Source organism: Shewanella hafniensis (assembly GCF_019655335.1).
GTDB classification, from domain to species: Bacteria; Pseudomonadota; Gammaproteobacteria; order Enterobacterales; family Shewanellaceae; genus Shewanella; species Shewanella hafniensis.
Genome location: NZ_BPFD01000035.1, coordinates 1 through 46,910, shown reverse-complemented (window position 1 = coordinate 46,910; position 46,910 = coordinate 1). Strand labels below are relative to the sequence as shown.

Annotated in this window: 39 protein-coding genes and 1 pseudogene; 11 read left to right on the top strand and 29 right to left on the bottom strand. The window is 46.4% G+C overall.

Going from position 1 to position 46,910, the window contains the following annotated elements; all coding sequences use genetic code 11:
• The 10 genes from K5Q99_RS11595 to K5Q99_RS11550 form a co-directional block, all read right to left on the bottom strand.
• Window positions 1-358, bottom strand: a 358-nt coding sequence (locus K5Q99_RS11595; protein ID WP_220776957.1) for a restriction endonuclease subunit S, incomplete at its 3' end; no start/stop codon positions are given.
• A complete protein-coding gene (locus K5Q99_RS11590; protein WP_220776956.1) occupies window positions 355-1,962 on the bottom strand; it encodes a type I restriction-modification system subunit M in 1,608 nt (535 codons plus the stop codon). The genes K5Q99_RS11590 and K5Q99_RS11595, both read right to left, overlap by 4 nt.
• 291 nt (window positions 1,963-2,253) lie before the next feature.
• Window positions 2,254-4,497: an AAA family ATPase gene (locus K5Q99_RS11585; protein ID WP_220776955.1), complete on the bottom strand. Its 2,244-nt coding sequence runs from the start codon at window positions 4,495-4,497 to the stop codon at window positions 2,254-2,256.
• Window positions 4,494-4,922 carry a VPA1267 family protein gene (locus K5Q99_RS11580; protein WP_220776954.1) on the bottom strand — a complete coding sequence of 143 codons (429 nt, stop codon included), beginning with the start codon at window positions 4,920-4,922 and terminating at the stop codon, window positions 4,494-4,496. Before K5Q99_RS11580 ends, K5Q99_RS11585 begins: the two co-directional genes overlap by 4 nt.
• Window positions 4,919-5,335, bottom strand: a complete 417-nt coding sequence (locus K5Q99_RS11575; RefSeq protein ID WP_220776953.1) for a hypothetical protein — start codon at window positions 5,333-5,335, stop codon at window positions 4,919-4,921. Before K5Q99_RS11575 ends, K5Q99_RS11580 begins: the two co-directional genes overlap by 4 nt.
• The gene (locus K5Q99_RS11570; RefSeq protein WP_220776952.1) at window positions 5,328-7,418 is read right to left on the bottom strand and encodes a hypothetical protein; all 2,091 of its coding nucleotides are present in this window, start codon (window positions 7,416-7,418) and stop codon (window positions 5,328-5,330) included. The genes K5Q99_RS11575 and K5Q99_RS11570 overlap by 8 nt, the downstream gene beginning before the upstream one ends.
• Window positions 7,419-8,948: a site-specific integrase gene (locus tag K5Q99_RS11565; RefSeq protein ID WP_220776951.1), complete on the bottom strand. Its 1,530-nt coding sequence runs from the start codon at window positions 8,946-8,948 to the stop codon at window positions 7,419-7,421.
• Between the two features lies 1 nt (window position 8,949).
• Window positions 8,950-10,245 (bottom strand): tyrosine-type recombinase/integrase, encoded by a 1,296-nt coding sequence (locus tag K5Q99_RS11560; RefSeq protein ID WP_220776950.1) that lies wholly within the window; start codon window positions 10,243-10,245, stop codon window positions 8,950-8,952.
• 141 nt (window positions 10,246-10,386) lie between these two features.
• Window positions 10,387-11,091 carry a single-stranded DNA-binding protein gene (gene ssb / locus K5Q99_RS11555; protein ID WP_006083192.1) on the bottom strand — a complete coding sequence of 235 codons (705 nt, stop codon included), beginning with the start codon at window positions 11,089-11,091 and terminating at the stop codon, window positions 10,387-10,389.
• 109 nt (window positions 11,092-11,200) lie between these two features.
• Window positions 11,201-12,568, bottom strand: coding sequence for an MFS transporter (locus K5Q99_RS11550; RefSeq protein WP_106649354.1), 1,368 nt, complete (start codon window positions 12,566-12,568; stop codon window positions 11,201-11,203).
• 415 nt (window positions 12,569-12,983) lie between these two features.
• Here K5Q99_RS11550 and uvrA point away from each other — a divergent pair, with 415 nt between their 5' ends.
• The 3 genes from uvrA to K5Q99_RS11535 all read left to right on the top strand — a co-directional run bounded on the left by uvrA (window position 12,984) and on the right by K5Q99_RS11535 (window position 19,321).
• A complete protein-coding gene (uvrA, locus tag K5Q99_RS11545; protein ID WP_220776949.1) occupies window positions 12,984-15,866 on the top strand; it encodes an excinuclease ABC subunit UvrA in 2,883 nt (960 codons plus the stop codon).
• A gap of 182 nt (window positions 15,867-16,048) precedes the next feature.
• Window positions 16,049-17,218, top strand: coding sequence for a M28 family peptidase (locus K5Q99_RS11540; protein WP_220776948.1), 1,170 nt, complete (start codon window positions 16,049-16,051; stop codon window positions 17,216-17,218).
• Between the two features lie 195 nt (window positions 17,219-17,413).
• On the top strand, window positions 17,414-19,321 hold the full coding sequence (locus K5Q99_RS11535; RefSeq protein WP_220776947.1) for a DEAD/DEAH box helicase: 1,908 nt from the start codon (window positions 17,414-17,416) through the stop codon (window positions 19,319-19,321).
• A 145-nt stretch (window positions 19,322-19,466) separates the two neighbouring features.
• Here the strand turns inward: K5Q99_RS11535 and K5Q99_RS11530 are convergent, their stop codons facing one another.
• Window positions 19,467-19,991, bottom strand: a complete 525-nt coding sequence (locus K5Q99_RS11530) for a type II secretion system protein (RefSeq protein ID WP_106649350.1) — start codon at window positions 19,989-19,991, stop codon at window positions 19,467-19,469.
• 216 nt (window positions 19,992-20,207) lie between these two features.
• Between K5Q99_RS11530 and K5Q99_RS11525 the strand changes: the two genes are divergently transcribed.
• Window positions 20,208-20,579 carry a DUF6677 family protein gene (locus K5Q99_RS11525; RefSeq protein WP_220776946.1) on the top strand — a complete coding sequence of 124 codons (372 nt, stop codon included), beginning with the start codon at window positions 20,208-20,210 and terminating at the stop codon, window positions 20,577-20,579.
• Here K5Q99_RS11525 and K5Q99_RS11520 read toward each other — a convergent pair.
• Both K5Q99_RS11520 and K5Q99_RS11515 read right to left on the bottom strand, forming a co-directional pair.
• On the bottom strand, window positions 20,576-21,190 hold the full coding sequence (locus tag K5Q99_RS11520; protein ID WP_220776945.1) for an HAD family hydrolase: 615 nt from the start codon (window positions 21,188-21,190) through the stop codon (window positions 20,576-20,578). The two genes, K5Q99_RS11525 and K5Q99_RS11520, sit on opposite strands and share 4 nt — an antisense overlap.
• Before the next feature lie 31 nt (window positions 21,191-21,221).
• Window positions 21,222-22,196 (bottom strand): DMT family transporter, encoded by a 975-nt coding sequence (locus K5Q99_RS11515; protein WP_220591923.1) that lies wholly within the window; start codon window positions 22,194-22,196, stop codon window positions 21,222-21,224.
• Between the two features lie 316 nt (window positions 22,197-22,512).
• Between K5Q99_RS11515 and K5Q99_RS11510 the strand changes: the two genes are divergently transcribed.
• Window positions 22,513-23,331, top strand: coding sequence for a hydratase (locus K5Q99_RS11510; protein ID WP_220776944.1), 819 nt, complete (start codon window positions 22,513-22,515; stop codon window positions 23,329-23,331).
• A 239-nt stretch (window positions 23,332-23,570) separates the two neighbouring features.
• Window positions 23,571-24,683, top strand: coding sequence for an energy transducer TonB (locus tag K5Q99_RS11505; RefSeq protein WP_220776943.1), 1,113 nt, complete (start codon window positions 23,571-23,573; stop codon window positions 24,681-24,683).
• 17 nt (window positions 24,684-24,700) lie between these two features.
• On the opposite strand, the gene K5Q99_RS11500 is transcribed toward K5Q99_RS11505, so the two are convergent.
• The 7 genes from K5Q99_RS11500 to slyA all read right to left on the bottom strand — a co-directional run bounded on the left by K5Q99_RS11500 (window position 24,701) and on the right by slyA (window position 30,969).
• Window positions 24,701-25,030 (bottom strand): cysteine-rich CWC family protein, encoded by a 330-nt coding sequence (locus K5Q99_RS11500; RefSeq protein WP_220776942.1) that lies wholly within the window; start codon window positions 25,028-25,030, stop codon window positions 24,701-24,703.
• A 301-nt stretch (window positions 25,031-25,331) separates the two neighbouring features.
• Window positions 25,332-25,895, bottom strand: a complete 564-nt coding sequence (locus K5Q99_RS11495) for a hypothetical protein (protein WP_220776941.1) — start codon at window positions 25,893-25,895, stop codon at window positions 25,332-25,334.
• 486 nt (window positions 25,896-26,381) lie between these two features.
• The gene (locus K5Q99_RS11490) at window positions 26,382-27,449 is read right to left on the bottom strand and encodes a c-type cytochrome (RefSeq protein WP_220776940.1); all 1,068 of its coding nucleotides are present in this window, start codon (window positions 27,447-27,449) and stop codon (window positions 26,382-26,384) included.
• A gap of 10 nt (window positions 27,450-27,459) precedes the next feature.
• Window positions 27,460-28,086: a c-type cytochrome gene (locus K5Q99_RS11485; protein ID WP_283107693.1), complete on the bottom strand. Its 627-nt coding sequence runs from the start codon at window positions 28,084-28,086 to the stop codon at window positions 27,460-27,462.
• A 149-nt stretch (window positions 28,087-28,235) separates the two neighbouring features.
• A complete protein-coding gene (locus K5Q99_RS11480; protein ID WP_220776939.1) occupies window positions 28,236-29,264 on the bottom strand; it encodes a DUF2955 domain-containing protein in 1,029 nt (342 codons plus the stop codon).
• Between the two features lie 164 nt (window positions 29,265-29,428).
• Window positions 29,429-30,487 carry an HlyD family secretion protein gene (locus K5Q99_RS11475; RefSeq protein ID WP_106649338.1) on the bottom strand — a complete coding sequence of 353 codons (1,059 nt, stop codon included), beginning with the start codon at window positions 30,485-30,487 and terminating at the stop codon, window positions 29,429-29,431.
• Window positions 30,488-30,495: 8 nt separating this feature from the next.
• The gene (gene slyA / locus K5Q99_RS11470) at window positions 30,496-30,969 is read right to left on the bottom strand and encodes a transcriptional regulator SlyA (RefSeq protein WP_220776938.1); all 474 of its coding nucleotides are present in this window, start codon (window positions 30,967-30,969) and stop codon (window positions 30,496-30,498) included.
• Between the two features lie 221 nt (window positions 30,970-31,190).
• Between slyA and K5Q99_RS11465 the strand changes: the two genes are divergently transcribed.
• Window positions 31,191-33,092, top strand: coding sequence for a methyl-accepting chemotaxis protein (locus K5Q99_RS11465; RefSeq protein WP_220776937.1), 1,902 nt, complete (start codon window positions 31,191-31,193; stop codon window positions 33,090-33,092).
• Window positions 33,093-33,148: 56 nt separating this feature from the next.
• Here the strand turns inward: K5Q99_RS11465 and metF are convergent, their stop codons facing one another.
• The 3 genes from metF to metB all read right to left on the bottom strand — a co-directional run bounded on the left by metF (window position 33,149) and on the right by metB (window position 37,822).
• The gene (gene metF, locus K5Q99_RS11460; protein WP_173247104.1) at window positions 33,149-34,036 is read right to left on the bottom strand and encodes a methylenetetrahydrofolate reductase; all 888 of its coding nucleotides are present in this window, start codon (window positions 34,034-34,036) and stop codon (window positions 33,149-33,151) included.
• A 217-nt stretch (window positions 34,037-34,253) separates the two neighbouring features.
• Window positions 34,254-36,647 carry a bifunctional aspartate kinase/homoserine dehydrogenase II gene (locus tag K5Q99_RS11455; RefSeq protein ID WP_220776936.1) on the bottom strand — a complete coding sequence of 798 codons (2,394 nt, stop codon included), beginning with the start codon at window positions 36,645-36,647 and terminating at the stop codon, window positions 34,254-34,256.
• Between the two features lie 11 nt (window positions 36,648-36,658).
• A complete protein-coding gene (gene metB / locus K5Q99_RS11450) occupies window positions 36,659-37,822 on the bottom strand; it encodes a cystathionine gamma-synthase (RefSeq protein ID WP_220776935.1) in 1,164 nt (387 codons plus the stop codon).
• A 212-nt stretch (window positions 37,823-38,034) separates the two neighbouring features.
• Here metB and metJ point away from each other — a divergent pair, with 212 nt between their 5' ends.
• Window positions 38,035-38,349: a met regulon transcriptional regulator MetJ gene (metJ, locus tag K5Q99_RS11445; RefSeq protein ID WP_105251319.1), complete on the top strand. Its 315-nt coding sequence runs from the start codon at window positions 38,035-38,037 to the stop codon at window positions 38,347-38,349.
• Between the two features lie 134 nt (window positions 38,350-38,483).
• Window positions 38,484-39,227 (top strand): sulfite exporter TauE/SafE family protein, encoded by a 744-nt coding sequence (locus K5Q99_RS11440; RefSeq protein ID WP_113940051.1) that lies wholly within the window; start codon window positions 38,484-38,486, stop codon window positions 39,225-39,227.
• Window positions 39,228-39,333: 106 nt separating this feature from the next.
• Here the strand turns inward: K5Q99_RS11440 and nrfD are convergent, their stop codons facing one another.
• The 5 genes and pseudogenes from nrfD to K5Q99_RS11415 form a co-directional block, all read right to left on the bottom strand.
• On the bottom strand, window positions 39,334-40,281 hold the full coding sequence (nrfD, locus tag K5Q99_RS11435) for an NrfD/PsrC family molybdoenzyme membrane anchor subunit (protein WP_220776934.1): 948 nt from the start codon (window positions 40,279-40,281) through the stop codon (window positions 39,334-39,336).
• A gap of 2 nt (window positions 40,282-40,283) precedes the next feature.
• A complete protein-coding gene (locus K5Q99_RS11430; protein ID WP_220776933.1) occupies window positions 40,284-40,850 on the bottom strand; it encodes a 4Fe-4S dicluster domain-containing protein in 567 nt (188 codons plus the stop codon).
• Window positions 40,851-40,862: 12 nt separating this feature from the next.
• Window positions 40,863-43,145 carry a thiosulfate reductase PhsA gene (gene phsA, locus K5Q99_RS11425; RefSeq protein ID WP_220776932.1) on the bottom strand — a complete coding sequence of 761 codons (2,283 nt, stop codon included), beginning with the start codon at window positions 43,143-43,145 and terminating at the stop codon, window positions 40,863-40,865.
• Window positions 43,146-43,564: 419 nt separating this feature from the next.
• Window positions 43,565-44,242, bottom strand: coding sequence for a pentapeptide repeat-containing protein (locus tag K5Q99_RS11420; RefSeq protein ID WP_220776931.1), 678 nt, complete (start codon window positions 44,240-44,242; stop codon window positions 43,565-43,567).
• A 95-nt stretch (window positions 44,243-44,337) separates the two neighbouring features.
• Window positions 44,338-44,460 (bottom strand): annotated as a pseudogene (locus K5Q99_RS11415) (SRPBCC domain-containing protein); the annotation flags it as partial.
• Between the two features lie 75 nt (window positions 44,461-44,535).
• On the opposite strand from K5Q99_RS11415, the gene K5Q99_RS11410 reads away from it, so the two are divergent.
• Window positions 44,536-44,964 (top strand): hypothetical protein, encoded by a 429-nt coding sequence (locus K5Q99_RS11410; protein WP_220776930.1) that lies wholly within the window; start codon window positions 44,536-44,538, stop codon window positions 44,962-44,964.
• Window positions 44,951-46,054 carry a phosphoribosylaminoimidazolesuccinocarboxamide synthase gene (locus tag K5Q99_RS11405; RefSeq protein WP_220776929.1) on the top strand — a complete coding sequence of 368 codons (1,104 nt, stop codon included), beginning with the start codon at window positions 44,951-44,953 and terminating at the stop codon, window positions 46,052-46,054. Before K5Q99_RS11410 ends, K5Q99_RS11405 begins: the two co-directional genes overlap by 14 nt.
• Before the next feature lie 74 nt (window positions 46,055-46,128).
• Here K5Q99_RS11405 and K5Q99_RS22730 read toward each other — a convergent pair whose 3' ends face one another.
• The gene (locus K5Q99_RS22730) at window positions 46,129-46,254 is read right to left on the bottom strand and encodes a hypothetical protein (RefSeq protein ID WP_281422436.1); all 126 of its coding nucleotides are present in this window, start codon (window positions 46,252-46,254) and stop codon (window positions 46,129-46,131) included.
• Window positions 46,255-46,910: the final 656 nt, after the last annotated feature.

Here is a 46,910-nt window from a genome sequence, read left to right as displayed (position 1 = left end):
CATCTAATGTGTTTTTAAGTGTTCTACAAAAATAATAAACATATAAGGGAGATGCCAATGCTTCATTAACAACTAAGCTGTTTATTTGTTGATTGGTAACAACTGGTTTTGATGATATCCCTACCTTCCCTAAAGAACCAATACAACAGACCATTACAGAATTAGCCGGAATAAGACGCGAAACTTTGGCTCCTTTATCTGTTAAAGTTTGCTTAGCGGTATTTACATATCCCAAATCTAATTCACCAGGAGTGACAAACGGAATGTCACCATTAAAAAAACTGTCATCAGCTTTGCTCGGTGTGTTGCCGGTTACAACTTCGGCAATTGAGGCTAAAGTAACTAAAGGCCAACTCACAACAATTTCTCCAACTCTTGCACACCCTTTGCCATCTGCTCTTGTAGTGTTTTAATCCGACCTAAAATGACTTTTGGTGAGTCGTATTGCACTTCCTCATACACCACTTGCTTGTATTTATTCAGGCTTAAATCGCAATCATTGGCGGTAATCCTTGCCACTGGCACCATAAAGCTTTGTTCGGTGGTTTTGCGGCTGTGTTCTGGGCTGGTAAGGTTGGGTGTGCCATCGGGATTAGTTAAGCTTAAGTAACGGCCAATAATATCGGCGATGTTGCTTTGTTCGTGGGTCGCTTCTGTACCGTCTTTTACCAGCGGAGTACGCTTATCATCCAGCGAGTAACCATCGGCCTGCATATCATAAAACCACACCTTGTCGGTGCCGCCTGAATTGGTTTTAGTAAAGATTAAAATGGCGGTGCTGACACCGGCATAAGGCTTAAACACCCCGGATGGCAGTGAAATCACCGCGTCGAGCTTTTGCTCGTTGACGATTTTCTCGCGAATGCTTTTGTGGGATTTAGTTGAGCCGAATAATACGCCGTCAGGCACGATAACCGCTGCGCGGCCACCGACTTTTAGCATGCGTAAAATCAGCGCTAAAAACAGTAATTCAGACTTTTCGGTTGGGCCCTTGGCTTTGACTTCAACTTGGGTTTCAACGCCGTTTTCATCGATTTCAGTTTTGTACTTTACGGCGGCTTTTTTAGCGGCAGGGTTTTTACCTAAGGCGCGCAGTAAGTCAGGGGCGACGATGTCAAAGTCAACCGAGCCTTTAAACGGCGGGTTAGCTAAAATTAAGTTGTAAGCCTCGCTGATATTGGTATCGCCTTGGTCTTGTAAGCTGTCGCGATACAATACGCTTGGGTTTTCAATGCCGTGCAGTAGCATGTTCATCGCCCCAATGCGCAACATGCTTTTGTCAAAGTCGAAACCAGTAAACATGGCATTGTTCACATGTTTGCGGTTTTCTGGCTTGTTGACCTCTTGCTTGTAGTTGTTTTCAACGTATTCAAGCGCCGCCATTAAAAAGCCGCAGGTGCCAGATGATGGGTCACAAATGGTGTCGCCCAGCTTTGGCTGCATTAACTCAACCATCATTTGAATGATGTTGCGTGGGGTACGGAACTGGCCATTAACGCCCGATTGCTGCAACTTGCTGAGTAGGTATTCGTATAAGTCGCCTTTGGTGTCTTTGTCGTCCATGTTGATGGCGCTAAGCAGTTGTACCACTTGGTCGAGCAACTTAGCTGAAGGGATCATGAAAATGGCGTCTTTCATGTGCTCGGCAAAGCTGCCTTCATTGTGCAAGGTTTTGATTTTAGGAAACACCTGATTTTGGACTATGTCCATCATCACGTTAGGGTCTTTATCTTTAAAGTTGTTCCAGCGCAGCGCTTGCTCGTCAGGGCCAAAGGTTGGGTTAGCAACAGGAATGCCAGTGGCTTGTGCGCGGCGTTCAGCGGTGCGCTGTAGCTCGTCTAAACGGCGAATAAATAACAGATAAGAGATTTGTTCAATTACCGAGATAGGATTGGCGACACCGCCGGTCCAAAACATCGTCCACACTTGGTCTATTTGATTACGTATTTTGCCTGTTAACATTGATTCTCTCTTGGGCTTTGGCGTGGCGTGTTGATAAGTCCACGTAAAAATGTACTTAGGTGTTACGCCATGGGGCTTAACACTTTTATTTGCTTATAAACGCTATCATATAAGGCTTATTAAGCTTAGGTAAACGTTTAAAACCATATTGGTCAAATATTAGTAAGTTATGGTTTTAATTTATGTTTTGGCTAATGCTTTTGGTTGATAGTTTGTCTCGTCAAAATGAAGAACAAGGCGGTTAATCGCACTTATAATATCGATTCTTGTTTGAAATGTGGTTTGTTGTTTCTATTCATTCTCTAATTGTACGGCCAATGCAATTCGCTCCCGTAAAAATGTTTTTCGGTTGAGTGCTATTGAGCCGCGCCTCATGGCTTGCTCTACCACAGTCTGGCATCCCATTAAAACAAGCCTTTCACTCGGTCTGGTTGATGCTGTATATAGTAAAGTTTGATCTATCATTCGTTCCGCTTCTTGAGGAAGCATGACAAAGCACGTTGGCCATTGTGAACCTTGTGATTTATGAATAGTGATGGCATAACCTAGCTGAAGTTTTGCAAGCACATCAACGGTGAGGTTTATCGATACGTGATTTACTTCAATAACGCCGACTGCACCATTTTCATCTTGTTGCTCAAACACTTCAGTAACAATACCTAAGTCACCATTTCGCAGATCTGCGCCCTCATCGTAATTATTGGCGATAACCAGAATTGGATCACCTAACAAAATTTTGGTTCCTGTCGATGTAACCCAAGGGATCCAACCTCTTGAAGCATCTTGGAAATAGATTGCTTTTCTGGCATGGCCAACAGATGCTTGAAGCTCAATATTTAGATTATCGACGCCAAACTCACCTTTTCTAACTGGTGATAAAACAATGCTTTGTTCAATACCACCTGACTCTCGCCAAAGTGTTATCAACCTGCTTACTGAGGGATTTTTTTCAATAGAGCAATCGCTACTTTCACTCAGTGTATTTTTAGTATCCTGAGGGTTCAGCAATACTCGATTTCTAACTGAAGTAGCAAAACTGTGTATGCAGCTATCAGCACTTTGACGTTTTACTTGGGACAAATTGAAGAATGGAATTTGTGTATCTGTTAATGCCTGGAATACTAATCCATTACCCACAGGCGGTAGTTGAGACGTATCACCCACAAAAATTAGCCTTGTAGCATCGGGCAATATCCCGATTAGACGATACATCGACAACAAATCAACCATTGATGACTCATCAATAATTAGCAATATTTGTTCAGGTAGCTTGGGCTTGTTATCGCCTACATGCTCTCCAACAAACTTGGCAATGGTTGAGGCAGGCCTTTGTGTACTTTCCGCCATACGCTGAGCGGCGCGCCCTGCTAGCGCAACCTGATAGCACTGCAAGCCCTCAGACACTCGATCATATACTCCTAAAATGGCTTTAAGTATTGTCGTTTTTCCTGTGCCGGCTCCGCCAGATATACCGCAGATAGGTGATAAAACGGCCCCAACTATAGCATTTCGTTGATCAACTGTTAGTTCAAAATCCAACGTGGTTTCGTACTCTGCCAATGCAGAAAACACTAGAGCGCTTGATAAGCCAGTCTCCCAGGACGCTAATAATGAACCGTCGCCCTTTTTTCGTTGATGTGCATCAACAAAAAACTGAGCGACAGACGCCTCCATCAACGCTTTACCATAAACCTGGTAGCCACTACTCACCTGAACTAAAAATCCTTGTTCACAAGCAATGTCACCAATATTTTCAGGTGGATTAGATTTCATTAGCTTGCTGTATTCTTTAATCAGCTCTACTTGAGTAATTACAGTGGAACCTGTTTTATTTGCATAATTAATAGCTGCATGCTGAGTAATTCCAGCCACAACAACTTCATCTTCCAAGGTGAAGCCAAGCTTATTTGCTAATTTTGAGACCTGATCAAATGAAGCTCCCATTGCTACTAATAAAAACGGGTGCTCTTTGACTTTATCTATCGCGTACTCGCCAAAAATTGCGACTAACTTTTCACCGAACCCTAAAGGTAAACACTGCTCTTCAAGCCAGTTAATCGTGTTATAAAGAGCTGAGCTAGGCCAGTTGTCCAATAAATCTCTTACACGAGATTCTGTCATACCCGCAATGTTTAGCAGTGCTTGTTTATCTTGTTGAATAATTAGCTGAGTAAGCTGTTTATTTCTTACTAGTCGATTAGCGATGACACTGCCAATTCCTTTAATATTACTGCTTATCCAACGAGATAAAATCCTACCTGATGGTTTCAGGAACTTAATATTGGCAGCATCTATTGTGTATTCACTCAACGAAAAGTCATTTACTAAGAAATGATTAAGTCGCTCTTTACCTGATACCTCCCACAAGCTGCCTATTGTAGCGGTATCTTTAGCATGCTCGGGGAACTTAACGACCGTTGTTTTATCACGTTTTTTTATTGAACCATCAACGTTGATCAAATCAACTGTTGCGTATGAGTTTGATCGTTGTTTTTTGACTTGAATGATTTGGCGTAGATGGATAACTTCATTCATATCTTGAATCCTGCCGCTCCAGCTTGGACCAGGTTCTGCTGTTTTTTAAATTTGGTCAGTTCACGCTGAAGCTGCCGATTCTCAGCTTCTAATTCAACTATTCGCTGTGTAAGAGCATTATTGCTCATTGACACCATATTAGTTTGCTTTTCAGCTCTTTCTCGTGCGGCTTCATGAGACTTTTTATCTTCATCAATTTTCCGAAACCAATAGCTATCAGCTTCTTCAATAAGTGTTCTGACGGCTTTATTTTGGGTGCATACTGACTTAGCAAAGCCAAGCTCCTCAGCCAAAACTCTACGATTAACTTTGCCGCTATATTCATACTCATCCCAATCTCGAGCGGCGTTTCGTTCATTAATCCACGCTTGTACTAACTTGAGATTTTCTTGAGCAATTTGTTGCCCACTCTTGCCTTTGATCATCGTCTATCAACCTCTGGAAGAGGCTTGTCCAACCGTTGATTAAGCACTTTCATATCGACATTGGGCATCATGTAAGCGTTATGTTGCCAGCGCACAAATTGCTCTAATAAACTTTCGTTTTGCTTCTCTAGACGTTCAACTTTAGCTTCAAGAATAGAAATCTGCTCCTTTGCAAACTCAAGAGTGACATCCTTTTCGGTACTATTTAACTGCTCCTTTAAGCTATCTTTCCTATTATTAAAGGCTTCTACTAGAGCAGGATATGAGAGCAGCGTATGTCGACTGACACTCTCTTCTCCTAGGACTTTTGCAAGCTGTGCCGCAAAACTATTCCACGTTAACTTTCCTGACCATTTATCAAGTTCATGTAATGCTACAGGCAGTGTTTTTTCTGTGATTATCTTTTTAGGCATTTTCGATCCCCAGCAACATTGCTACCGTTGACTCTTCAACAAGATCTTGACTGCTAACCTTTATGTCAAAATCTTTTTGTTCTAGCGCTCGTTTTACTGGGCTTGGATCATGCTCAGGCGGGATCCATAAGATTGCACCTTCTGGTGTATCTTCTGATTCAAGTCGCTCACGTTGTGTACGAATATGTGCTAGCTTCCAGCCCAAATGTGAAACCCATCTGTCAGCACCAAATTCACCATCAGCGTCATCTTCTATAGCTTTATTGAATTGAGATTCGACTTTTTCTTCTAAACTTATAATGCGTTCAAGTGTTTTTGGCATCCCTTTGATGCAAACGTGCTCTTTACATGTCATACACTCACCACCTTTTGTGCATGGCGACATGGCATAATCATGAACACACATTCCATATTCTGTCACATCTGCTATACCGATTCGATTTACACCTAAGTCTTTATAACTGACTGGCAAATTCAACTTTATGGCCTCTAATGCTGTAGGCCTTTCATTAAACTCAACAATACTCCTCACTTGCTGTTCACGTTCATCCTTTGTACGTAAATCATAGTGACGATTATCATTGATTCGAGCTCGACCAGCCCATCTGGCAAGCTGCCATGCATCCATTCCTCCCCGTTCGGCATTAGTTGATAACCAAACTCGAATTTGGTGAGACGTTAGACGAATATCTGAACCGTCTTCATCCTTAAAACCCATACGTTGAAACAAGGTTTCTGGTGGATTTTTAAGTTTATCCCTGACGGCTAATTGAGCATTTAATTCATTTACACTTGGCAGCCGCCATGAAAATTCTCTGACTTTAAATTCTTTGTGAAATTCACGATCACGTATTAAGACTAAAGATTCCCAAATAGGACGCTTGATGGATGTAAGATTAGGCCAATCACTGTTTTGATACTCTGAAGCTACAAATCCCGCTAGATCTCTATATGTCGGCTCACCATTTGCTAGTAATGATTGCACCCACTTGCTTTCGTGCGCGCCAACAGTCTGCCAAGCTGACGCATTGCTAAAATTAATCGTTTTGCTCTCCATTCTCGATATTGTATCGTCACTAAAACTCATGGCATGTGCAAATTGATAAGCATTTAATGGTGTGTTCTCCCCGAAATCATTTGAAGTACAACAGCGATTATGTCGCATAAAAATATCTGGATTATCGTAAGAAAACTTTGCAGCTTCTCTTGCTTGCTTTCCTATTCCAATCAGCCTTTTATAGGCTTCAATCACTGTTTCCTCTAATACTTTTGGTACCCATTTAACAGTGAAACCAAAGCCTTTTTCGCCATACCATCTAACACCAAGTGCTCCATTTTCGCCTCGGTGCAAACAGTCAACTGTTAGCTCTGCCAGCTCACCCGCTCTACCAGGTGCAAACATCAATAAAGTAATAACACTAGACCAATACTTATCCTCTACGGTTTCTGTATTTGCAAAACAATCGGCAAGTGCAAGCATCTGATGCATACTTGGGCAACGAGTATCTTGCCATTTACGAGATTCCTTATCGGTTCGCTCAGCTTTTGCAGCAACCTTAGGCCACGGGTTTTTCCATGATTGAAGAGCGGGAACAAATCGCTTATCTCTGATAAAGTTGAGCAATATTTCAACTTGATAACCTACTTTATTTCTTCGGTCTTTGTTGGTAACTCGTTTCTTAATTAATGCTTCTAATTCACCAATAACTAAGCCATCAGTTTGTAGGACATTGGTAACACCATGAACCTCACTTAAGGCATCATGTAACATCCGAAGTGCCACCATTTTATTCGTTACACTTGATACGGCTTTTATACTCTGGTTGTATCGAATATAGGCTTTAGCGAAAGATAAATAAGGCTCGTTTAACGGATCAAAGTTGGCAGGGTTAGACTTTTCTCTATACTTTGAGAAAGTCATGGCAATATAACGGTTTTTTTGTTTATGTTGCCAATTATTATTTTGCCAGCCACCTTGATCTTCATAGAGAGTTAGATTATTTCTACAGTGCTCAATAAAATTTTCTAAATTTTTCTGTGCAGCTATCTCATTTTTTGGTTGAAAATGAATAATATTAGCCATTTACAAATCCCCCTCAGATGAAGCCTGCTTGCACATTATAATAACTTGTTGGACGGCCAATAAAAGTCGATCTGTAGATTGGATAACGTTTTTTGAGACACTAAGTTCTTGCTGTTTTTTTCTTTCCGCAAGGATTTCATTAAGCACTTCTTCGTGAGGTGCTTCTAACCATGGTTGAAAACTAGAACAGGTATAACAAGCTCGATATCCAGAGGCACAAAAAGCGTAAGTTCCACAGTTACCAACATTATCAGACTTACCATTTTTAACTCGACTATTAGGATCATTTGCTCTAACAGCATCACGCTCTGATGCAATGAGCTTTCCAGCAAAAGCTTGAGCGAGTGTAGCCAGCATTGGAGCCATGATTTCATCAATTTGCTTAGCCGTTTCTTCTGTATTTTCGCAGTAAATGCCAACTTGCTGTGTATCTGATTGATCGAGCGCAGCAGCTAAAGATACCCCTCTTATGCCTCTTCGTGCCAAATTTGTCGCTTTGGTATATCTAAAACGAGAGGCTGTAAAGTTAATGTAATCACCTGTTCGCTCAGAGTAGGCTGTATTTTTAACCGATACCTCACGTAATATTTCTTGAGCTGATTTAGCTGTCATATGTAAATAATCAGGAGTTTTAGTCAGTATTGACTTTAATGCCTCAATACCAGTTAACTCATCGACTCTAGGTTCCTCCAAAAATATTGGAATCTGCTCACGCAATGTCGATGGTAGTGTTGTACCTAATTGGGACTCTACATATTGAATTGATTTGTTACGCTGATTATGGAGAAGAAGATACAGATCTTCATTAATTGGTAATGGAGTAAATTGCCCACGGAATTGTGTATCATGCTGTTTAGCTCTGGGACAGTTAATAACATAATCATTGCCGTTTTCATCTTCCCGAACGACCAAATCAACTGAACGCAGTGCGCGAATTTGTACGTATCTTCGTCCTGTCAAAGCTAATGACATAAAGCAACTATACTCTTTTAAATTTAACAAGCTTTCCGTGAATGCATTAGAGGCCCAGTCTATTAACGCGCCAAGCTCGTTGTGAGTCAAAGGGCCAGAGTATGGACAAGCCCCCTTAACAGCATTGCCTTTGGGATTGCCTTTTAATATAAGTTCTTCTAAGTAATCTGCAACCTCACTGGTAATACCTTTGAAGCCCCACTCGTACCAAGCAAGCAAGAAACCTTTAAGTGCCCCTAACTTGTATTCTGTTTCAGAATCGAACGATGCTCGATAATTGGTTAAACTCTGCAATGTAACTTTGCCATCGTTTGTTGCTTTTATATAAGCATTAAAACGGTGAAACATACTATAAGTATGCATAGCTGATAATTCTTCTGCATATCGACACAAGGCTCTTCTAAAACTCAATGCTGTATCTTTATCTATATCAGCTAAATACTTGAAGTTAATCACTGTTGAGCCATCCAGCCTCCACTCAGAACCGAAGAAATCAAATGGGTAGCCACTTTTAGTTGTGTGCAAGCTTCCTAAGCTGGCACTGTGTTTTAATTGCATACTACTTATCCTTCTTTGCTCGCTTAGCCCAATGATCCATATCTTCTTTCATAACTCTGTCGGCTTCCTCTCTAATATGCCTCAAGTTGTATGTTTCAGCCGTTTTATCGGAACTCCAACCATTTAACTCCTTACGGATTTGAATTTCCTTTTTTTCATTAATTGGTTGAATATCAGGATTTTCTTTAGCAGCCTTGTTAACAGCATCAATTTTTTTTGAGAGCTTGTAATTAAAATTGTGACGAAAACCATGCCTTGTAATATCTTCAAGTAGTTCGGGATAAATAGCTATTGCAGGCTTTAACACTCGGTTGACAAAAGTGCTGTTAGAAATTGGTTTACCATGATGTTCACCATATTTGTGTGTTACAAACAAAAAAGGATGTTTTCTAGCTGATGGTATGTTGGATCGCTTATCCATTATGTATTCACGTAGCCTGTTTGTTATGACTTTATTTACCGGTATTACGCGCTCATTTGTTTTTGCTACAGGTTGTTTTTTACGTGGATCTTCAATCGCATCATGTCTGCGAACAACTGATATAGTCCCTTTTTGGAAATCTATATCTCGAATCTGCAATGCTAGTATTTCACCAGCTCTCATCCCGGTTGCTTCCATGACCTCAAAAATTATTGCATTACGGAATTTAACATCTTCACTTTTAAATGGATTATCTGGTGAAGATTCTCTTGTAATACTTAATATCCTTTCAAACGCTTTTGGTGGCGGTGCTTTTGTGTTTGGATCAGCAGCGAGCCCCTTCCCTTTACTACCTTTGGGTTTATTGGCTAGTAATGATTTACTCATAGATTCAATATCATTTGAAACTTTTTCTTCGATCAGCTGAGTTTTAAGAATGGTTCGAGCAGTAAAGCATAGAAAGGCAGCAATCTGAGTTAATCGGTTTGCTGCATGATTATTAGAAACTCTTTGAATTGGTGTAACGCTTGCCGTTGAAGCAGAAGCAAACTTAACAACATTTTTTTCTGATGACTTAAGCCACTTCTTTAAGCTTCTTGTATCTAAAATGCAGTGATCACGTATTGAATAGATATCTTCATCAGTTAACAACTTGCCTTGATGAAATTCACCTACTAGATCTCGATTATTAATACTTTCCCACAATTGTAAATGAACCAAGTGGGCAAGAGAGTTTGAAATTGCAGATTGAGTATGCGTTGTTCTTAACTTTTCAGTAACGTACAAAGTTACCCAATAATTAGGCACCCCACCCTCTTCAATCAGGATTGGATAACGCTCACCATTACTAAAAATAAGATCTCTAATTTTCGACATATGATGCACCTATTATCTACACATATTTATGTATAATTCCTAGGATAATTTTTGTCAACACATTTTAATGATAAAAACAAAAAAGGCCTGTATAAACAGACCTATTCTAGCTTTAATCAACATTTACTATTTATGTATTCCTCAAAACGGGATATCGTCGTCCCAGCCATCATCCAAATCTGGAGTGAAGTTTTGCTGTGGTTGTGGTGCTGGACGTTGTGCCGGTGCGGCTGGCGCTTGATAAGCTGGCGCTGGAGCGGCTTGTGGCTTAGGCGCATAACCACCTTGTTGTGGTTGAGCTTGTTGTTGTCCATATTGCTGCTGAGCAGGTGCTGGCGCAGCATACTGTTGCTGAGCAGGCGCTTGGTAAGCAGGTGCAGCTTGAGGGGCTGGCGCATATTGATTTTGCGCTGGTGCCGCTTGTTGTGGTGCAGATTGATAACCTGCGTTTTGTGGCATGCCGCCGCCCATTGGCGCGCCTTGTGCTTGGCCACCTTGACCACGGCTACCTAGCATTTGCATGCTACCGCTTTGATCGATAACCACTTCAGTGCTGTAACGGTCTTGACCGCTTTGGTCTTTCCACTTACGAGTTTGCAGTTTACCTTCAAGGTAAACCTGTGAACCTTTACGCAGGTATTCACCGGTAATTTCAGCTAATTTGCCGAACAGAACCACACGGTGCCATTCAGTACGCTCTTGCTGTTGACCTTGTTGGTCTTTCCACGATTCGCTGGTCGCTACTGTGATGTTTGCGACTGCATTACCGTTTGGCATATAACGCACTTCTGGATCTTGTCCCAAATTGCCAACCAAAATTACCTTGTTAACACCACGACTGGCCATTGAAATCTCCTGCGATTCTTTAAATAATCTATTAATTCAGTATGTTGTTTATCTGTGTCGCCATAGAGGAAAATCAGCTTCCCCAAATACCACACGGCAGACCCAGATATTATTGAGCAGAGCCTAACACAGCTCGTGCTTCTCTTAAATCGAAATGCTCATCAACCTTTAAGTAGGCGACTTTCTCGTCCAGCACGACGATCGCTTCGACGACCCCCATCAGTTGCGATAACTGTGCCGCCATATCCCGCGCTTGCGCCTTGTCTTTGACTTCGGCTTCTAAGGTGTAACTCTTTAACAGCACGGGATTTTGCATACCTAATGTCAGGAATAACCAAATAGACATTAAGATCACGGCAACGATAAACACCCCAACCGCGCCCACTAATTGGAAGGCGCCACCGCCCAGCATACCACCACAAAAGGCCCCTAAAAACTGGCTAGTGGAATACACGCCCATGGCCGAGCCTTTTTCACCGACGGGGCAAAATTTGGCAATCAAACTGGGCAATGAGGCTTCTAAATAGTTAAAGCCAGTGAAAAACAGCACTACGGCAAAGCTCAACACCCATAAGTTGTTAGAGAATGCCGCCATCGCCAGCAGCGCCACTATCATGATCACTAAGGCGATTTGGAACATAGCTTTAGTATTCTTACGTTTAACCCCTATGATGATTAACGGCACCATCAAGAAAAACGCGCCCACAAAAGCAGGGAAATACAGCATCCAGTGTTTTTCTTTGACTAAACCGGCATCCACCAGATCCAGTGGCAAGGCCACGAATACCGCGGTTAACACTAAATGCAGAATAAAAATCCCCGCATCGAGTCTAAAAAGTTGGGGATCGGTCAACATACGCTTGAGTCTGGCAGGCGTGGCTAACGTGTCACCCTTAGGCGCGTGGGAAATCGGATTCGGCACTAAAAATTGCACGATCAACATGCCCGTCACAGCGAGAATCGCCGTGAGGAAGAACAAGCCTGATAAGCCAACATGTTGCGCCACAATCGGGCCGACCAGTAAGGACAGCGCAAAAGAGCCGCCAATACACATACCAATAATCGCCATGACCTTAGTACGCTGTTCGTCGCGGGTTAAATCCGCCGCCAGTGCTAACACGGCTGCGGCAATCGCGCCCATGCCCTGCACTGCACGACCAAACACCACGCCGTAAATCGAATCGGCGTTGGCGGCAATCAAGCTACCAATGGCAAACAGCACCAGACCGATAAGGATAATCGGCTTGCGACCATATTTGTCAGATAAAATCCCCATGGGGATTTGCAGCACAGCTTGAGTCAGACCGTAGGCGCCGATAGCAATACCGACCCACAGCGGCGAGAAGCCTTCTAAATGCTGACCATAAAGTGCAAAGACGGGCATGATCATAAACAAGCCCATCATGCGTAAACCAAATACACTGGCTAAAGAAAACGCGACTTTTTTCTCAGTACCCGAAAGTCCGTTGTTACCCATGATTTTGCCCTGGATTGAAGTCTTTTAAGGGGCGCATGTTACCACACCCAAAAGGATTTGCTCAAAAGGAAATAGTGGCCTAAACCACTGCCTGTACCGTTAACTTTTATCCCGATTATCACAGACCTATATTGGCCGCGCTCGGATTAACATGTTTATTTTTCTGCCCTATTTAACGCTCAGGCACAGGGAAACGAGTCTAACATAGTGTTCACATTTGTCCTGTGAGTCAGTACGCAACAAGTGGATTAATCTTAGTTAATCCACTCGGTACATCACTGCCGCTATCTGCAAGGTGATTAAAAGCCAGTGCCAGCCCTAGGATTGGTGCAGATCACAGAATCAACTAAACTCAGCCGCGGAACTGTGCGATACTTGTGCTCATTTTTTTAAGCATATGGCATTAGAGCGATAGATGGATAAGATTGAAATACGCGGCGCACGCACCCACAATCTCAAGAATATCAACCTGACTATCCCAAGGGATAAACTGATTGTCATCACGGGCTTATCGGGATCTGGCAAATCCTCCCTTGCTTTCGATACTTTATATGCCGAGGGCCAGCGACGTTACGTCGAGTCCTTGTCAGCCTATGCTCGCCAATTTTTGAGTTTGATGGAAAAGCCCGATGTGGACCATATTGAAGGCTTAAGCCCTGCGATATCCATAGAGCAAAAATCCACTTCCCATAACCCACGTTCAACCGTGGGCACAATTACCGAAATTTACGATTACCTACGCTTGATGTTTGCCCGCGTGGGTGAGCCGCGCTGTCCGACGCACAATCAACCTTTGGCGGCGCAAACCGTTAGCCAAATGGTCGATAAAGTATTGGAAATGCCCCAAGACAGCCGCTTAATGCTGCTTGCGCCTGTGGTCAACGCCCGTAAGGGTGAACACGTTAAATTGCTCGAAGGTCTATCGGCGCAGGGTTATATCCGTGCGCGTATCGACGGTGAAGTGTGTGACTTAACCGATCCACCGACCTTAGATTTACACGTTAAACACACGATTGAAGTGGTCGTCGACCGTTTTAAAGTGCGTGACGATATTAAGCAACGCTTAGCTGAATCCTTTGAAACCGCACTGGAACTCTCCGGCGGCATCGCGACCGTCGCCACCATGGATGACGACACAGGTACTGGTAAAGCAAAAAGTGAAGAGCTGATCTTCTCGGCCAACTTTGCCTGCCCGCACTGCGGTTATTCGATGGCGGAATTAGAGCCAAGGATCTTCTCCTTTAACAATCCAGCCGGCGCGTGCCAAACCTGTGATGGTTTAGGGGTACAACAATTTTTCGATCCTGAGCGCGTGATCAGCAACACCGAGCTGTCACTGGCGGGCGGTGCGATCCGCGGCTGGGATAGGCGCAATTTCTATTATTTCCAAATGCTTAGCTCACTCGCCGAACACTATAAGTTCGATGTCGAAGTGCCCTATGAGCAGCTCAGCGAAAAAGTCCGCAAAATCGTCCTGTACGGATCAGGCAAAGATAGCATTGCCTTTAAGTACATCAATGATCGCGGTGATGTGGTGGTGCGTAATCACCCCTTCGAAGGCATTCTCAACAACATGGACAGACGCTATCGCGAAACCGAAAGCAACTCGGTACGTGATGAATTAGCCAAGTTTATCAACACCCAAGCCTGCCAAAGCTGTGGTGGTTCGCGTCTGCGCGAAGAAGCCCGTAACGTATTTTTAGGCGATATCAATCTGCCGCAACTCACCACTTGGTCGATTGGCGAAGCCTTAGACTACTTTGAGAAGGTCGAATTTAGTGGCCAAAAGGCGCAGATCGCCGAGAAGATTTTAAAAGAAATCCGCGATCGCTTAGGTTTCCTCGTCAACGTGGGCCTCAATTATTTGAGCCTATCGCGCTCGGCAGAAACCCTCTCCGGCGGTGAAGCCCAACGGATTCGACTCGCCAGCCAAATCGGGGCCGGACTCGTCGGCGTGATGTATGTGCTCGACGAACCTTCAATCGGCCTGCATCAAAGGGATAACGAACGTCTGCTACAAACCCTGATCCACCTGCGGGATTTGGGCAACACTGTGATTGTGGTTGAGCATGACGAAGATGCGATCCGCATGGCGGATCACGTGATCGACATTGGCCCTGGCGCTGGCGTACACGGCGGTGAAGTGATTTGCGACGGCCCGATTGAGAAAATCATCGCCTGTGAAGAGTCTGTCACTGGCCAATATATTTCCGGTAAGCGCAGCATTCATATTGATACGCCGCGTATTCCGTTCGACAAAACTCAAGTGATTGAGTTATTTGGCGCACGCGGCAACAACCTGCGCAATGTGGATTTAACCATTCCCATTGGTTTATTCACTTGTGTGACGGGCGTGTCGGGTTCGGGTAAATCAACCTTAATCAACGATACCTTCTTCAAGATCGCCCATAGAATGCTCAACGGGGCGACAGTGGATGAGCCATCACCCTATGACCGTATTGAAGGCATGGAGCAGTGCGACAAAGTGGTCGATATCGACCAAAGCCCGATTGGTCGCACGCCGCGCTCGAATCCTGCCACTTATACTGGCATCTTCACCCCAATTCGCGAAATTTTTGCCGGAACCCAAGAGTCACGCACGCGCGGTTATCAGGTCGGCCGCTTCTCCTTTAACGTTAAAGGTGGTCGCTGCGAGGCTTGCCAAGGCGACGGCTTGATCAAGGTCGAAATGCACTTCCTCCCCGATGTGTATGTGCCCTGCGATTCCTGTAAAGGTAAGCGCTATAACCGCGAAACCTTAGAAGTACGCTATAAAGGCAAGAATATTCACGAAGTACTGCAGATGACAGTGGAAGATGCGCGCACTTTCTTCGATGCCGTACCTGCCATTGCCCGTAAGCTGCAAACCTTGATGGATGTGGGTTTATCCTATGTACGCCTCGGCCAAAGCGCGACCACCCTTTCAGGCGGTGAAGCCCAAAGGGTGAAACTTGCTAAAGAGCTGTCTAAGCGTGATACGGGTAAGACCTTGTATATCTTGGATGAACCGACCACGGGCTTACATTTTGCCGATATTCAATTGCTGCTCGACGTGTTGCATCGTCTTAAATCCCACGGCAACACGATTGTGGTGATTGAGCATAATCTGGACGTGATCAAAACCGCGGACTGGATTATCGACTTAGGCCCAGAAGGCGGCGGTGGCGGCGGGATGATTTTAGCCACAGGCACGCCGGAAGACGTCGCCGAGCATCCAACCTCCCATACGGCACGCTTCTTAAAGCCACTGCTGGAACGGGATATTGAAATGGCAAAGGCCAATCAAGCCAAGGCTTGAGTTTCGAGCCCTTGGTCTGAGTAGAATAGAAGCGCAGTCGCATAAGCACTGCGCTTTTTTTTAGCTCAGCAATCCAATATGCTTAAGCTATCGCATACATAGAGATCTCATTGAATTAGAATCGGATTTAGGCAAAGATGATATTCATCTTCTGGCGAAGGCTTCAGCGATAAGGAATGTCCATGCGTGATAGCACTCAGTCCCCAGTGACCCACCTTATGTTACCGAGGCAACATCAATCACTTTTAAATAAAAAACTAAGCGAAATAAACCTCAGTGACATAAACCTAAGCCCATCGACTCAATTCAACCACAGTCGCATCGGTCAGCTGCTCGCCAAGTTCACGTTCATGCACTTTATAAGAGATCAATTCCAAAGACTTGGCTTATTAGCACTGGCCTGCTTTGTTGCAACGACTCTCACTGGCTGCGCCAGTTCACCCGAAACCTGTGCGCGTACTGAGCTTAAGCTCACTTGGGCCGACCCCTTAGAGTTACAAGCGATTGTCACAAGATTAAGCTCAGATGAATTTGAAGGCCGCAAAACCCAAACTCCAGGCGCAGAAAAAAGTCGTGACTATATAAAGCAGCAATTTCAGGAGCTAGGTTTACAGCCTTGGGGAGCAGACTTTATCGTGCCCTTTGAATATCAAACCTTCTTCACCCAAGAAAATGGCGCCAACGTGGTCGCCACCGCCATGGCGACAGAGCCGACGAATCGATGGCGTATTATCGTCGCCCACTACGATCACTTAGGCATGAGCGGCAGCAAGATTTACCACGGCGCCGATGATAACGCCTCCGGCGTCGCCGCTATGCTGGCGATTGCCAAACATTGGCAGCAGCAATTTGCCCTACAACCCAATACCTTGCCTAAGGTGAATCTGATGTTTGTCGCAACCGATGCCGAGGAACCTGGGCTCTATGGCAGCATAGCCTTGGTCGAACAACTCAAAACCCGCCTGCCAGAAGCGACTTTTGAGCTGATGTTGAATTTAGATATGGTGAGTCACCCCGGCAGGCCCTATGCGATTTATCTCGAAGGCAGTCGAAACTTCACTCAGTTCACTCAATTTAAACCTCTACTGAATCAACAGAACCGACTGTGCATTAAGCTCTCCCACCCCAAACCCGTTGGCCGTAGCATACAAAGTACCGATTGGCTGCGGGCATCGGATCACTATTCCTTCCACAAAGCTAATATCCCTTGGTTGTATTTTGGCGTGCCGACCCATCCCCAATATCACACCCCTGAAGATACCGTCGCGACAATCGACATCACTTTTCTTGCGGCAGTGACTGAGTCAGCATTTGAGTTACTTCAATTAAATGCCGAATATTTAAAGAATTAATGGGAAGTGGCGCGTTTCTTGCTCAGTTTTAGCGAAAAAAATGCAGAAAACAGGTTAAATAGCGTGACTCTGATTGGTAAAGTGGCGTCCATGCTGCTATAATCCGTCGTTCGCGGGAAATCGACACGGGGTTGATTTTCTGTCTGTGAAACTATTAGCGCCATTTCGCGCGCGCATCCACAAGGCTACAACCCAATGTCATCCGATGAAAGAACTTTCCGTGAACTCGGCTTATCCGAGAATTTGTTGCGTGCTCTTGACGAGCTAGGTTATGAAAAACCAACGCCAATCCAGTCAGCCAGTATCGACCCACTTATGGCTGGCAAAGATATTTTAGGTCAAGCGCAAACAGGTACAGGTAAAACTGGCGCCTTCGCTTTACCACTACTAAACAAAGTGACCAGCCAAACCACGCCGCAGATTTTAGTATTAGCGCCAACACGTGAGTTAGCGGTTCAGGTTGCTGAAGCGTTCAGCAGCTATGCCAAATTTATGAAGAATTTCCACGTACTGCCAATTTACGGCGGTCAAAGCATGCAACAACAGTTGAATGCCCTGAAACGTGGTCCACAAGTTATCGTGGGTACGCCTGGTCGTGTTATGGACCACATGCGTCGCGGTACTTTGAAACTCGACTCATTAAAAGCACTCGTGCTCGATGAAGCCGATGAAATGTTAAAAATGGGCTTCATCGATGATATCGAATGGATCCTTGAGCACACGCCAAGCGAGCGCCAACTGGCGTTATTCTCTGCCACTATGCCAGAGCAAATTAAGCGTGTTGCAAACCAACACTTACGCAGCCCAGTGCATGTTCGTATTGAATCAAGCCAAACAACGGTTGAGTCAATTGAGCAGCGTTTCGTGCAAGTATCACAGCACAACAAACTCGAAGCTTTAGTACGCGTATTAGAAGTTGAAAACACTGAAGGTGTAATCATATTCGTGCGTACTCGTAACTCATGTGTTGAGTTAGCCGAGAAGTTAGAAGCCCGCGGTTATGCTTCATCACCACTACATGGTGACATGAACCAGCAAGCCCGTGAGCGTGCAGTTGACCAACTGAAACGTGGCAAGTTAGACATACTGATCGCGACTGACGTTGCGGCCCGTGGTCTTGACGTTGAGCGTATCGGTCACGTTGTGAACTACGACATTCCGTATGATGCCGAAGCTTATGTACACCGTATTGGCCGTACTGGCCGTGCTGGCCGTACTGGTATGGCGATCCTGTTTGTGACAAGCCGTGAAATGCGCATGCTGCGCACGATCGAGCGTTCAACTAACAGCCGCATTTCTCCAATGAAAATCCCAAGCCCAGAGACTGTTGCAGAACGTCGTCTATCTCGTTTAGGTGAGCAATTGGCTGAAACAATCAGTGGCGATTTAGATTTCATGAAAGAAGCTGTTGCGCAATTATGCCAACAGTTAGAAGTCGATAGCGATCTGCTAGCTGCAGCATTATTACAGCAAGTTCAGCAAGAACGTCCACTGCAATTACCTGTGATTCAAGAACGTGTTCGTGATGAACGCAGTGAGCGCACTGAACGTAGCGACCGCGGCAGTGATCGTAATGACCGTGGTGGTGAGCGTGGCGAACGCAGAAGCCGCGAACCGCGTCCAATGCCAGCCAGCTTAGGCTCAGCTGAAGCGTTGAAAGACAACCCAGATTTGAAAATGTGCCGTTACGTCATCGACGTAGGTCGTGAGAATGGTGTAGGTGTGGGTAACATCGTTGGTGCTATCGCGAACGAAGCTAACATCGACAGCCGTTACATTGGCGCAATCCAACTTTACGATGCAGTGACCACTGTTGACCTGCCAGACGGCATGCCAAAAGACGTGTTACAGCACCTACGTAAAGTACGTGTTTGTGGCAAGCCATTGAACATCCGTGAAGCTGGCGATCAAGTATTTGTTGATTCAGGCCGTAGCGCGCGTTCAGACCGCCCTGCTGGTGACCGTAAACCACGTGGTGACCGCCCAGCGGGTGATCGTAAGCCTCGCGCAGCATCTACGGGTGACAAGCCATTTGCTGACCGCAAACCTCGTGCAGACAAACCTGCCGGTGAGCGTAAGCCACGTAAACCACGTGAAGACTAATCTAGCTTAAGCTAGAGACTAAAAAAGGAGCCTAGGCTCCTTTTTTGTTGGCTTGAAATCAGTAATCTGTCTCTAACAAAGAGAGCCTACGACCATTCACAACATGAATACAGGCCTCAGATAACGAATTTGCTAACAGCTAAAACTAGCATCCATCGGTCTCGAATAAAAACGAATGTCCAGTTGAGGTATGGTGATATTCGGCATAGCACTGGCCAGCAGTTAAATCTCCCGTTCCATAACCTAATCGCGAATAGTCATTATCTTCAAATGCTTGTATATCACCGTAATCAGCCTGCCTTCTGGTATTATTTTTAGTCTGTTGTTTAGGCACGCCTAAATCCATAAAAGTCTCTAAGAAATACAAATTAGGTGACGTTGATTCACTCTTAGTTTCAGGAAAGCCTGCATAGAATTGATAATCACCGTATTGGGTCGCGATAGTAACATCGTCGCCAGTGGTGTTAACGATTTGCGCTTTCATATGCAGCATCTTGGTCATATCTTGCATCTGCCCCAAGTACCCTTTGACGGCATTCACTTTGGCATCTCTTTGCAAGTTCATAAATTTAGGGGCGGCGATAACAGCCAAAATACCTAAAATAATGATCACGACGACCAATTCAATTAAGGTAAACCCTTGAACACGTTTATTTAATGATATCTGCATTTTATTCCTTTTCCTCCAGAAGCTGCCATGCAAGCAGCGGAAGAATACGCTCAGTGTAGACTGATGTTAATAGATAAACGACGAATAGGCAGCGCAAAGACGCAATTTAAACAAAACAGGCTCCTTAATAAGCAGCCATGGCTCAAGATTGACTATCATGCTTATTCGCTTAACAATGTCACCCAAACGCTAAGCGTTCCCTTTGAGAGTTTCCCCATGAAAAAAGCCCTAACCGCTGGACTATTATCCGCCTTCGTCGCCCCTGGCAGCGGCCATTTTTATCTGCAACATAAACGCAGTGCCCTAGTGTTTTTTGTGCTGGCAATACTGAGTCTCGGCCTGTTGCTGCAACAAGTCATGCAAGTGGCGCAGCTTATCTCGCTGGATATTCAAACTGGTGTTTTGCCGCTGGATATGGGCATGATTGCAGCCGAAGTGACGAAACAAACCACGGCAACCATTCGTGATGGTGCAGACAAGCTGATGTACGGATTTATCCTCTGCTGGCTGATTGCCTTATTGGATAGTGTACGCTTAGGGCTAAAGCAAGATAAACAAGATGCAGTCACAGCCCCACACAATGCCTAGTCACCCACTGTCCACGCTTCGATAAAGCTATGGTAGCAAGCCACTAGCATGTCGGCGTCGTGGGCATAATCGGGAATATCCTCAGGACAATAGAGAGCACAGCGGCTACCCGCATTACGCGCAGTTTGCAGATCAAACAAATAATCGCCCACATATAAGATATCTGCGGGGGCGAGTTGCCACTGCTGGCAAATAAGGTGAATGCCTTCGGGATGCGGCTTAGGCTGCGCGTCGTAGCGCGTTAACACCAATTCGATATCTATGCCGAGCTTATCGATAGTGATTTGCGCCGCTTCTGGCATATTGCGGGTCAAAATAGCCAAGGGCAGTGACTTGGCCCGTAGGCATTCGATAAGCTCACGCGCGCCATCAATCCAACTGGCCTTGAGTGAACTTTGTCTTTCGTACTCATGGACAATGTCTAACGCCTTAGCCCGTGCTTCATCCGTACTGAGACTCTCGACATGGGCCAAGATATCCGTACCAGAATGAATCCCCAACTCACGCCGTAGCCCTGCAAAATCGGGATTAGAATGCGCTAAGGTGCCGTCGAGATCGAAGATGACCCCACGGATATCCTTAAGTTTTAAATCGCTAAGTCTGGTGATCACTGGCCTTTCCCATTAGGTGAAAATGTACGCCTTAGACAATCTGCAAACGCTTCGCCTGACGATTGCGATACAGTGGCAGTAATTGTACCACCATCACAGACACAATAATGACGCCAATCCCCAGCAGAGATAATCCATCTAATTCATCTGCATGGAAGACTTCTGGCCACCAGCCAATGCTCACTACCAAAGCAGTGGCACTAAAGCTAAATACTGGCGTTAGGGCCAACATGGCACTCACCTGTGCCGTCGGCCAGTACTTCATCGACTGCCCAAAACAGCCATAGGCGATCAAGGTATTGGCGGCGCAAAACAGCGCAATCTGCCACTCGAAGCTGTCCATACTGGCAAACTGACTAAAGTCGCTAAAGGGAGCCATTACGAAAATACCTAAACCATAGATCACTAAAAGCACGTTCGCGGGCGATAAACGATTCAATAAGGATTTTTGCAACAAGGCATAACTAGTCCACGACAACGCCGAGAACTGAATGATCATCACCCCAATCCAAACCTGATGATTATTGGCGCCAGATAAATCCAAATACGGATGGAAAAACATCAACATGCCTAAGGCCAGTGTCGCAAAACAACTGAGCTGCACCGCATTCAGCCGTTCCTTAAAAAACAGCACGCCACCGAAGGCAAGGAAAAAGGGCGAAGTCTGGAAATTCAGCTGGGCAGCACCCGGCGCGAGATAATCGAGTGAGTAAACAAAAGACACATAATTGAGCATCAAGAAGATGCCCGCAAGCACTAATCTTAACCAGACTTTAGCATCGAGCGCCGCAAATTGCTTAAGGCTGCCCGCGCTCCATTGGATTAGTATGCTGACCACAAGCGCAACCAAAAAACGAAACCAAGTCAAAGTGACAGGATCAATAAAAGCCCCCGAAAGCTTCAAGGCTATGGGTAACATACCCCAAAATACAATCGCAACTGAGATGAAGAGCAGCCCGAGTTGAGCATGATTATTTGCCGAAGGGGCGTTATGGCTAAGGTTCACGGAGATATCCAGTAGAGACCGCAAAATGGAGCGTCATTCTGGCACTGAGTCAGCGCAATATCTAGCGGCACATCATGGAAACATTCGCGTTAGATTGGATACTTTAGCTGACACTGATGTTGAGCAAATTTCAGCATCTTACAATAATTGGAATATTGGCCGCACTCTTGACCCTGCGGCAGCTGATTTACTAGGAAAGCAAACATTGGCATTTCCCGCGATGGCAATAACCGAGTATATTTGGCCCATAAAATGGCTTCTTCACACACTCTCTAGGCCACTTCTTTTTAAGCGAACGCTTTAAATAGGAAAGTTAATGTTATCTACCGCCACGATCGAACAAGTTAAAACGCATATTCATGCCGCAGCCAAAGAATTAGCCGAGCGCCGCGCCGCAGGCACCAGCGGCGATTTACTGCTCCAAGAGCTGAGGCCAACTAGCTTCGAACAGGCCTTCGCCATTCAGCAAACCGTGGCTGCCATCTATAAGGCTAACAATAATCCTATCGCAGCGTGGAAATGCCTATTACCCTCGGCGGAAAAAACCGTCGTAGCGCCTATTTATCAAGCTGATGTGTATCAACAATCGGCCACTTGCCCACTCTATCCATCGACTAAAGATCTGGCCCGAGTCGAACCGGAACTCGCCTTCGAGATTGCTCGCGATTTACCACCAAGAGCCACACCTTACACAGAGGCTGAAATCGACGCGGCCTTAGGCCACACTCGCTTAGCCTTGGAATTGATCAAAAGCCGCTACCACACGCCCAGTGAAGCGACGCATTTTGATGCCCTCGCCGATGGCTTAGTCAATCAAGGATTGTGGTTAGGCCCAGTACTTAATCCGCAAAAAGATTTAGAGACCAGCCATTTCGAACTCAGCGTTAATATTGCCAATGGCGAGCAGCTGCAAAATGAAACGCTGCAAAAATCCGCCATTCATCCCAATGGTTTCCCTAAGGCGGGACTCTACTGGTTAGTTAACTTTTTATCCGCCCAAGGCATTGGCCTAACTCAAGGGCAATATGTGATCACAGGCTCCTACGCTGGCGTCCTCGATCTGCCATTGGCGCAGGTTTGTGACTTTGAATACGGCGCGCTCGGGCAATTTGCCATAACGTTCACAGCTAAGTAATTGCGGCGAGTAAAAGCACTTGCGGCTATTCGAACTCATAACGGCGAGTAAAGCGACAAAACACTGATAAATAAGCGAACTCGGTTTCAACTGGGCTCGCTTATTTTTAATCTCAGCTCTCAATTATCAATTCTCAGTTATCAGCATTCCCCCAGCATTATTAACAAAAGCCAAACCGACTTGTCCCATAGTGCACACCTATGTATCATCTAACTTCATTAATAATAAGGATATATAGAATGTCGCACGGAAAAATGCTGCCAATAGCCTGTCTTCTTGCCCTCACTTTAGGCACATCTCTTAGCGTGTACGCCTCAGAAAATAGCTTTGCCAAAGCCTATAGTGACTATCAAGCCGCCGTTGAAAAAGGCGACACTGCAAATATTGAAGCAAGCGCAAAAGCCGCTTATCAACTCGGTGAAGCTCAATATGCCAAAGACAGTGTCGACTTAGCAAATCTCGCCTTGAATTGGGCCAGCGCGATAGAGAAGCAAGTCGCCCCATACCCATTTACAGAAAAGAATCTACCCAAAACGGCTAAGGCGAATGAGTTGTATCAGCTCGCTCTGGCAAACTATAAAGTTCATTATGGCAAACAAGCGCTTGAGCTTATCGATCCCTTACTGGGCGCTGCGCAAACCGCCGTCGAAGCCAAAGATGCGAAAGAGCATTTTCTTACTGCTATCGCAATTGCGGAAAAATCCGATAAAAAGAAGCTGATCGCCGATGTAAAAATGGCAGCCTTTAACCGCTTATCCAATACAGAGCTATACACGAAAAGCGTAAGACGCTATGCCTTCGATGCCTATGATATTTATAAAGAAATATTACCAGAGAACGCCATAGACAGAGTCAAAGCAACCTATGTGGTGGGTGCCGTTGAATATGCCGAAAAGCATGATGACAAAGCGATTCCATTGCTTTTAGAAGTCGTTAAACAATTCGACGCACTCAATTTTAGTCACCCCTATGCCTTGAGTGCCCATGCGTATTTAGTCGAACTCTATGAGCGCCAAGGAAAGCGTGACGAGTCCACCGCCCACTGTATTGCTATCGGCAAAATGCGCCCTTGGGCCGACGCACAGGAACAACAACCTATTTTCCGTACCGTCCCAGACTATCCAATGTCCTATGCGCAGCGAGGTAAAAGTGGCTGGGTTCAGCTTAAATTTACTGTTGATGAGCATGGCTTCGTCAAAAATCCTGAAATTTTAGCTTCTAAGGGTGGTGCTCTCTTCGAGAAAGAAACACTAAAAATGATAGATAAATGGCGTTACGCACCTAAGTTTGAAAATGGTAAAGCCGTTGAGGCACAAACCACTGTGCAACTGGATTACACCATAAATCGATAGCTCATTACTTCAGCTCGCTATTTCACCTCATAACCTAGCCCATCGCTCACACTCGATGGGCTTTTTTCATCCTGCGTTGCAAGCTGCCCCTGACTTAAACTCTGCTTGAGTTGGCTTAGACAGGTTTGGCAAATACACGCATCGGCAGACAGTAAAATGGGGCTGATTGAATCTTGCAGCGAATCTGATGCTTGCGCTTGCAACACCGCCAAAGGCGGAAATACCTGCTGCGCGCACCAACAATCCTCAATACCCTTACCAACAATCACCGCACATTGATTCGCGCCTTGGCACAAAGGGCAAATTTGCGCAGTTTCTAACTTAGGTTCTTCCAACGGCTGAGACACGGTAATCCTTATTGCAAGATAAGTTGTTATAGCGCGGAGATCATAATAGATTTTTGCAACTCAGGCTGAGTTGTTTCCCACCAAAGCAAAGCTGCTGAGTTATGCAGCATTAATTGCCATTGTTTTCCAGTGACACGCCAACTTTGATTTAGAAATGAGTCATCCCAGAAGGCTCAACGGCGCCATATATGCCGCCAACAGTCACTTCCGTGCAAGTACTTAATCTTATTAATTCCCGAGTATACCTGCCGCTAAATTTAACTATGGATGTTTCAATAAAGTTCCTTACTTACAATTAAGTTTATGATAAATAATTTTGAATAACTTCAAAAATCACTATATATTCAGAATTATATGGGAGTCTTGCGAAACAATTATTTGTAAAAATATGAGTGTTAATTTGGTCTGAACTACAATAACCAACTTCGAGGGGAAAGTAAGTATTATTGCTTAATGGAGGTTTGAAAAATTCAATATGCCCGTCAGCACCATAGTTGCCACCGTAAAATCCTGAATCTTTGATAATTCCCGAGTACAATTCAGTCAGACTACTAATGATTTGGTTATTTCCTTTTATGTTGGCATCTTTTTTTGCCAAAGCAGGACATTGGATAAACTTATAAATCATTGTATTAGATAACACTCGCTGCCATGCAAGTGCAGCTTCTATCCAATCAATTAAGTTAATCTCCATCCCCTTGGGTTTCTGGCAGTATATATCTATAAAGGGCATGGAAACTGTATCTCCATCGTCTATGCTCCACGGCTCAGACCTAAATATTTTTAATGCATTAAATGCATAGTCTCTAAATTCTTGGTCTTCTAATTTTTCAAGAAGGCCATCAATATAAACTTGCCTAAACATTGAATATCCTTATTTTATTTGGCTTAACACACTTGGAGCTACGAACTAATTGATGAACGATTTTGAACTTATTGTTATTGGATATCTGAAATCTGGTTATTTTTGGTTCAGTTCTTTAGTCTGATCATAGCAAGAGCTATAAATCAAAGATACGCCAGTAGTTTAATAAGCCACCCATGGCTAAATTCTCGGTGTACTTTAGATCAACAGATGACACTAATGCTCGAAAGGTGAGTCATGGTGATTTGCGAGACGACCGTCCGCCCCATAGACGGGGCGGTCGAGCATCCAAGGATGGACTGGCTGCGAGTCGACGAGCTAACGCCATGAAAGCCGATACTAGCGGGCTAAACCACTAAGAGCAATCAGTACAATTGACCAATAAAAAAGCCAGCAGGCTATAGGCTTACTGGCTTTTCTGCTTTATTTATTAACTCGCTTTATTTCATCATTTCATCAAGCGAGCCCTGAATCAAAGCCGCTCAACTATGACTTCTTAGGAAAAATCGGATAGGCCTCAGTGCCTAACACTTTGCCATCGACCTCGACACCATAGTAATCGCTGTCATTATGGAATTTTTCCTGCGCTTGCTTCACATCCCCCTTGCTACGTGGGTCCTGTGGACGCTCGTGGGAGTTAATGTAAGCGGCAACGTCCCAAGCCTGTTGGTTAGTTAACTGCATACTCTTACCAAAAGGCATATTTTCATAAATGAAAAATGCGGCAGTATTGACCCTGTGCATTCCCGCTCCCCAGTTATAACTTTGAGGTCCCCACAGCGGCGGCAACGTATATACACCCGCAATCGCTTGACCTTGGCCATCGACGCCATGGCAAGTTTGGCAATGGGCGACATACACGGCTTTACCCCGTTCAGGTGAATAGGCTTGTTCGGGTTTTGGGATCTCAGGATAACCACGACCCGGCAAGTTGGCACGCTGCTCAACTGTCATCGCCTTAGCTAATGCCTCTGGTAGCGGGAAGTCTTCCCGTTTGGCACCTTTAACTAACTCGGCATCGCTCAGCTCAGGGACAGGACCACTGATATTAGCTTCATCCATCAAACCACCCATGCCTAACCAATAGGCGTAGGCAGAAAGCGCCACTAACTCAGAGCTACCCGATGCAGGAGCTTTACCATTCATCGAATAATTAAAGCAGCCTTGGATGCGTTCTTCAAAGCTACTGACTTTATTGTCTTTTTTGCGATACGCCGGATAAGCAAAATACGCGCCCCAGAGGGGTGAAGCATTGGCTTTACGGCCTGCATCCATATGGCAGTTGGTGCAGTTAAGCTCATTACCCACATACTTATCACGCAGCTGTTGGGTATTCACAAATAGCTGATAACCCAAACGCACTTTATCACCAAAGGCGCCTTCGGGAATCGCACTCAAAGGTCTAGGGACGAGATAGGTTTGATCAGCTACCTTAGGGAAAGAAGGCAGCGGAGCTTGCTTATCTGGCCGTTCTTGTACTGGCTCAGTTTCAGCGTGCGCCTGCACGGTTAACGACCCCATCGCGGCCAGTAATAACATTGCGGAATATTTCATGGCCGGCTCCTTATTTCAAATTTGCAAAGTAGTTCGCTAAGGCATCAACCTCAGCAGCGGTAAGCTTGTTAGCCACGTTCGCCATCATGCCATCGACATCACCTTTACGCGTTCCCGACTGCCATGCCAGTAGCTGAGTTTTAATGTAACTCGCTTGCTGACCTGCCAAACGGGGAAATAAGCCGCCACCTAGTCCGGAAGGACCATGGCAGGTCACGCAGGCTGGTAAACCACGTGACCAATCACCTTGGTAGGCTAAACGGGCGGTATCGTCATTAAAAACAACTTGTTCACCGCGGATAACAGGCTTGACCTCATTGGCAGGCTTTGCTGAAAAATAGCTCGACACTTGCTCAATACCGTCACCTTGGAGCGTCATTGCCATCGGCATCATGGTCGCATTTTGGCGAACGCCCGCTTGGAAATGTTGTAACTGGGTCGAGATATATTGTTTAGATAATCCCGCTAATCGAGGGCCGAGCGGTTCAACGCCCTGACCTTCTACTCCATGGCAAGATACACATAACTGTGCAGCTTGTGGGATGGCGGTTGCTCCTGCGGCGAGGGCAACCGATGCCATGGCGTAACCGCTTAATAGTGTTAAGCCTGTGGCTAATGTTTTAATTTTAATATTCATTTTCTATCCTTGAAGAGAGTTAGGCTCTAAGCATAGGAGGTTTTATTAAGTTAAGTGCTCACACGCCTAGCTGACGCTAAACGAATTCCGAGTACCTTACTACTCGGAGGGCCGAGGGACAAGCATTAAAAAAATCTAATATTAGTTTGTTAATAACCAAACCTTGTCGATTCGAAACGATTCAATAATTTATGTATCAAGTAGCACAGGAGTAATGTGCCGACAATGGCGGTGAGAATGCTGCTCACTCGATACAAGGCGCTAAAAATTAAATCGTTGCCTGGGGTCAGATACTGTCCAAACAGAATACCTAAGGTTGTCATAGCGCCAAAACCCACGCCAGAGCCACTTGCCTCTCGCACATGGGCTTGGCTAAAGATCATTAAGCCAATCCACAACAAAGGGGCGATTAAAATCAATAGTCCTGACCAATCATAGAGTACCAATTGCACGACGATTCCAAACGACACGCCCAGCAAAGTCCCTATGGCGCGCTTACGGGCATAATCGAGTGCACCATTCCAATGCATAGGAAACAGCAGCAACAAGGTGGTCGCCTGAGCCGACATCGAATCCCGTAGATCGAATATTTGGAATACCAGAAACGATGCTGTCGCTATGGTCGCGCCGAGTAACGCTTCGTGGCGCATTCTATGTGGCGCCTTAGGTCCCGGCTTGTAAGCCGCCCTAGGTTCGACATCGGGCCAGAGTGCCGTCATAGCGTAGGCGATAACAACTGAAAGTGCCGTCGCCCAAAAGTTACTGAAAACTAAGTCGTTTAAATCAACGCCGGGATAGCTAGCAAAGTGCAGCATGATGCTGAGACTGAGCACTCCGTTGGCGCCAAAGAGGAACAAACTGCCGCGGGACATGGCCGCAAAGCGATATAAAAATAGTAAAAACACGATGGGTGTCATCAGGCCGGGATGACTGCCAAACAGACCACCGAGCAGTCCAACCTCTAACCCCGCCATGGCAGAAGAGGCCAATAACTGGCGCATAGCATGGCCATTCATCACGGACACGAGTCCGAGTAGCAGCATAGGCGTCACAGTGAAGAAGACTCCATTGCTCCAACCAAACATTTTACACAGGGTAAAACCTATGGTCGCGCCAGTCGCAATCCGTAAACACTGGCGTAAATCGTTGGCCGTCAATGGGCTATGGCGTAGTAACATGCTCGTCGCCTTGTTAAGTCGATACGTAAAATGGGGATATTTAGCTGGCTTATGCTGCGCTCACACTTATGTAGCTTTGAAGCGTTAACTCAAGCGACTCACGGCAAACACACACCGACCGCGAGTCACTCACCCGTCAACAGCAATTAGTGCGAGTAGATAGGCTAGTAAATATAGTGCAGCAGGCTGATTGCTTTAATCTGCACCTTAGCAAGCAAACCAAATAGGCCGTTCTCTGGCAGCAATTGCACTGTGGCGCGCGCCCCCGCTGGCAGATCTTTCATCCCATTGCCATCCAAAATTAAGTGCAATCTGAGTCTTTGGGCATCACGTACCCAACGGTCAGACTCCTGCGGCGCCGCTAAACGGCCATTGGCATCGAATTGCCCCGCACTCACGCCCGCATCGACACTGCTCACCGTCGCCCGATATAAACGGCCAGGTTCGCCATCGAACGCAATCAAAGCGGTCGAAGAAGTATTGACACCACGCAGGCTCTTCTCGCGAAAATCGGCAATAATATCAATCTTATCCGATACCAACGCTAACAATGGTTGTCCCACGGTCGCAAAACTCCCGACTTCTAACTGCAGGTTAGTTACTATCCCGTCCTGATCGGCATGGATTTGGGTATACGACAAATTAAGCTCGGCTTGGGCAAGATGGTTTTGCGCCTGACGCACCTTAAGATTCTCTTCGCCATAACTGCCACGGCTCACTTTGAGTTTTTCTAAGCGCGCATTAGCGGCGAGCAAATTGGCTTCCGCGGCGGCAGCATCACTATCGGCCTGATCCCTTTGCTGCTGCGATACACCATGGGTGGCATACAGGGCATCGAGACGTTTAGCTTCGCTACGTTTCTGTTGCGAGGTGGTTTTGTTGGCATTAACCTCGGCCTTAGCGGCCAGCAGCGAGGCATCTAACTCAGCATTGTCTTGGCGGGCTTGCTCTAAGGCCAATTTAGCTTGCGATACTGCTAACTCATAGGGCGCGGGATCGACTTGAAACAGCAAATCGCCCTTGGCAACCGCTTGGTTATTAGTCACGGCTATGGTCTGAATTTTACCGCTGATCTGCGGTGTCACTTTAGTCACTACACGGGTCGCCATGGCTTGCGGCGTCAATGGCATCATAGTATCGGCCAGCATGAAATAGCCGAAAACCATCACAAAGGCGAACATGGCAAATTTTACTAAACGGGCAAACTGTTGATCCGGTGTCATCTTCTTTCTCACAAAATGGTGTCTGTAACCTTGGTTAATTTGGCGCTGGCGTTGTCGCTGATCAGGCTAATAATGCGTTCAAATTCGCTCAACTCTTCGGCACTGATCCCGCCTAATAACTCACGGCGCACTTGAATAATCCGCGCTTCCATTTGCTTTAAAACATCTAATCCCGCTGGCGTCAGGCTCACAATCCTTGCCCGCTTATCTTTGTCACAACAATGACGCTCGACTAGACCTTGCTCTTCTAATTGCCCTAAGGTGCGCATTAACGAAGCCAATTCAATTTCTAAGGCATCGGCCAACACTTTCTGGCTCACGCTGTCGCCTAAACGCAGTAATTTCCACAATGCCGTCCAGCGGGGATGGGTTAATCCCAAAGGCGCCAGCTCGACATCGGCCACGGTACGCCACAGTCGATGCAGACGGCCTAAATGCTCCGCCAGTGATAATTCTTTCAATCGCTCTAATTCTTTTTGCATCTTGATTACCCACTTAGTTAGCGTGCTAAGTATTATACTTAGTTAGCAGGCTAAGTAAATGTGTTCATATAAAAAATTTTCTGTGTCCTATGGCGCAAAAATGTCGCATGGGGAAACAAATAATCCAAAAGGCTGGCGCCATCTCAAATATAATCAGCCGTATCTCTATAATATTAAGAAGATAAATCAGACTGATGAAGTGAACTGGGAGGTTGGCTTTGGTGAATTTAAAAATTAGTACGAGGATTGTGGTTGGGATATGTCTATTACTGTTGGCCATGATGAGCTTTATCATGCTGCTAGTCCTGTCGGAATTCAGCAGTCAGGTGAAAGAATCTGAGCAAAGAGAACTGCATAAACTGTACGAAACTGCGGTAGCCAACATAGCCTCATCCGGTAAACTCGCACAGGCAATGGCAACGATAGTTTCACTGACGCCAGAGATCCAAAGTAACTTCGCCGAACGGGATCGCCCTGCACTCAAAGACCGTACTCTGCCGCTGTTTGCCAAGCTTAAGCAAGATTTCGCCGTACAACAATTTCAGTTTCATACGCCGCCGGCAACCTCTTTTTTACGATTACATCGCCCCGAAAAATTCGGTGATGATCTCACTACCATTCGTAAAACCATTGTGGAAACCAACACCACAAAACAGCCATTAAACGGGTTGGAATATGGTGTTGAAGGTTTAGGCATTCGCGGTTTAGTGCCCATGGGTTATCAAGGCCAACACACAGGATCCGTGGAATTTGGTATGTCCTTTGGACAACCTTTCTTCGACAGTTTCAAAGATGCTTATCAAGCTGAAATCGCACTATTATTGCCTAATGGTGCGGATTTTAAAGCATTTGGCGCCACGTTCACGCCCGATATTCAGGCCATAAGTGAACTCAATAGCGTGATGCAAGGCAATGAAGTAATTCGCACTATTAGCTTAGAGGGCAAAACCTTCGCTTTGTATCGCCACGCCATAAAAGATTACTCGGGACAAGTCTTTGGGGTACTGAATATTGCGATGGACAGAAGCCATTCAGAGCAAGTCATGGCGGATATTCGCCTCAAGTTGATCCTCATCGGTTTCGCTGCAATGTTAATCGGCACTGCCATTGCTTGGTTTATTGCTAAGGGCATTACCCGCCCAATAGCAGAAACAACCCAAGCCATGAATGACATCGCCGAAGGCGAAGGCGATTTAACCCGTCGAATTACCATAACGAGTAAAGATGAAATCGCCGAGTTAGCGCAGGCATTTAACCGTTTTGTGGAGAAAATCCACCACACAGTAACTCAAGTGTCTGATGCCACGAGTTTACTCGCAACCTCTGCTGAAGAAATGTCGAGCATTACGCGGGAAACCCAGAAGATGGCGAGTCGTCAACACCTCGAAACAGATCAAGTTGCCACCGCAATGAATGAAATGGCCGCAACGGTACAAGAAGTTGCCCATAACGCAACCGATGCGGCCGATGCCGCCAATCATGCCAATGACTCAACCGAACAAGGCAAATTAGTTGTACAAAAAGTGGTAACCACTATCGCAATATTAGCCGAGGAAATAGCCACAGCAGCAAGTGCAATCAATGAATTAGAGCGTAATACCGCTGAAATCGATTCTGTGCTTGTGGTTATCCGTAACATTGCCGACCAAACTAATTTACTCGCACTCAATGCGGCAATTGAAGCCGCAAGGGCGGGAGAACAAGGTCGAGGATTTGCAGTCGTTGCCGATGAAGTACGCACTCTGGCGAGCCGCACTCAAGCATCTACGACAGAAATTCAGCAGATGATCGAAGCGCTTCAGCATAAAGCTAAGTCCACAGTCAATGCGATGGAAACCAGCACCCGCACCACCCAAAGCTGTGTATCCCAAGTTCACCAAGCAGGTGAGGCACTCGAAGCCATTACCCATGCGGTTTCCACCATTAGCCAGATGAATATCCAAATCGCCAGCGCGGCAAATGAGCAGTGTGCGGTTTCAGCAGAGATTAATAAGAATGTTAATAACATCAATGACATTGCAACTAATGCGACAGATAGTGCGGTACAAACTGCACGCGCTGGCGATGAGCTTGCCCAACTCGCAGTCCGTTTAACAACTTTATTAGCTCAATTTAGAATTTAAACAAAACAAAACGCCGCATTCTCTGCGGCGTTTTTATTAGCTTATTTTATAAAGTTTTACTTAGGACGCACGCCTAACGTATGGCAAATCGCGTAGGTCAATTCGGCGCGGTTTAGGGTGTAAAAGTGGAAATCCTTCACGCCTTCACGTGACAACACCTTAACCATATCAATCGCTACGTTTGCACCCACTAATTGGCGTGTACCGGCATCGTTTTCTAAACCATCGAATTGCTTATGCAGCCAGTTAGGTAGCGACACATTGGTCATGCCCGCAAAACGTTTTAACTGAGTAAAGTTAGTCACAGGCAAGATGCCCGGAACGATTTCAACGTCGATACCGGCGGCAACGCAGCGGTCACGAAAACGCAGGTAAGATTCCACATCGAAGAAAAACTGGGTAATGGCACGGCTAGCGCCCGCATCAATCTTACGCTTAAGGTTGATCAAATCCGCCTGTGCATTACTCGCATCGGGATGCACTTCTGGATAGGCCGCAACGGAAATATCAAAGTCAGCCACAGAGCGCAGTAAACGCACTAAATCCGCCGCAAAACGGGTTGGCTTAGGGCTGCCTGCTGGTAAATCACCCCGCAGTGCCACTATGTCACGAATGCCCGACTTCCAGTAATGCTTAGCCAGTTCTAACAGCTCTTCATCACTGGCATCCACTAAGGTTAAGTGCGGCGCGGCAACGAGGTCGGTTTCCTGTTGAATACGCTCAATCACGCCATGGGTGCGGTCGCGCACACCTGAGTTAGCACCGTAAGTCACAGACACAAACTTAGGATTCAGCGGCTCTAAACGACGGATAGAGTTCCACAGGATTTGTTCCATTTCGGGGGTCGATGGCGGAAAAAACTCAAAAGAAACATTAATATCGCCATTAAGCTCAGACAAACTCTGGTTCAGCGATTGTGAATGTTGTGCGTGATGAAAAGCCATGTGTATTTCCTCAACCGCCCTTGGCGCTACTCTTTGCTAGTATGAATTCGTTCAAATGGACGTTTGGACGTCTATATGTCCATATGCTAGAGAAACTGAGATGTAAGTCAAGCCAAAAAATGCCCATAAACCGCATTTAATCTCGGTTAATTCGATAGATTTATTCTAGCCAATAAAAAAGGACTCGAAGGAGTCCTTAAAGAAGCTTGATATCGCGTTATTCCTGCAGCAGATCGCGACAGATCTGCGTCAGATCCGACTGCACCGCTGCCGCTGTCACTTCGCGTCCGGCGCCCGGCCCACGGATGATCAACGGATTGCCTTGATAGAAGGCACTGCGGATCACAAACACGTTATCGCCGGGGGTCAAATTAGCGTAGGGATGATGGGCATCAATCCATTGCAAACCGACTTCGGCTTTAAGCTCTGGGCCGCTGTTGTCTAAGGATGCTACGTATCTGAGCACCTTATTTTGCTCCGCCGCCGCACCATATTGTTGCAGTAGATCGGCATCTAACTCGGCAATGCGGGCAAGAAACTGATCTAAGGGAATATCGGCCAAATCGGCTGGCACTAACGAGCGTAATTCAATATCTTCAAGCTCGATTTCAAGGCCAATTTCACGAGCCAAAATAAGCAACTTACGCTGCATATCACGACCAGACAGATCGTCGCGGGGATCGGGTTCAGTAATACCTAAGCCTCTGGCTTCAATCACTAATTCTGAAAATGGCTTGCTGGTATCGTATTTTTCAAATAACCAACACAGGGTGCCAGAGAAAATCCCGCCCACGGCTTCAACGCTATCACCGCTGTTACGCAGATCATTTAGCGCATGTTGAATAGGTAAGCCCGCGCCGCAACTGGCGTTATAGCGCCAAAATAAACGACGATTACCCAGTTGCTGCTTTAACTCACGGTAGAAAGGCAGTGGACCCGAGCCCGCAAGTTTATTCGCGCTCACCACATGAATACCGCGCTCGAATAGCTCTGGATATTGCAGCGTCAAACTGGCACTGGCACTGATATCTAAGGCCACCAGCTCATCGCAGTTAACCCGTTCTAATTGCTCGAACAAGTGCTCGTACTGCCAAGGTGTTGCCTCGGTATTAAACTCAGTCTGCCACGCGGCAAGATTAATCCCTGTGGATTTAATCAAAGCTTTACTCGAACTGACTAAACCGACTAACTCAACACTGGCTTCGAGTTCATGGTCCAATGATGATGAAACCGACTTAAACAAATCGACCCAAGCCTCACCGATATTACCCACACCGAGCAGCAGGACACCAATGCGTTTACGCGGCCCAGCGCAGCGACGATGAACCTTTTGGGTTAACAAATTCACCTGCGACTGGGGCACTAACGTCACTAAACTTAAATCGCCACTGAACAAAGGTTTAGCATCACGGCTCAGTAAACGGGCGAAGCTGCGGCGATAATGCTCGGCATCGGCACTGACTAATGCGACTAAGCCGAGATCGGTATTGATCTGCTGATCGCTGATCCCTAAAGCTTCTGCCTCGGCATCGAGCAATCTTTGCACTTGTTTTTGATTTTCAGCGGTATAGGCAAGCTCAACCCTTTGGTGGGCAGAGGTCCAATGGGCCAATGGCGTTAAACCCGCGGCGATCAATAGATCTAATAAACGAGTTAATTCGCCCGTAAGCTTAAAGCCGAACAGCACGACTGCATTAAGGTTAGTCACCACAGGTGCACTCGCCGACGAACTGTGGGGCGCGATTAAGGTAAAGTCAGTGTGGGATGCATAACTTGAGCGTACCGCTAAACTCACTTCGGTATTAAACAAAGGCTGCAGAGTGCGCGAATGCAATACTGGCGAGCCTAAACGCGCTAGGCGATCGGCTTCGGCAAGTGACATGCTTTTCAGTAACTTGGCATCGTTGATTTTATTAGGATCGGCGTTGAACACCCCTTCCACATCGGTCCAAATGGTCACGCGCTCGATATCAGCGAGACTCGCAATCAGGCTGGCACTAAAATCTGAACCATTACGGCCAAGTAATAGGGTATCGCCATGCTCGTTAGCACAGATAAAACCAGTGATCACTAAGCGTTCATTGGGATGCGCGGCTAATAGGGCTTGTACTTTAGCGCGGGATTCTTGTACCCGAATTTGTGGCACAGCGGCTTCATCGGCCACTAAAATTGAACAGGCATCCACATGGCTTGCCGCCACGCCAGATTCGCGCAGTAGCGCCGCCATTAAACGTGCCGACCAACGTTCGCCAAAGCTCACCACATGGTTGATTTGGTATTCGTTGCGCTCGTCTAAGGACAACAGGCTGATGAGTTGCGCTTTATCAGTGGCCAAACGCTCACGCAGATCGCGGGCTTGTTCATTCGACAACAACTGCTCAATCAACCCCTGTTGGTAACTGATCAGCACTTGTAATTCTTCTTGCCATAGCTGACCCGCATCACGCAGCGCTAATAATTTATACAGGAAATTCGTGCTTTTACCCGCCGCAGAGACCACCACGAGATCATCACTATGACCGTGGGTTAATAGGATATGGGCGACTCGGCGATAACAATCGGCATCCGCTAAACTGGAGCCACCAAATTTATGTAAGTGACAACGTGCCATCTATTATTCCTCTACTGACAAGCCGCAACGGCGGCTAATCCTGCTTGAATATCTGCAACTAAATCGGCGGCATCTTCAATACCCACCGATAGACGCAATAGGGTGTCCTTAATACCAGCCTCGAAGCGCGCCTGCGGCTCCATGGCTCTGTGGGTCATAGTTGCGGGCACGGCCACTAAACTTTCGACGCCACCTAAACTTTCCGCCACGCTAAATAAGCTGAGTGCACCTAAAAAGGACACCACTTCGGCCTCGCCGCCTTTGAGTTCAAAACTCAGCATAGCGCCAAAGCCCTGTTGTTGCTTGGCCGCAATGGCGTGGCCTGGGTGATCCGCAAGCCCTGGGTAATAGACTTTACTCACCACAGGGCTTTGCGTTAATACCTCAATAATACGCTGGGCATTGGCTTGATGCTCGCGAATACGCACCGCTAAGGTACGCAGGCCGCGCAGGGTCAGATAACTGTCAAAGGCTGACCCCGTTAAGCCTAGAGTGTTCGACCACCAATGTAAGCTTTCGCCGATTTGCGCGTCTTTGGCGACCACTGCACCGCCGACCACATCGCTGTGACCATTGATATATTTAGTGGTGGAGTGGATAACGATATCCGCGCCTAACAATAGGGGTTGTTGCAATATCGGCGATAAAAAGGTGTTATCGACCACCACCAGCGCGCCGACCTCATGGCTCGCCTTAGCAATGGCTTCGATATCCACCACACGCAATAACGGGTTCGATGGGGTTTCGAGCCACACCATCTTAGGATTCTGCGCAATGGCGGCGGCTAACGCTTGGCTGTCGGTTTGGTCGGCCACAATGAGCTTAAACTGGCCTTTCTTCGCCAAGTTGGTAAATAAACGGTAGGAACCACCATAGCAATCATGGGGCACAACTAATAGGTCATCGGGGCCGAGCAAAGTAGTCACTAAGGTGATGGCCGCCATGCCAGTGCACGTCACTATGCCAGTGGCGCCCTTTTCTAATTGCGCTAATGCTTCGCCTAAAATGCAGCGCGTTGGGTTGCCTGAACGACTGTAATCGAATTCGCGGGGATTTTTATGACCATCGAAGGCGTAATTAGTCGACAAATAAATCGGTGGCACAACTGCGCCATATTGAGTATCGCTTTCGATACCCTGACGCACTGCCAGTGTGGCTAATTGACGCTCTGCCATGGGTGGACTCCTAAATTCGATAGACTGATAGAGATGTCTGGACGTCTAAATGTACCTAAGCCCAACGCCATCGTCAATAGGCGTGAAGACGTTTAGACGTCTGAACATAAAGAAATCTGTTTGCAATCACAAAGAAATAGTAGCAATAATTTGACTGTTCTTTGTAAGGGTTTAAAATCTGCCCCGAATTTAGCGTTATAACAGGTGAGTCAATGACTGAATGGAATGGGGAATACATCAGCCCCTATGCTGAACATGGCAAGAAGAATGAACAAGTAAAAAAAATTACTGTGTCTATTCCGCTCAAAGTGCTTAAGGTCCTCACGGACGAACGTACTCGTCGTCAGGTCAATAATTTGCGTCACGCCACCAACAGCGAGCTGTTGTGTGAGGCATTTTTGCACGCCTACACTGGCCAGCCATTGCCCAACGATGAAGATCTGTCAAAAGACAACCCAGACAGCATTCCCGCCGAAGCCAAGTTGTTGATGGATCAAATGGGAATCGAGTGGGAAGACATGGAATAGCGACTCGTCGCTTTCAAAGTCATATCACAGTGCTCATCAATAGGGATCGTTAACGATCCCTTTTTGTTTATCCCCAAGCGACTTCAAACTTTAAATTTCACCATCTTGAGTTGGTTTGGGATATAGGAAATCCTATGTTTTCTATGATAGATCCACAGACACTCGCCTTAGCCTCGCTGGTCGTGTTTCTGGGCGCATTAACCCAAAGTCTTATTGGGTTTGGGCTTGCGGTTGTCGCCAGTCCTTTGCTGTATATCGTCGATCCACAACTTGTACCTGCGCCTGTTATTGCTATGGGTTTCTCCATCGCCCTGCTGACCTTAGTGCGTGAACGCGGTCACTTAGAATTCAATGGCTTGCAATATGCGCTCCTAGGTCGCGTGCCCGGCGGTTTTATCGGCGCAAGTCTGTTGCTGTTTGCGCCTCAACCCATACTCGGTTTATCCATCGCCGCCATTGTGACTGTCGCAGTGATCCTCAGCCTGTATAAATTCAGCCTGCCAGTGAATAAGAAAACCCTCTTCGGTGCGGGCGTGGTTTCAGGGATCTTCGGCAATATCGCCGCGATTGGTGGCCCACCGATGGCGATTTTGTTGGCAGGCAAAGATGCCTCGCAGTTTCGTGCTGCCCTGTCGGCCTTCTTCATTTTTAGCTCCATGATTGCACTGATCATTTTAGCGATCACTGGCTTATTAGAATTAAAACATCTGTGGCTGTCGTTGATGCTGCTCCCCTCAGTGATTTTAGGTTACTTAGTCGCAGGACGATTAGTGGGCCGTGTCGATAAAGAGAAGACAAAGATGGCGACGCTAGTCCTGTGCAGTATCAGCGCCTTAGTGCTAACGGTGAAGTCAGTTATCGAATTATTACCCCAATAAGCGTCCTGCTTGTACTGGCAAACCTTCTCAAAATTCAAACAATAAAAAAGCACTGACATTGCCAGTGCTTTTTCTTTATCTATCAATATGTAAAGCCAGCTTACACTCAGCTTAAGTAGCTTTGGCCCGCATACACAATAAAGTGTCTTAGCGCGAGCACGCCGGTTAAGCTGGCACAGGCCACCATAATCGTTGCACCCTTAGTGTGGCGAGTCGCAGCGGGAAGCAGCATAAACAGCAATGGAATCCCAAAACCAATCCCCACGACACCAATCCAGAACACGCTTGCCCATAACCCAGACGTTAACGATGCTAAGGCCGCAGCCGCCGCGCCGCCCTTGAAGTACAAGGCGCAGAACAACATGAACAGGAACAGAATTTCAATCGCCATCACAGGCAATTCTAAACCGTGCATCTTCACTAAGGTTTTGTCGTGGCTGTCAGTCTTAAACATCAGCAACGCCAGTACCGCGTTTGCCGCAGCGCCCGCCGATAGACCCGATACTAAAAACAGCGCAGGCAGTACCGCAGTGTTGAGCATAGGATAGGCATTCATCGCCGAAATTAAGAAGCCAGTGTAAGCCCCTACGCCAATGGCAAGGACAAACAACAATACTTCAATCAGCTTTCTAAATGGCATAAGTAACTTAGCGATAGGCGTTAAGAAACCCAAACCCCACTTTGGCAAGTCATCCCGCAGCACAATAATGGCGTACGCAAAGGCTAAGGGTGAATACGCCAGCAGCGCCAGCACCCCGATTGCCATCACAGACTGGAAATTATAGTGAATTAAAATCAGCCAGAAGTGAAATGGCTTTGTTAAATCAAACACTAAGCAAGCTAGACCTAAGCTAATCGCCACAGGCCCAATAATGGCCGCAGCCTTAAGAATGCTGCTTTCGGCTCCCGCGTTGAGTTCCTTATTCGCCCAGCGTAAACCAATGCCAATCAGTAAACTGCCCGCAGATAACCCCGCCATAAACAGGTAAACGGCGATGACCCAGTGCCAAGTGACAGGATCATATTGCGCCATGTCGCCCCAAGTATTGTTCATAATCAAATCCCCCCTCTTTTGGTAGGAACGCGATATACCCTAGGTTTAGTGCCTAAATGGGTCTTATCTTGGTAAGTGATCTTAGTGTTGAGCAGTGTGGCCACTTCACTTTGTGGATCGTTAGCATCGCCAAACACTAAGGCATCGGTTGGACACACAGTCACACACGCTGGCTCTTCGCCCCGTGCTAAACGCGTATCCTTACAGAAGTTACACTTGTCAGCCACTTTGGTTTCTGGGTTCATAAAGCGCACTTTATAAGGGCACGCCGCCACGCAGTACATACAACCCACACACTTGTCGCCGTGGATGGAGACAATGCCGTCTTCACCCACATAGGCCGCGCCTGTTGGGCACACCTTAACGCAAGGTGCATCTTCACATTGCTGGCAAGATACCCTGTGATATTTGAAATGCAGATTAGGTATCTCACCAAAGGGGCCTTCCACACGCACTTGCAGACGAGTTACGCCTTCGGGTACGCCATTTTCACTGCGACACGCCACGTTACAAGCTTGGCAGCCGATGCACTTATTCTCGTCGTGCACCATTACATATCGTTTATTCATTTAAGCCTCCGATTAGCGCTTTGCCAGCGTGACGCCCGTGGTGTGCACTGTCATGCCACACACAGGAGCAGTAACGTGCGGCAGTAAGTTACCGCAGTGGATACCTTTGCCCGTTGCTCTGACCAACTCTTTGTTTTTAGAACCAAAGCCCATGTAAGCAAACACAGTATCTTGGCGAATGCCCGGCGTGACTAAGGCATGGCCTTCTTCTGTGCCAACACTGCTGGTGAGGCGGATTGGGTCGCCATTGCTGATGCCTAATTTGCCCGCAGTAACGGGGTGAACCCACACAGCGTTATCCGACATCAGGTTAGCGAGCATAGGCACATTGTGGGTGGCGCCATTGGTGTGCACCGCCACTTTGCCTTGGATAAAGTACAGCTCATCTGCTTTTTTAAGATTCACTTCGCGGAACTTGATCACCCCACGGCCCGGTGCCATGGCTTCGACTTTCGCGGAAGTGAGTTCAATCTTGCCACTCGGGGTTTTAAAGGTGAGTGCACTGGCGTAAGTGCCGTCTTCATCGGCAGGTCGCGCATTGGGGTATGCCTTAATAAACTCGGCAACCATCTTAGGCTCGCACAACATAATTGGCTTACCGAAGCTCACAAAACCTTCGTCTTTGATACGGCGCAGCAGGTCAGTGTCGCGGTTCACCTGCAGCATTTGCAGGGTTTCCATGTTTTCCCATGGATAGAACTCGCCAAGGCCCATAGCCACACCCACATCCTTAAAGATCTGCCAAGAAGGCTTAGTATCACCTAAGGTTTCAACTACCCGTTGGCGCACATAATAGGCCGGATTTTTACCTGACTTATCAGCAATTTCTTCATCACGTTCAAGATAAGTTGACTCAGGTAAAATCACGTCCGCATAGGCGGCGGTTTCGCTGATATACACATCACACACGGCGATAAAGTCGAGCTTTTTCATCGCTTCAACAACGCGCGCTCTGTCTGTCATGGTTTGCATTGGGTTAGTGCGTGACATCACCCAGCCGTGTAACTGGTAAGGAACAGCGCTTAACGTGGCATCGAGAATAGTTTGGTAAACGCCGCCCGATGTCCACATCATGGCGTACTGTTCTTCCACCTGATCGATACGTTTCGCTGCTGGTTTTGGCATGTCTTTCACGCCAGGTTTGGCCAATACGGGCGCAACTGCTTCACCGGCAAGCTTGTTGTAATCACCGGGTTTCTGGCCGATATAAATCCCGCCCTTACGCTCAATATTACCAATCAAGACGTTGGCAGCGTACAGGGCGCGGCGCATCTCAAACTCTTCGGTGGTAAAGGTGGCTCTGTGACCAAAATCGACCACGGCATGGGGCGCTTTAGCGGCATATTCGTGGGCGATGCGGCGAATGTCTTTGGCAGGCACATCGGAAATGGTTTCGGCCCATTCAGGGGTATAGGCTTTCACTTCGGCGGCAAAGGCTTCGAAGCCTTCCACATAGCGCGCGACAAATGCCTTGTCGTAAAGATTATCTTCAATCAATACATGGCATAACGCCAAGGCGACGGCCACGTCGGTTCCGGGGCGAATGGCATACCATTCATCGGCTTTATCGGCCACGACGGAGAATCTTGGCTCGAACACCACCAGCTTGGCACCTTTGTCCATTTGCGCCGCCATCATGCCGCGGGTTTCGGACATATTGATGCCTTCGTACAGGTTATGGCCGAAGTTAATGATGTATTTAGAATTACTTAAATCACGTTTGACCTTAGTACCAAAAATAGCCTTAGCGGCAATTTCATAACCACCAGGGCAAGTCGACGCGTGGGTAAAGGTATTTGGACTACCAAAGGCGGTCGCAAGGTGAAACAAATGCTTTTCTTGTGAGCCAGATTTTGACGAGAATGCCACGGCCTCTGGGCCATGTTCTTTTTTGATTTTATTGAGGTTTTCGGCGATTAATTGATAAGCCTCATCCCAACTGATCTCAGCCCATTTGCCTTCGCCGCGCTCACCGACCCGCTTTAACGGTTTAACGATACGCTGTGGATCGTACAATAAACTATGGCCTGCGCCGCCACGGGCACACACTTTACCGCCAAAGGATTTAGCGGCCTTGTTGCCACTAATGAAGACGTTTTTGCCCTCAATCACCCGAGCCGAAATCGGGCAGCGAGTCGAACACATTTCACAAATACTGGCAATGTCTTTGCCCATGCCCTTTAGCTGCTTATTCTCTAATGCCGCTAAGCTGCCCGGCAGCAGACTGGCCAACGCACAGGTGGCGCTGCTCGCTCCCGCTCCCTTTAAAAAGGTTCGCCTATTAAGCTCAATCATGGTTACCTCCATCACGCTCATCCCACCCGTCAGTCGCCATTTGTGGCGCCATCGAGCAGAGGTTTGCTCACTGATTTGATTACTTTTTAGTTATAAAAGCGTAAAAACAGCGCCGCTATATCTTCAAAACCAGCATCCGCTGAATACACTGCTCATCCACAGAGATTGTTATCCCGAAAGAGGTAGGTGGGTATTGTGGTAAACCACATGGGGAAGCTCGGTGTGATCTACAGCAACTAAAACCTAAGACTGACGCTGAAATACGTGAATAAGATCAATAGGTCTTAAAATACGGGCAGAAAAAAGCCGCCAGCTTTGGATACTGGCGGCTGAGAAGAAAACTGACATTTCAGTCAATTGCGATAACCCTAGCAGGATAAGAACATCGCGCTAGCGGGCGCAAACTGATTACAATCGCATTAATCCATTAACTCTATATCAAGGCAGTTGAGCAGACGTATCGCTTCGTCGCGGCTAAACTTAGCGCCTTTGATTTTATTGTTAAAAATGTCGATATCGTAATTGGATGCCTCGCTGAAATCCGCCTCCAATAATTGAGTTCGGCCAAACAGACTATGACTAAAATCCGTGTAGGTGAAATTGGCTTGATTAAAACTGCCCTCGCGAAAATCGACATCGTGGGCCTTGCACTCTTCGATGATGATTTCATCGAGGGACAAACCTAAAAATGAGCAATCATTTAAGATGGATTGCTTAAAGGAAAAGGGCGCGGCAAAGGATAAACGTGACCACGCGGCGCGGGTCCAATCGATACCGACTAACTTACATTCTTCAAACTCCACCCCACTGAACTGACACTGGGGCACTTTCACTAAACTTAAGTTGCAGCGTACAAAACGGCAATCGATAAACTTGCACTTACGGAAAGTGCTCTCACTAAAATGGCAATCTTGAAAGCAACAATCCTCAAACTCTATGCCCTGTAGCTCTTGGGCTAATTCCGACAAACCATTGAACTGTTTTGATAAAAAACTATTGCCCTGCAAAGCCGCACTTGAGGCTAATTGCGATGGCACGAGTTGCGATGGCGCAAGCTGCGATTGTGTAAGCTGTGGCACTTCTTTCTGTGATGACATAACACCTCTAATCCTGCCCAATCCCCAACAATATGATAATGCAGGGCAATTGGGCTAGGTACGACCTAATGTTGACTCTCCGATAGGGGCGCCTGCTAGAGAGTCGCGACGAGTTCCTCAAGCTGATCGGTCGCCTTAGACCAACCCTGATGAAACCCCATATCCTCATGATTCTGCCTATCTTCGCTATTCCAATGCAGCACCCGCGCAGTGTACTTCCCTCCATTGGATATTTGGCTTGATGGTCTTGTCGGCTGCAGCTACGTCATAAGCTCGCACATCAGCAAAGAACAATGCAAATAGCCGTGGCAAATTTCGTCAATAAAGGTAAAATGTCGCCACTTTTTCGCGGCAGTCTAGCACAAGGTTCTCTCGGATTAATGGTTAGCATTTTCGAGCAAAATGGCACGGGCCCAGCCCGCTTTAACAGACCACTTTCACTGTGGTGCCAACCTTGCCCTGCGTTTGTTCCATCCCTTGCATTATCTCCTGCTGACACAATTCAAACACCGCCCGAAAATACCCCTTTTGCTGTTCAAGATTTAACATCAAATCCCGCAAACTGGCTGAACGCTTTACGCCCTAAGCCACGCGCGAATAATAAAGCGGTTGCAATAAATCTGGCTGTTGCTAACGCCATAGTCCATCTGCAAACCGACACTTATAAAAACCTTATCCCTACACTCTCTATCCTAAGGAATACTCGTCATGAGTCTTGCTGATTCCGTACTTGCCATCAATAACGATTTGCCTATCCGCTCCGACAGCCCAGTCCACAGCGGCAAGGTTCGCAGCGTTTACTGGCTAACCGACGCCGACAGCCGCCGTTTAATTACCACTAAAGGTTATAACGTCCCCGAAGATACTCCGCTCGCCATCATGGTGATCAGCGACCGTATCTCGGCCTTCGACTGTATCTTCCACGGTGAAGGCGGCCTCAAAGGCATTCCCGGTAAAGGCGCAGCATTAAACGCGATATCTAACCATTGGTTTAAACTGTTCGCCGAAAACGGCCTAGCCGACAGCCATATTTTGGATATCCCGCACCCGTTCGTATGGATAGTCCAAAAAGCTCGCCCTATTAAAGTCGAAGCTATTTGCCGCCAGTACATCACAGGCTCAATGTGGCGCGCTTACTCAAAAGGCGAGCGAGTATTCTGTGGCATCACACTGCCAGAAGGCTTAGAAAAAGATCAAAAGCTCCCTGAGCTGTTAATCACCCCATCGACTAAAGGCATTTTAACTGGCATCCCAGGCGTGCCCGCCCAAGATGACGTGAACATCAGCCGCAGCGACATCGAAGCCAATTACCAAGCCTTTGGCTTTGAAAAGCTTGCAGATATCGACCTGTACGAGAAGCTGTTAAAAGATGGCTTTAAAGTGATTTCTGCCGCGCTGGCGAAACTTGACCAAGTGTTTGTCGACACTAAATTTGAGTTCGGCTATGTCACCGATAAAGATGGCAATTCAAAACTGATTTACATGGATGAAGTCGGCACCCCAGATTCATCACGTATATGGGACGGCGGCGCCTACCGCGATGGCAAGATTTTGGAAAACTCTAAAGAAGGTTTCCGCCAGTTCTTGCTGAATCATTTCCCCGATCCTGATGTGCTGCTCAACAAAGACAGAATGCCAGAGCGTGAAGCCCTCGCCCGCGACAATGACCTGCCACTTGAGGCCATGATGCAAGTGTCACGTACTTACACTGGCGTTGCCGAGAAAGTGACTGGCGCGGCGATTCCACTGCCAGCGAATCCAAAGGCAGATATCATTAAGATCCTACGGGAAGAGTATGATCTGATTGTTTAATCAGATTTTGGTTTTTATCAAAACTTAAATAGAAAAGGCGCTTAGGCGCCTTTTTGTTTAAGTCATTCACAAACTTAACCAATACATCGCTGATAATTAAGCACTGTCATTCCAGTGACACGCCATGAACTCATCCATGAGGGCTCGACGACGGCATCCATGCCGTCAACGGTCACTTCCATGCCAATGCTTAATCCCACCAACTCTTCAGTTATCTGTATGCCTTTTCACAAGCATACACTTTGCAAATTTAACAATAGGTGGCTCGTTAAATTTTTGCCGTAAACAATGTTGGTATTATGGTCAAACTTCCAAGTTCAATGCCTACTAGAAACCAATTAAATGGTAGTACAGTTAATTGTATTTTTTTGCTTTTTAGCTTTTTTGTAGTAATATCAATCGCAACTGGTTATTAAATTACACACAATAATCGTATAATAATTTCCAGCTTGATATATTAACTTTTATTATCTCGAAGTCTCAATTGGATGCGAAATAGAATTGTATGTCTAAAAATAAGAAAGTTTGCGTGGTTTTAGGTAATGGATTTACAATTGACTTTATAAACTTTGTCTCTAAATCATCATTAAGCATATGGAACAACATTGATGTCAGCAATCTTTTTTCACATGGAGGTTATTTAAAATGGCCATCTAATAAAAACCCTGGGTTCCTATCAAAAAAGTATACCCCTCACTTATGGGAATTAGGTGCGCGCCCTTATCTAAGCAGGGTGAGATCGTGAATGTATTTTAACCGTTTTGAACCCAATTTGACGAACGGTATCGATTATGATCTTATGCTCTCTTTTTCTTATAGAGAACATCAGAGCATGTACCTTGAAGCCTTCACGTCT

Excerpts from the sequence above, each read along its gene's own strand:
- K5Q99_RS11495 (WP_220776941.1), bottom strand. The coding sequence starts at position 25,895 with ATGTTTAGGCAAGTTTATATTGATGGCCTTCTTGAAAAATTAGAAGAC.
- phsA (WP_220776932.1), bottom strand. The coding sequence starts at position 43,145 with ATGATTGAGCTTAATAGGCGAACCTTTTTAAAGGGAGCGGGAGCGAGC.
- metJ (WP_105251319.1), top strand. The coding sequence starts at position 38,035 with ATGACTGAATGGAATGGGGAATACATCAGCCCCTATGCTGAACATGGC.
- K5Q99_RS11505 (WP_220776943.1), top strand. The coding sequence starts at position 23,571 with ATGTCGCACGGAAAAATGCTGCCAATAGCCTGTCTTCTTGCCCTCACT.
- K5Q99_RS11405 (WP_220776929.1), top strand. The coding sequence starts at position 44,951 with ATGAGTCTTGCTGATTCCGTACTTGCCATCAATAACGATTTGCCTATC.
- K5Q99_RS11570 (WP_220776952.1), bottom strand. The coding sequence starts at position 7,418 with ATGGCTAATATTATTCATTTTCAACCAAAAAATGAGATAGCTGCACAG.
- K5Q99_RS11580 (WP_220776954.1), bottom strand. The coding sequence starts at position 4,922 with ATGATCAAAGGCAAGAGTGGGCAACAAATTGCTCAAGAAAATCTCAAG.
- metB (WP_220776935.1), bottom strand. The coding sequence starts at position 37,822 with ATGGCAGAGCGTCAATTAGCCACACTGGCAGTGCGTCAGGGTATCGAA.
- K5Q99_RS11535 (WP_220776947.1), top strand. The coding sequence starts at position 17,414 with ATGTCATCCGATGAAAGAACTTTCCGTGAACTCGGCTTATCCGAGAAT.
- K5Q99_RS11510 (WP_220776944.1), top strand. The coding sequence starts at position 22,513 with ATGTTATCTACCGCCACGATCGAACAAGTTAAAACGCATATTCATGCC.
- K5Q99_RS11410 (WP_220776930.1), top strand. The coding sequence starts at position 44,536 with ATGCAAATAGCCGTGGCAAATTTCGTCAATAAAGGTAAAATGTCGCCA.
- K5Q99_RS11590 (WP_220776956.1), bottom strand. The coding sequence starts at position 1,962 with ATGTTAACAGGCAAAATACGTAATCAAATAGACCAAGTGTGGACGATG.
- nrfD (WP_220776934.1), bottom strand. The coding sequence starts at position 40,281 with ATGAACAATACTTGGGGCGACATGGCGCAATATGATCCTGTCACTTGG.
- K5Q99_RS11440 (WP_113940051.1), top strand. The coding sequence starts at position 38,484 with ATGTTTTCTATGATAGATCCACAGACACTCGCCTTAGCCTCGCTGGTC.
- K5Q99_RS11475 (WP_106649338.1), bottom strand. The coding sequence starts at position 30,487 with ATGACACCGGATCAACAGTTTGCCCGTTTAGTAAAATTTGCCATGTTC.
- K5Q99_RS11525 (WP_220776946.1), top strand. The coding sequence starts at position 20,208 with ATGAAAAAAGCCCTAACCGCTGGACTATTATCCGCCTTCGTCGCCCCT.
- K5Q99_RS11430 (WP_220776933.1), bottom strand. The coding sequence starts at position 40,850 with ATGAATAAACGATATGTAATGGTGCACGACGAGAATAAGTGCATCGGC.
- K5Q99_RS11420 (WP_220776931.1), bottom strand. The coding sequence starts at position 44,242 with ATGTCATCACAGAAAGAAGTGCCACAGCTTACACAATCGCAGCTTGCG.
- K5Q99_RS11585 (WP_220776955.1), bottom strand. The coding sequence starts at position 4,497 with ATGAATGAAGTTATCCATCTACGCCAAATCATTCAAGTCAAAAAACAA.
- slyA (WP_220776938.1), bottom strand. The coding sequence starts at position 30,969 with ATGCAAAAAGAATTAGAGCGATTGAAAGAATTATCACTGGCGGAGCAT.
- K5Q99_RS11565 (WP_220776951.1), bottom strand. The coding sequence starts at position 8,948 with ATGCAATTAAAACACAGTGCCAGCTTAGGAAGCTTGCACACAACTAAA.
- K5Q99_RS11550 (WP_106649354.1), bottom strand. The coding sequence starts at position 12,568 with ATGGGTAACAACGGACTTTCGGGTACTGAGAAAAAAGTCGCGTTTTCT.
- uvrA (WP_220776949.1), top strand. The coding sequence starts at position 12,984 with ATGGATAAGATTGAAATACGCGGCGCACGCACCCACAATCTCAAGAAT.
- ssb (WP_006083192.1), bottom strand. The coding sequence starts at position 11,091 with ATGGCCAGTCGTGGTGTTAACAAGGTAATTTTGGTTGGCAATTTGGGA.
- K5Q99_RS11455 (WP_220776936.1), bottom strand. The coding sequence starts at position 36,647 with ATGGCACGTTGTCACTTACATAAATTTGGTGGCTCCAGTTTAGCGGAT.
- K5Q99_RS11575 (WP_220776953.1), bottom strand. The coding sequence starts at position 5,335 with ATGCCTAAAAAGATAATCACAGAAAAAACACTGCCTGTAGCATTACAT.
- K5Q99_RS11485 (WP_283107693.1), bottom strand. The coding sequence starts at position 28,086 with ATGAATATTAAAATTAAAACATTAGCCACAGGCTTAACACTATTAAGC.
- K5Q99_RS11540 (WP_220776948.1), top strand. The coding sequence starts at position 16,049 with ATGCGTGATAGCACTCAGTCCCCAGTGACCCACCTTATGTTACCGAGG.
- K5Q99_RS11490 (WP_220776940.1), bottom strand. The coding sequence starts at position 27,449 with ATGAAATATTCCGCAATGTTATTACTGGCCGCGATGGGGTCGTTAACC.
- K5Q99_RS11480 (WP_220776939.1), bottom strand. The coding sequence starts at position 29,264 with ATGTTACTACGCCATAGCCCATTGACGGCCAACGATTTACGCCAGTGT.
- K5Q99_RS11530 (WP_106649350.1), bottom strand. The coding sequence starts at position 19,991 with ATGCAGATATCATTAAATAAACGTGTTCAAGGGTTTACCTTAATTGAA.
- metF (WP_173247104.1), bottom strand. The coding sequence starts at position 34,036 with ATGGCTTTTCATCACGCACAACATTCACAATCGCTGAACCAGAGTTTG.
- K5Q99_RS11560 (WP_220776950.1), bottom strand. The coding sequence starts at position 10,245 with ATGTCGAAAATTAGAGATCTTATTTTTAGTAATGGTGAGCGTTATCCA.